Origin of the sequence: Micromonospora cremea, from assembly GCF_900143515.1 — a bacterium.
GTDB classification, from domain to species: Bacteria; Actinomycetota; Actinomycetes; order Mycobacteriales; family Micromonosporaceae; genus Micromonospora; species Micromonospora cremea.
Map to the genome: position 1 here is coordinate 1377112 of NZ_FSQT01000002.1, position 55397 is coordinate 1432508.

General features: G+C 69.3%; 64 protein-coding genes and 4 tRNA genes (2 of these 68 only partly in view). 3 read left to right on the top strand and 65 right to left on the bottom strand.

What is annotated here, in order from left to right; all coding sequences use genetic code 11:
• The 57 genes from rplQ to BUS84_RS37625 form a co-directional block, all read right to left on the bottom strand.
• Positions 1 to 385, bottom strand: the 5' portion of a protein-coding gene (gene rplQ, locus BUS84_RS19670; RefSeq protein ID WP_074314572.1) for a 50S ribosomal protein L17. 173 nt of this gene lie to the left of the window's left edge; the window shows 385 of its 558 coding nt (coding positions 1-385); its start codon is at positions 383 to 385; its stop codon lies beyond the left edge, outside the window.
• Positions 386 to 419: 34 nt separating this feature from the next.
• Positions 420 to 1442 (bottom strand): DNA-directed RNA polymerase subunit alpha, encoded by a 1023-nt coding sequence (locus BUS84_RS19675; RefSeq protein ID WP_074314574.1) that lies wholly within the window; start codon positions 1440 to 1442, stop codon positions 420 to 422.
• Positions 1443 to 1541: 99 nt separating this feature from the next.
• A complete protein-coding gene (rpsD, locus tag BUS84_RS19680; protein ID WP_074314576.1) occupies positions 1542 to 2168 on the bottom strand; it encodes a 30S ribosomal protein S4 in 627 nt (208 codons plus the stop codon).
• A gap of 13 nt (positions 2169 to 2181) precedes the next feature.
• Positions 2182 to 2589, bottom strand: a complete 408-nt coding sequence (gene rpsK, locus BUS84_RS19685) for a 30S ribosomal protein S11 (protein ID WP_007073011.1) — start codon at positions 2587 to 2589, stop codon at positions 2182 to 2184.
• 86 nt (positions 2590 to 2675) lie between these two features.
• Positions 2676 to 3056 carry a 30S ribosomal protein S13 gene (gene rpsM / locus BUS84_RS19690; protein ID WP_074314578.1) on the bottom strand — a complete coding sequence of 127 codons (381 nt, stop codon included), beginning with the start codon at positions 3054 to 3056 and terminating at the stop codon, positions 2676 to 2678.
• A gap of 264 nt (positions 3057 to 3320) precedes the next feature.
• A complete protein-coding gene (rpmJ, locus tag BUS84_RS19695; RefSeq protein ID WP_012184307.1) occupies positions 3321 to 3434 on the bottom strand; it encodes a 50S ribosomal protein L36 in 114 nt (37 codons plus the stop codon).
• A 91-nt stretch (positions 3435 to 3525) separates the two neighbouring features.
• Entirely contained in the window at positions 3526 to 3747 is a 222-nt protein-coding gene (gene infA, locus BUS84_RS19700; protein ID WP_007073013.1) for a translation initiation factor IF-1, read from the bottom strand.
• A gap of 301 nt (positions 3748 to 4048) precedes the next feature.
• Positions 4049 to 4627, bottom strand: a complete 579-nt coding sequence (locus tag BUS84_RS19705; protein WP_084757806.1) for a DUF1707 SHOCT-like domain-containing protein — start codon at positions 4625 to 4627, stop codon at positions 4049 to 4051.
• A 145-nt stretch (positions 4628 to 4772) separates the two neighbouring features.
• On the bottom strand, positions 4773 to 5624 hold the full coding sequence (gene map / locus BUS84_RS19710) for a type I methionyl aminopeptidase (RefSeq protein ID WP_074314580.1): 852 nt from the start codon (positions 5622 to 5624) through the stop codon (positions 4773 to 4775).
• Between the two features lie 87 nt (positions 5625 to 5711).
• Entirely contained in the window at positions 5712 to 6365 is a 654-nt protein-coding gene (locus BUS84_RS19715) for an adenylate kinase (protein WP_007465256.1), read from the bottom strand.
• The gene (gene secY / locus BUS84_RS19720) at positions 6366 to 7694 is read right to left on the bottom strand and encodes a preprotein translocase subunit SecY (protein ID WP_074314581.1); all 1329 of its coding nucleotides are present in this window, start codon (positions 7692 to 7694) and stop codon (positions 6366 to 6368) included.
• A gap of 233 nt (positions 7695 to 7927) precedes the next feature.
• Positions 7928 to 8371: a 50S ribosomal protein L15 gene (rplO, locus tag BUS84_RS19725; RefSeq protein ID WP_074314582.1), complete on the bottom strand. Its 444-nt coding sequence runs from the start codon at positions 8369 to 8371 to the stop codon at positions 7928 to 7930.
• On the bottom strand, positions 8371 to 8553 hold the full coding sequence (rpmD, locus tag BUS84_RS19730; RefSeq protein ID WP_074314584.1) for a 50S ribosomal protein L30: 183 nt from the start codon (positions 8551 to 8553) through the stop codon (positions 8371 to 8373). Before rpmD ends, rplO begins: the two co-directional genes overlap by 1 nt.
• Positions 8553 to 9167 (bottom strand): 30S ribosomal protein S5, encoded by a 615-nt coding sequence (gene rpsE / locus BUS84_RS19735; RefSeq protein ID WP_074314587.1) that lies wholly within the window; start codon positions 9165 to 9167, stop codon positions 8553 to 8555. The genes rpmD and rpsE overlap by 1 nt, the downstream gene beginning before the upstream one ends.
• A 33-nt stretch (positions 9168 to 9200) precedes the next feature.
• The gene (gene rplR / locus BUS84_RS19740; RefSeq protein ID WP_074314589.1) at positions 9201 to 9590 is read right to left on the bottom strand and encodes a 50S ribosomal protein L18; all 390 of its coding nucleotides are present in this window, start codon (positions 9588 to 9590) and stop codon (positions 9201 to 9203) included.
• Complete coding sequence (rplF, locus tag BUS84_RS19745) at positions 9587 to 10129, bottom strand: 50S ribosomal protein L6 (RefSeq protein ID WP_074314591.1); 543 nt, start codon at positions 10127 to 10129, stop codon at positions 9587 to 9589. The genes rplR and rplF overlap by 4 nt, the downstream gene beginning before the upstream one ends.
• Before the next feature lie 16 nt (positions 10130 to 10145).
• A complete protein-coding gene (rpsH, locus tag BUS84_RS19750) occupies positions 10146 to 10553 on the bottom strand; it encodes a 30S ribosomal protein S8 (protein ID WP_007465270.1) in 408 nt (135 codons plus the stop codon).
• A 116-nt stretch (positions 10554 to 10669) separates the two neighbouring features.
• On the bottom strand, positions 10670 to 10855 hold the full coding sequence (locus BUS84_RS19755) for a type Z 30S ribosomal protein S14 (protein WP_074314593.1): 186 nt from the start codon (positions 10853 to 10855) through the stop codon (positions 10670 to 10672).
• A gap of 1 nt (position 10856) precedes the next feature.
• A complete protein-coding gene (gene rplE / locus BUS84_RS19760; protein WP_074314595.1) occupies positions 10857 to 11423 on the bottom strand; it encodes a 50S ribosomal protein L5 in 567 nt (188 codons plus the stop codon).
• On the bottom strand, positions 11423 to 11743 hold the full coding sequence (gene rplX, locus BUS84_RS19765) for a 50S ribosomal protein L24 (RefSeq protein ID WP_007465276.1): 321 nt from the start codon (positions 11741 to 11743) through the stop codon (positions 11423 to 11425). Before rplX ends, rplE begins: the two co-directional genes overlap by 1 nt.
• Positions 11740 to 12108: a 50S ribosomal protein L14 gene (rplN, locus tag BUS84_RS19770; RefSeq protein WP_015619002.1), complete on the bottom strand. Its 369-nt coding sequence runs from the start codon at positions 12106 to 12108 to the stop codon at positions 11740 to 11742. Before rplN ends, rplX begins: the two co-directional genes overlap by 4 nt.
• Positions 12109 to 12205: 97 nt before the next feature.
• On the bottom strand, positions 12206 to 12484 hold the full coding sequence (gene rpsQ / locus BUS84_RS19775) for a 30S ribosomal protein S17 (RefSeq protein ID WP_074314597.1): 279 nt from the start codon (positions 12482 to 12484) through the stop codon (positions 12206 to 12208).
• Positions 12481 to 12717, bottom strand: a complete 237-nt coding sequence (gene rpmC, locus BUS84_RS19780) for a 50S ribosomal protein L29 (protein ID WP_007465283.1) — start codon at positions 12715 to 12717, stop codon at positions 12481 to 12483. Before rpmC ends, rpsQ begins: the two co-directional genes overlap by 4 nt.
• Complete coding sequence (gene rplP, locus BUS84_RS19785; RefSeq protein ID WP_007465292.1) at positions 12717 to 13142, bottom strand: 50S ribosomal protein L16; 426 nt, start codon at positions 13140 to 13142, stop codon at positions 12717 to 12719. Before rplP ends, rpmC begins: the two co-directional genes overlap by 1 nt.
• 3 nt (positions 13143 to 13145) lie before the next feature.
• Entirely contained in the window at positions 13146 to 14018 is an 873-nt protein-coding gene (gene rpsC, locus BUS84_RS19790; RefSeq protein ID WP_074314599.1) for a 30S ribosomal protein S3, read from the bottom strand.
• Positions 14018 to 14476, bottom strand: a complete 459-nt coding sequence (gene rplV / locus BUS84_RS19795; protein WP_074314601.1) for a 50S ribosomal protein L22 — start codon at positions 14474 to 14476, stop codon at positions 14018 to 14020. The genes rpsC and rplV overlap by 1 nt, the downstream gene beginning before the upstream one ends.
• 41 nt (positions 14477 to 14517) lie before the next feature.
• Complete coding sequence (gene rpsS / locus BUS84_RS19800; protein ID WP_007465299.1) at positions 14518 to 14799, bottom strand: 30S ribosomal protein S19; 282 nt, start codon at positions 14797 to 14799, stop codon at positions 14518 to 14520.
• A gap of 12 nt (positions 14800 to 14811) precedes the next feature.
• Positions 14812 to 15651 (bottom strand): 50S ribosomal protein L2, encoded by an 840-nt coding sequence (gene rplB, locus BUS84_RS19805; protein ID WP_074314603.1) that lies wholly within the window; start codon positions 15649 to 15651, stop codon positions 14812 to 14814.
• A 12-nt stretch (positions 15652 to 15663) separates the two neighbouring features.
• Positions 15664 to 15966 (bottom strand): 50S ribosomal protein L23, encoded by a 303-nt coding sequence (gene rplW, locus BUS84_RS19810; protein WP_007465304.1) that lies wholly within the window; start codon positions 15964 to 15966, stop codon positions 15664 to 15666.
• Positions 15963 to 16613: a 50S ribosomal protein L4 gene (gene rplD / locus BUS84_RS19815; protein WP_074314605.1), complete on the bottom strand. Its 651-nt coding sequence runs from the start codon at positions 16611 to 16613 to the stop codon at positions 15963 to 15965. Before rplD ends, rplW begins: the two co-directional genes overlap by 4 nt.
• Complete coding sequence (gene rplC, locus BUS84_RS19820) at positions 16610 to 17275, bottom strand: 50S ribosomal protein L3 (protein ID WP_074314607.1); 666 nt, start codon at positions 17273 to 17275, stop codon at positions 16610 to 16612. Before rplC ends, rplD begins: the two co-directional genes overlap by 4 nt.
• Positions 17276 to 17286: 11 nt before the next feature.
• Positions 17287 to 17595 carry a 30S ribosomal protein S10 gene (gene rpsJ, locus BUS84_RS19825; protein ID WP_007073037.1) on the bottom strand — a complete coding sequence of 103 codons (309 nt, stop codon included), beginning with the start codon at positions 17593 to 17595 and terminating at the stop codon, positions 17287 to 17289.
• A 350-nt stretch (positions 17596 to 17945) separates the two neighbouring features.
• Positions 17946 to 19139, bottom strand: a complete 1194-nt coding sequence (gene tuf / locus BUS84_RS19830; RefSeq protein ID WP_074314609.1) for an elongation factor Tu — start codon at positions 19137 to 19139, stop codon at positions 17946 to 17948.
• A 215-nt stretch (positions 19140 to 19354) separates the two neighbouring features.
• Entirely contained in the window at positions 19355 to 21451 is a 2097-nt protein-coding gene (fusA, locus tag BUS84_RS19835; protein WP_074314612.1) for an elongation factor G, read from the bottom strand.
• Between the two features lie 74 nt (positions 21452 to 21525).
• Complete coding sequence (gene rpsG / locus BUS84_RS19840) at positions 21526 to 21996, bottom strand: 30S ribosomal protein S7 (protein ID WP_007465317.1); 471 nt, start codon at positions 21994 to 21996, stop codon at positions 21526 to 21528.
• Position 21997: 1 nt separating this feature from the next.
• A complete protein-coding gene (gene rpsL, locus BUS84_RS19845; protein ID WP_014440718.1) occupies positions 21998 to 22372 on the bottom strand; it encodes a 30S ribosomal protein S12 in 375 nt (124 codons plus the stop codon).
• Positions 22373 to 22894: 522 nt separating this feature from the next.
• Complete coding sequence (locus tag BUS84_RS19850) at positions 22895 to 23275, bottom strand: hypothetical protein (protein WP_074318945.1); 381 nt, start codon at positions 23273 to 23275, stop codon at positions 22895 to 22897.
• Between the two features lie 565 nt (positions 23276 to 23840).
• Positions 23841 to 24209 carry a hypothetical protein gene (locus BUS84_RS19855; protein WP_074314614.1) on the bottom strand — a complete coding sequence of 123 codons (369 nt, stop codon included), beginning with the start codon at positions 24207 to 24209 and terminating at the stop codon, positions 23841 to 23843.
• A 95-nt stretch (positions 24210 to 24304) separates the two neighbouring features.
• Positions 24305 to 28195 (bottom strand): DNA-directed RNA polymerase subunit beta', encoded by a 3891-nt coding sequence (locus BUS84_RS19860; protein ID WP_074314616.1) that lies wholly within the window; start codon positions 28193 to 28195, stop codon positions 24305 to 24307.
• 80 nt (positions 28196 to 28275) lie between these two features.
• Positions 28276 to 31707: a DNA-directed RNA polymerase subunit beta gene (gene rpoB / locus BUS84_RS19865; RefSeq protein WP_074314618.1), complete on the bottom strand. Its 3432-nt coding sequence runs from the start codon at positions 31705 to 31707 to the stop codon at positions 28276 to 28278.
• Between the two features lie 570 nt (positions 31708 to 32277).
• Positions 32278 to 32661 carry a 50S ribosomal protein L7/L12 gene (rplL, locus tag BUS84_RS19870; RefSeq protein ID WP_074314620.1) on the bottom strand — a complete coding sequence of 128 codons (384 nt, stop codon included), beginning with the start codon at positions 32659 to 32661 and terminating at the stop codon, positions 32278 to 32280.
• A 54-nt stretch (positions 32662 to 32715) separates the two neighbouring features.
• On the bottom strand, positions 32716 to 33261 hold the full coding sequence (rplJ, locus tag BUS84_RS19875) for a 50S ribosomal protein L10 (protein WP_074314622.1): 546 nt from the start codon (positions 33259 to 33261) through the stop codon (positions 32716 to 32718).
• A gap of 352 nt (positions 33262 to 33613) precedes the next feature.
• A complete protein-coding gene (locus tag BUS84_RS19880; protein ID WP_074314624.1) occupies positions 33614 to 34303 on the bottom strand; it encodes a hypothetical protein in 690 nt (229 codons plus the stop codon).
• On the bottom strand, positions 34300 to 35145 hold the full coding sequence (locus BUS84_RS19885) for an ABC transporter ATP-binding protein (RefSeq protein ID WP_074314626.1): 846 nt from the start codon (positions 35143 to 35145) through the stop codon (positions 34300 to 34302). Before BUS84_RS19885 ends, BUS84_RS19880 begins: the two co-directional genes overlap by 4 nt.
• An 80-nt stretch (positions 35146 to 35225) precedes the next feature.
• Positions 35226 to 35942 (bottom strand): 50S ribosomal protein L1, encoded by a 717-nt coding sequence (rplA, locus tag BUS84_RS19890; RefSeq protein WP_074314628.1) that lies wholly within the window; start codon positions 35940 to 35942, stop codon positions 35226 to 35228.
• Between the two features lie 77 nt (positions 35943 to 36019).
• Positions 36020 to 36451: a 50S ribosomal protein L11 gene (gene rplK / locus BUS84_RS19895; RefSeq protein WP_053653970.1), complete on the bottom strand. Its 432-nt coding sequence runs from the start codon at positions 36449 to 36451 to the stop codon at positions 36020 to 36022.
• Positions 36452 to 36638: 187 nt separating this feature from the next.
• Positions 36639 to 37361 carry a transcription termination/antitermination protein NusG gene (gene nusG / locus BUS84_RS19900; RefSeq protein ID WP_074314630.1) on the bottom strand — a complete coding sequence of 241 codons (723 nt, stop codon included), beginning with the start codon at positions 37359 to 37361 and terminating at the stop codon, positions 36639 to 36641.
• A 41-nt stretch (positions 37362 to 37402) separates the two neighbouring features.
• Entirely contained in the window at positions 37403 to 37795 is a 393-nt protein-coding gene (gene secE, locus BUS84_RS19905; protein WP_074314632.1) for a preprotein translocase subunit SecE, read from the bottom strand.
• 211 nt (positions 37796 to 38006) lie between these two features.
• Positions 38007 to 38079 (bottom strand) — tRNA-Trp (locus tag BUS84_RS19910).
• Positions 38080 to 38207: 128 nt separating this feature from the next.
• The gene (locus tag BUS84_RS19915) at positions 38208 to 38600 is read right to left on the bottom strand and encodes a MaoC family dehydratase (RefSeq protein ID WP_074314634.1); all 393 of its coding nucleotides are present in this window, start codon (positions 38598 to 38600) and stop codon (positions 38208 to 38210) included.
• 1 nt (position 38601) lies between these two features.
• Complete coding sequence (locus tag BUS84_RS19920) at positions 38602 to 39048, bottom strand: MaoC family dehydratase N-terminal domain-containing protein (RefSeq protein WP_074314636.1); 447 nt, start codon at positions 39046 to 39048, stop codon at positions 38602 to 38604.
• A gap of 125 nt (positions 39049 to 39173) precedes the next feature.
• On the bottom strand, positions 39174 to 39341 hold the full coding sequence (gene rpmG / locus BUS84_RS19925; RefSeq protein WP_007073056.1) for a 50S ribosomal protein L33: 168 nt from the start codon (positions 39339 to 39341) through the stop codon (positions 39174 to 39176).
• Positions 39342 to 39473: 132 nt separating this feature from the next.
• Positions 39474 to 39546, bottom strand: a tRNA-Met gene (locus BUS84_RS19930).
• 24 nt (positions 39547 to 39570) lie between these two features.
• Positions 39571 to 39643 (bottom strand) — tRNA-Thr (locus BUS84_RS19935).
• Positions 39644 to 39736: 93 nt separating this feature from the next.
• Entirely contained in the window at positions 39737 to 42265 is a 2529-nt protein-coding gene (locus BUS84_RS19940; RefSeq protein ID WP_074314638.1) for a putative bifunctional diguanylate cyclase/phosphodiesterase, read from the bottom strand.
• Between the two features lie 900 nt (positions 42266 to 43165).
• The gene (locus BUS84_RS19945; protein WP_074318946.1) at positions 43166 to 44362 is read right to left on the bottom strand and encodes an epoxide hydrolase family protein; all 1197 of its coding nucleotides are present in this window, start codon (positions 44360 to 44362) and stop codon (positions 43166 to 43168) included.
• Between the two features lie 600 nt (positions 44363 to 44962).
• Entirely contained in the window at positions 44963 to 45397 is a 435-nt protein-coding gene (locus tag BUS84_RS37625; RefSeq protein WP_143728462.1) for a hypothetical protein, read from the bottom strand.
• Between the two features lie 152 nt (positions 45398 to 45549).
• On the opposite strand from BUS84_RS37625, the gene BUS84_RS38300 reads away from it, so the two are divergent.
• Positions 45550 to 45717 (top strand): hypothetical protein, encoded by a 168-nt coding sequence (locus BUS84_RS38300; RefSeq protein ID WP_159451050.1) that lies wholly within the window; start codon positions 45550 to 45552, stop codon positions 45715 to 45717.
• 229 nt (positions 45718 to 45946) lie between these two features.
• Here the strand turns inward: BUS84_RS38300 and BUS84_RS19955 are convergent, their stop codons facing one another.
• Positions 45947 to 46897, bottom strand: coding sequence for an NADP-dependent oxidoreductase (locus BUS84_RS19955; RefSeq protein ID WP_208869699.1), 951 nt, complete (start codon positions 46895 to 46897; stop codon positions 45947 to 45949).
• Between the two features lie 272 nt (positions 46898 to 47169).
• Positions 47170 to 47253: transfer RNA gene (locus tag BUS84_RS19960), tRNA-Tyr, on the bottom strand.
• 147 nt (positions 47254 to 47400) lie between these two features.
• Here BUS84_RS19960 and BUS84_RS19965 point away from each other — a divergent pair.
• Positions 47401 to 47895, top strand: coding sequence for a YajQ family cyclic di-GMP-binding protein (locus BUS84_RS19965; RefSeq protein WP_074314642.1), 495 nt, complete (start codon positions 47401 to 47403; stop codon positions 47893 to 47895).
• Between the two features lie 85 nt (positions 47896 to 47980).
• Here BUS84_RS19965 and BUS84_RS19970 read toward each other — a convergent pair whose 3' ends face one another.
• On the bottom strand, positions 47981 to 48508 hold the full coding sequence (locus BUS84_RS19970; protein WP_074314644.1) for a dihydrofolate reductase family protein: 528 nt from the start codon (positions 48506 to 48508) through the stop codon (positions 47981 to 47983).
• A gap of 92 nt (positions 48509 to 48600) precedes the next feature.
• Between BUS84_RS19970 and BUS84_RS40055 the strand changes: the two genes are divergently transcribed.
• The gene (locus tag BUS84_RS40055; RefSeq protein ID WP_244298649.1) at positions 48601 to 49368 is read left to right on the top strand and encodes a MerR family transcriptional regulator; all 768 of its coding nucleotides are present in this window, start codon (positions 48601 to 48603) and stop codon (positions 49366 to 49368) included.
• 31 nt (positions 49369 to 49399) lie between these two features.
• On the opposite strand, the gene BUS84_RS19980 is transcribed toward BUS84_RS40055, so the two are convergent.
• The 5 genes from BUS84_RS19980 to BUS84_RS20000 form a co-directional block, all read right to left on the bottom strand.
• Positions 49400 to 50659, bottom strand: coding sequence for an MFS transporter (locus BUS84_RS19980; protein WP_074314646.1), 1260 nt, complete (start codon positions 50657 to 50659; stop codon positions 49400 to 49402).
• 141 nt (positions 50660 to 50800) lie between these two features.
• Complete coding sequence (gene htpX / locus BUS84_RS19985; protein WP_074318949.1) at positions 50801 to 51676, bottom strand: zinc metalloprotease HtpX; 876 nt, start codon at positions 51674 to 51676, stop codon at positions 50801 to 50803.
• A gap of 134 nt (positions 51677 to 51810) precedes the next feature.
• On the bottom strand, positions 51811 to 53301 hold the full coding sequence (locus tag BUS84_RS19990) for an NADH-quinone oxidoreductase subunit N (protein ID WP_074314648.1): 1491 nt from the start codon (positions 53299 to 53301) through the stop codon (positions 51811 to 51813).
• Positions 53302 to 53356: 55 nt separating this feature from the next.
• Positions 53357 to 54865 (bottom strand): complex I subunit 4 family protein, encoded by a 1509-nt coding sequence (locus BUS84_RS19995; protein ID WP_074314650.1) that lies wholly within the window; start codon positions 54863 to 54865, stop codon positions 53357 to 53359.
• Positions 54862 to 55397, bottom strand: the end of a protein-coding gene (locus BUS84_RS20000) for an NADH-quinone oxidoreductase subunit 5 family protein (protein WP_074314652.1). It continues 1402 nt past the right edge of the window; only the last 536 of its 1938 coding nucleotides appear in the window; its start codon lies off the right edge, out of view — the gene reads right to left on this strand; the stop codon is at positions 54862 to 54864. Before BUS84_RS20000 ends, BUS84_RS19995 begins: the two co-directional genes overlap by 4 nt.

Sequence of the window (55397 nt, forward strand, 5' to 3'; positions counted from 1 at the left end):
TCTTGTTCGCCTTCGGCTCGGCGACCTGAAGCTCCTCCACCAGCTCGATGACCACCATCGGCGCGTTGTCACCCTTGCGCGGACCGGTCTTCACGATCCGGGTGTAACCGCCGGGGCGGTTGGCGTACCGGGGCGCGATCTGGTCGAACAGGGCGTAGACAACGTCCTTGTCCTTGACGACGCCCAGCACCCGCCGCCGCGCGGCCAGGTCACCGCGCTTGGCCTTGGTGATGAGCTGCTCGGCCAGCGGACGCAGCCGCCGGGCCTTCGTCTCGGTGGTCTTGATCTTGCCGTGCTGGAACAGCGCGGTGGCCAGGTTGGCCAGCATCAGCCGCTCGTGCGCGGGGCTGCCGCCGAGGCGGGGGCCCTTGGTGGGCGTGGGCATGCTTGGTGCTCCTCAGTTGTGGCGGCAGCGCGGACTAGAGCTGCTCGGTCTCGCGGTAGTCGTCGGTGTCGTAGTCGGCCTCGCCGAAGGTGTCCACGACGTGCGCCGGGTCGAAGTTCGGGGCCGAGTCCTTCAGCCCCAGACCCATCCCGGCGAGCTTCATCTTGACCTCGTCGATCGACTTCTGCCCGAAGTTGCGGATGTCGAGGAGGTCGGCCTCGGTACGCCCGATGAGCTCACCAACGGTGTTGATGCCCTCGCGCTTGAGGCAGTTGTAGGAGCGGACGGTGAGGTCCAGCTCCTCGATCGGCAGGGCGAGGTCCGCCGCCAGCTGGGCGTCCTGCGGGGACGGCCCGATGTCGATGCCCTCGGCGGTCTCGTCCAGCTCCCGGGCCAGACCGAACAGCTCCACCAGCGTCGAACCGGCGGAGGCCAGCGCGGTACGCGGGCCCATCGACGGCTTGGTCTCGACGTCGATGATCAGCCGGTCGAAGTCGGTGCGCTGCTCGACACGGGTCGCCTCGACGCGGTAGGTCACCTTCAGCACCGGCGAGTAGATCGAGTCGACCGGGATGCGGCCGATCTCGGCGCCGGACTGCTTGTTCTGCGCCGCCGTCACGTAGCCCCGGCCCCGCTCGACGGTCAGCTCCATGTCGAGCCGGCCCTTGCCGTTGAGGGTGGCGAGCTTGAGATCCGGGTTGTGCACCGAGACGCCGGCCGGCGGCTGGATGTCCCCCGCGGTCACGTCGCCCGGGCCCTGCTTGCGCAGGTACATGCTGACCGGCTCGTCGTGCTCGGAGCTGACGGTGAGCTCCTTGATGTTCATGACGAGCTCGACCACGTCCTCCTTGACACCGGGGATCGTGGTGAACTCGTGCAGCACGCCGTCGATCTTGATCGACGTCACCGCCGCGCCCGGGATCGACGACAGCAGCGTGCGCCGCAGCGAGTTGCCCAGGGTGTAGCCGAAGCCCGGCTCGAGCGGCTCGATGGCGAACCGGGAGCGGGTCTCGCTGATCGACTCCTCGGAGAGGGAGGGTCGCTGGCTGATGAGCATGTTTTCTCTTCTCTTCCGGGACGCCCGCTATTTGACGCCCACGACACAAACTGTTCCGGTGGCCCGCCCCGGAGGGCGGGCCACCGCAACGAGCTCCGACTACTTGGAGTAGAGCTCGACGATCAGCTGCTCCTGGACCTGCGTGTCGATGACCTGCCGGGCCGGGAGCGAGTGCACCAGGATCTTCATCTGGCTGGGGATGGCCTCGAGCCAGGCCGGGACCGAGCGCGAGCCCGCCTGAGCCTGCGCCACGATGAACGGGGTGAGCTCCTTGCTCTTGCCCCGAACCTCGATGATGTCGTGCTCCTTGACGCGGTACGACGGGATGTCGACCTTCTTGCCGTTCACCGTGAAGTGACCGTGCTTGACCAGCTGGCGGGCCATGTCCCGCGAGTGGGCGTAGCCGGCCCGGTAGACGACGTTGTCGAGCCGCGACTCGAGGATCTGCAGGAGGACCTCACCGGTCTTGGCCTGCTTGCCAACGGCTTCCTCGTAGTAACCGCGGAACTGCTTCTCCAGCACGCCGTAGACACGGCGGGCCTTCTGCTTCTCACGGAGCTGGAGCAGGTACTCCGTCTCCTTGGTGCGGCCGCGGCCGTGCTGCCCGGGCGGGAACGGCCGGGACTCGAACGGGCACTTCGGGCCATCGCACTTGCTGCCCTTGAGGAACAGCTTCATCTTCTCCCGCCGGCAACGGCGGCAGTCAGCACCGGTGTAACGAGCCATCTCTCTCTACCTCTCAGACCCGGCGACGCTTCGGCGGACGGCACCCGTTGTGCGGCTGCGGGGTGACGTCGGAGATCTGCCCGACCTCGAGGCCCACGGCCTGCAGCGAACGGATGGCGGTCTCCCGGCCGGAGCCGGGGCCCTTGACGAACACGTCGACCTTGCGCATGCCGTGCTCCATGGCCCGACGCGCGGCGGCCTCGGCGGCCAGCTGCGCGGCGAACGGAGTCGACTTACGGGAGCCCTTGAAGCCCACCTGGCCCGCGGAGGCCCAGGAGATGACCGCACCGGTCGGGTCCGTGATGGACACGATGGTGTTGTTGAACGTGCTCTTGATGTGCGCCTGCCCGTGGGCGACGTTCTTGCGTTCCTTGCGCCGGACCTTCTTTACAGCGGCTCCGGCACGAGCCTTCGGTGGCATAAGTCTGTGCGCTCCTAGTTGACTTTCCGGATCAGGTTGCGGCCTCGCCTAGCTCGGCGGCGGCCGACCCGTCATCCGGTTAAGAACTACTTCTTGCCGGCCTTCTTCTTGCCGGCGACGGTCCGCTTCGGGCCCTTGCGGGTCCGCGCGTTGGTCTTGGTCCGCTGGCCACGCACGGGCAGGCCCCGGCGGTGCCGGATGCCGGCGTAACAGCCGATCTCAACCTTGCGGCGGATGTCAGCGGCGACCTCGCGGCGCAGGTCGCCTTCAACCTTGTAGTTGCCCTCGATGTGTTCGCGGAGCTGCACGAGCTCCTCGTCCGTGAGGTCCCGAGCGCGCTTGTCCGGCGAGATGCCGGTGGCGGCGAGTGTCTCCAGGGCGCGGGTACGACCGACCCCGAAGATGTAGGTGAGCGCGATCTCCATCCGCTTCTCGCGGGGGAGATCCACGCCGACTAGACGTGCCATGTGCGGGCGTACTCCTCGTGATGTGTGGCGGAGGTGTGGACCCGTCCCATCCCGCTACCGGCCGTCCCGTCTTGCCGACGCTGTCAGCGCCGGCGACCGGGATCGGTCGCTGCCCGAGCGGGCCCCGGCCTCCGACCGGGGGTCAGCCACGCAGGAGTACGTCTCGCGTACCGCTCGTGGCTGGGACGAGCATGTGTGTTGTGTGTCGCTGGGGATCTGCCCGGGCCAACGCCACCCGACCGCGTTCCGGCCGGATGGGCTGAATCAGCCCTGGCGCTGCTTGTGGCGCGGGTCGGTGCAGATGACCATGACCCGGCCGTGCCGGCGGATCACCCGGCACTTGTTGCAGATCCTCTTGACGCTCGGCTTGACCTTCACGGTTGCCTTACTTCCCATCTGGCCCGGGGACGCGCGCAGCGCGAGACCGGACGTCGAAGACGGACACGGGACTTCCCGGCCGCCGTCAGGACTACTTGTAGCGGTAGACGATGCGCCCGCGGGTCAGGTCGTACGGCGAGAGTTCGACGACGACCCGGTCCTCCGGCAGGATGCGGATGTAGTGCTGCCGCATCTTGCCGCTGATGTGAGCCAGCACCTTGTGGCCGTTCGCGAGCTCCACCCGGAACATGGCGTTCGGCAGGGGCTCGATGACCCGACCCTCGATCTCAATGGCTCCGTCTTTTTTCGGCATGTCCTCCGCTGTCCTGACGTCGATTGCTCCGGGCGGCCCACAACGTCTTACACGGGTAACTGACCAAGATCAGAAAGCCCGCGCCAGCCGCGGCTCCAGCTCCCACCGAAGCGCAGGGTGGGCATGCCGGAGTGGACGCTGTGCGCCGATCAGAAAGTGTACGCCGGCCTGCGGGCGGTCGCCAAACCGGCCACCCACCGTACCGCCGTGTCGGGCGCGGCTCCCCCGTCCGGGCTCCCGATGATCTCGGTCCGAGCATCGCCGGTCGGTCCGGCCGGTCGGCTCCGCCCTGCCCCGCGGGTCAGCCGGCGGGTCGCGGGTCGTCCCGTTCGTCTGGTTCACCGGCGCGCAACTCCCGCCGCCGTTCCCGCTTCGCCCGCCTGCACTCGCGCTCGATCGCCTGGCGCCGGGGCTCTCCCCCGGCCAGCCCGGTGACCGTGCGGACCGCCAGCACCGCGCCCCACGGCCCGGCCACCCAGGCCGGCCAGAAGTAGAGCAGGTCGCGGCTGAGCAGCGAGGTCACCGCCCAGATGGTCACCACGATCGCGATCACCTTCAGGTACGGCAGCCACACCTCGGCCAGCCAGTGGGCGGCGACGCCACCGGCCCCGGCCGGGGCGACCGGCCCCGCACCGCCGTCCAGTGGCCCGGCAGCCGGTGCGGCGACCGGCGCCAGCGTCGAGCGCTCCGGGGGCGCCACCGGTGGCAGGTCGGTGAGCAGGGCGTCCAGCTCGGCGTAGGTGCGCGCGGCATAGGCCCGCTGCAACCGCTCGTCGTACTCGTGCAGGTCCAGTCGGCCTTCACCGAGGGCCACCCGCAACCGGTCGGCAACCGCCTCACGGTCCGCGTCTGCGGCTCGCATCCCGTCGCGCCCGTCCATGCCGGCAAGCATGCCACCGTCACGCCAACCGCGTCGGGTCCGATCGTCCCGCCTTGATCCACCCCCGGGTCGGCCCGCTGTGGCCGATCGGCCCCCGCCAGCGCGAGTCACGCCGGCCCAGGCCCGTGGGACGCGCTGGAGGCGGTCAGGACGCGGTCGAGGCGGCCGGCTGCCGCGCGGTGACCAGGTCGCCGAGTCGGGCACGGCCACCGTCGAACGCGGTGAGCACCCAGACGCCGTCCGGCAGCAGCGCCATCGAGTGCTCGACGTGCGCCGCCACCGACCCGTCCCGGGTGACCACCGTCCAGCCGTCGGCCAGCTCGACCGTGCGCGGCGACGCCATCGTGATCATCGGCTCGATGGCCAGCGCCATGCCGGGGACCAGCCGCGGGCCCTTGCCGGGCCGGCCGTGGTTGAGCACGTGCGGGTCCTGGTGCATCTCCGTGCCGATGCCGTGCCCGCCGTAGCCGTCGACGATGCCGTACCGGCCGCCCTTGCGGACCGCGGTCTCCACCGCGTGCGAGATGTCGGTGAGCCGCCCCTTGCCGCTGGCCGAGCCGCGCGCCGCGGCGGCGATGCCGGCCCACATCGCGTCCTCGGCCACTTGGGCCATCTTGAGTAGCGCCGGGTCGACGTCGCCCACCCCGACGGTGATCGCGGAGTCGCCGTGCCAACCGTTCAGCACCGCACCGCAGTCGATGGAGATCAGATCGCCCTCCCGCAGCACCTGCTTCGGCGACGGGATGGCGTGCACGATCTGCCGGTTGACCGAGGAGCAGATCGACGCGGGGAAGCCGTGGTAGCCCTTGAACGACGGGACCGCACCCGCCTCGCGGATGGTCGACTCGGCGATGGCATCCAGGTCGGCGGTGCTCACGCCGGGGGCCACCGCCTCGCGCATCCGGCGCAGCGCCTCGGCCACCACCAGGCCGGCGGCCCGCATCTTCTCGATCTGGTCAGGGGTCTTCAGCTGGATGTCCAGCTGGGGACGACGCATGGAGCCATTACCTTTCGTTGCCGATCAGCGGGGCACGTCGCACGTACCCCGCTGATCGCACTCTATCCGCCGTGGCCCGGCCGGACCTCAGCCGCCGTACGACCGCAGCGCGTCTATGGCACGGGTGGTGACGTCCTCCACCGGGCCGGTGGCGTCGATGCCGACCAGCTTGCCCTGGGCGCCGTAGTAGTCGACCAGTGGAGCGGTCTTCTCGCTGTACTCGCGCAGCCGCGTGGCGATGGTCTCCGGCTTGTCGTCGTCGCGCTGGAACAGCTCGGCGCCGCACCGGTCACAGATGCCGGGCCGGGTGGTGGCGTCGAACTCGACGTGCCAGATCTTGCCGCAACCCCGGCAGGTGCGCCGGCCGGAGAGTCGCCGGATCACCTCGTCGTCGTCGACCACCAGCTCCAGGACCAGGTCCAGGGCGGTGCCCAGGTCGGCGAGGAGCTTGTCCAGTGCGGCGGCCTGCGGAGTGGTCCGCGGGAAGCCGTCGAGCAGGAACCCCTCGCTGGCGTCGGGCTCCGCCAGCCGGTCCCGGACCATGTTGATAGTGACCTCGTCCGGAACCAGCTCGCCGGCGTCCATGTACCGCTTCGCCTCGACACCGAGCGGCGTGCCCTGGGTGACGTTCGACCGGAAGATGTCCCCGGTCGAGATCTTGGGCACCGACAGGTGCGCGGCGACGAACTCGGCCTGCGTGCCCTTGCCCGCGCCCGGCGGGCCAACCAGAACGAGTCTCATCTACCGCAGGAACCCTTCGTAGTTCCGCTGCATGAGTTGGCTCTCGATCTGCTTCACGGTCTCCAGACCGACGCCGACCATGATGAGCACAGCGGTGCCGCCGAACGGGAAGTTCTGGTACTGCTGGTTGTCCAACCAGATGAAGAAGAAGTTCGGCAGGATCGAGATCACGCCGAGGTAGAGCGCGCCCGGCAGGGTGATCCGGCTGAGGATGAAGTCCAGGTAGTCCGCCGTCGGCTTGCCCGGGCGGATGCCCGGCACGAACCCGCCGTACTTCTTCATGTTGTCCGCGACCTCGGTCGGGTTGAACGTGATCGAGACGTAGAAGTACGTGAAGAAGATGATCAGCAGGAAGTAGACCGCGATGTAGATCGGGCTGCTCGGGTTGACCAGGTTGTTCTGGATCCAGGCCTGGGTCTTGCCCGGGTCGGTCTGGTCGAAGAACTGCAGGGCCAACTGCGGCAGGTAGAGCAGCGACGAGCCGAAGATGACCGGGATCACACCGGCCTGGTTGACCTTGAGCGGGATGTAGGTCGAGGTGCCGCCGTACATCCGCCGGCCGATCATCCGCTTGGCGTACTGCACCGGAATGCGGCGCTGAGCCTGCTCGATGAAGGTGACCGCGGTGATGACCACCAGGACCAGCGCGATGACCAGGGCGAACATGTCCCAGCCCTTGCTGGTCTTGATCTGCCAGCCCTCGCTGGGCAGTCGCGCGGCGATCGAGGTGAAGATCAGGACGGACATGCCGTTGCCGACGCCCCGGTCGGTGATCAGCTCACCCAGCCACATGACCATGCCGGTGCCGGCGGTCATGGTCATCACCAGGATGGTCAGGGTCAACCAGTCCGGGATGCCGGTGCCCGTGGGGATGATCGGGAACTGGTCGCAGCGGTTCTGGAAGAGCTGACCCGAACGGGCCAGCGCCACGAACGCCGAGGCCTGCAGCACACCGAGACCCAGGGTCAGGTAGCGGGTGTATTGGGTGATCTTCGCCTGGCCGGCCTGGCCCTCCTTGCGGAGCTGCTCCAGGCGCGGGATCACGACGGTCAGCAGCTGCAGAATGATCGACGCGGTGATGTAGGGCATGATGCCCAGCGCGAAGACCGAGAGCTGTAGCAGCGCTCCGCCGGAGAAGAGGTTGAGCAGGTTCAGCACACCCGTCGACTCACCCTGGAGGGTGTCGAGGCACTTCTGCACGTTGCCGTACGAGACGCCCGGACTGGGCAGCGTGGCACCCAGCCGGTAGACCGCGATGATGCCTACTGTGAACAGCAGCTTCTTGCGCAGGTCAGGCGTACGGAACGCACTGAGAAAGGCGGACAGCAACTTCTTCCTCCTGCGCGAGGCGGGCCGCCGGTGATCCCTGGCGGGTCGGGGTGAATCCCGGGCGAGCGCCCGGAATCCATGGCTGGGATGGGACTCTAACAGCCCCATCCCGGTCCGGGCAGGTGCGCCCGACTACATAAACCGATTCCGATATTACCGGGCGCATACGTCCCAGGTAGACCATGGCGCCCGCCAGTTGGTCACAACTGGACGGGCGCCATGGGTCGTACGCCTTACAGCTCGGTGACGGAGCCACCGGCGGCGGCGATCTTCTCCTTGGCCGACGCACTGAACGCGTGCGCCGACACCTGGAGCGCCACCCCGCCGAGATCCCCGGTGCCGAGGACCTTGACCGGGTGACCCTTGCGGACCGCGCCGGACTCGACCAGCTCGAGCGGGCCGACCTGGCCGCCGTTCGGGAACAGCTCGGCGAGTCGGTCCAGGTTGACAACCTGGAAGACCACCTTGAACTTGTTCTTGAAGCCCTTCAACTTCGGCAGGCGCATGTGGATGGGCATCTGCCCACCCTCGAACGCCGCCGAGATGTTCTTGCGGGCCTTGGAACCCTTGGTACCGCGACCAGCGGTCTTGCCCTTGGAACCCTCACCGCGACCCACACGGGTCTTCGCGGTCTTGGAACCGGGCGCCGGGCGCAGGTGGTGCACCTTGATCGTCATTACTCGACCTCCTCGACCTTCACGAGGTGGTTCACAGTGAAGATCATGCCGCGGATCTCGGGCCGGTCCTCCTTGACCACCACGTCGTTGATCCGCTTGAGACCGAGCGAACGCAGCGAATCACGCTGGTTCTGCTTGGTCCCGATGCCGGATCGGACCTGGGTGACCTTCAGACGTGCCATCAGTGCGCCACCCCCGCACGCGACGCCAGCATGGCGGCCGGCGCGACGTCCTCCACCGGCAGGCCACGACGCGCCGCGACCTGCTCGGGGGACTCAAGCCCCTTCAGGGCCGCCACGGTGGCGTGCACGATGTTGATCGGGTTCGACGAGCCGAGGCTCTTGGAGAGCACGTCGTGGATACCGGCGCACTCCAGCACGGCGCGCACCGGACCACCGGCGATGACACCCGTACCGGCGGAGGCCGGCTTGAGCAGCACCACACCAGCGGCGTCCTCACCCGTCACCGGGTGCGGAATCGACTGGCCGATCCGCGGGACCTTGAAGAAGTGCTTCTTGGCCTCCTCGACACCCTTGGCGATCGCCGCGGGCACCTCCTTGGCCTTTCCGTAGCCCACGCCGACCGTGCCGTCGCCGTCACCAACGATCACCAGGGCGGTGAAGCTGAAGCGACGACCACCCTTCACGACCTTGGCGACGCGGTTGATCGCGACGACCCGCTCGAGGTGCGGGGTCTTCTCGACGGGCGCGTTTCCGCGGCCGCCCTCACGGCGGTTGTCGCGGCGACCACCCTCGTTGCCACCGGACCCGCCGCCACGGCGCTGTTGACCTGGCATCAGCAGCCTTCCTTATCTCTCGTGACGGGGTTGTTAGAACTCGAGCCCGGCTTCGCGGGCGGCGTCGGCAAGCGCGGCGACTCGCCCCGCGTACCGGTTGCCGCCGCGGTCGAAGACGACCTTGGAGACGCCGGCGGCCTTGGCCCGCTCGGCGAGCAGCGCGCCCACCTTGCCGGCGAGGGCGCTCTTGTCGCCCTCCGCACCGCGCAGCGAGGCGTCCAGGGTCGACGCCGACGCCAGGGTGTGACCCTTGGTGTCGTCGACGATCTGGGCGACCATGTGCCGCAGCGAACGGGTGACGACCAGGCGCGGACGCTCGGCCGTACCGCTGACGTTCTTGCGGACCCGGAAGTGCCGACGCGCCCGCCCGACGGCGCGCTTGGCGGCGACGCCGCGGCGGCGCTTGAGCAGCGTGGCGGTCACTTCTTACCTGCCTTTCCAGCCTTGCGGCGGATGACCTCGCCCTGGTACTTGACGCCCTTGCCCTTGTAGGGCTCCGGCGGGCGGATCTTCCGGATGTTGGCGGCGACCTCACCGACCTGCTGCTTGTCGATGCCGGCCACGTGGAACAGGGTCGGCCGCTCCACCGTGAAGGTGATGCCCGCCGGTGCGGGAACCAGCACCGGGTGCGAGAACCCGAGCGCGAACTCGAGGTCCGTGCCCTTGGCGGTGACCCGGTAACCGGTGCCGGCGATCTCCAGGCTCTTGCGGTAGCCCTCGGTCACGCCAACGATCATGTTGGCTACCAGCGTACGGCTCAGGCCGTGCAGTTCCTTGGCCTTGCGCTCGTCGTTCGGGCGGTTGACGCTCAGCTGCCCGTCCTCGGCCCGCTCGATCGTGATCGGCTCGGCGAGGGTGTGCTGGAGCTGGCCCTTCGGGCCCTTGACCTTGACGGTCTGCCCGTCGATCGTGATGTCGACGCCGGCTGGTACCGGGATCGACTTACGTCCAATTCGCGACATTTCTACCTGTCTCCCGTTACCAGACGAAGGCGAGGACTTCCCCGCCAACACTCCGCTTGCGGGCCTGCCGGTCGGTGAGCAGCCCCTGGGACGTCGAAATGATCGCCACGCCCAGCCCGCCGAGCACCCGCGGGAGCCCGTCCGACTTGGCGTACACCCGGAGCCCGGGCTTGGACACGCGCTTGATTCCGGCCAGGCTCCGCTCCCGGTTCTGGCCGTACTTCAGCTCGACGACCAGTCGCTTGCCGACGGCACCCTCCTCGGGCTCCTCGACCGACCAGGTGGCGATATAACCCTCGGCCTTCAGGACCTCGGCGATGTTCGCCTTGATCTTGGAGTAGGGCATCTTCACCTGATCGTGGTACGCCTGGTTGGCGTTACGCAGACGCGTGAGCATGTCTGCGATCGGGTCGGTCATCGTCATGGATTTCGTCAGCCTTTCTCGCCGGGGTTCCCGGGGCATCGGCCCCGGGCCTACGGCGAAGAGCAATACCTAATCGGTGCAGGAGTTCCCGGCCGACGGCCGGGACGCGGTCGCCCTTACCAGGAAGCCTTGGACACACCCGGCAGCTCACCGCGGTGGGCCATCTCCCGGAGGCACACCCGGCAGAGACCGAACTTGCGGTAGACCGCCTTCGGGCGCCCGCACCGCTGGCAGCGGGTGTACGCGCGAACCGAGAACTTCGGCTTCGCGGCCGCCTTGATGATCAGCGCCTTCTTGGCCATCTCAGTTCTCCTTGAACGGGAAGCCCAGGAGCTTGAGCAGCGCCCGGCCCTCGTCGTCGGTCGTGGCGGTGGTGACCACCGTGATGTCCATGCCCCGCTGGCGATCGATCCGGTCCTGGTCGATCTCGTGGAACACCGACTGCTCGGTCAGACCGAACGTGTAGTTGCCGTGCCCGTCGAGCTTGCGCCCGTCGAGACCGCGGAAGTCACGGATACGCGGCAGCGCGATGGACAGCAGCCGGTCCAGGAACTCCCACATCCGGTCGCCGCGAAGGGTGACCTTCGCGCCGATCGGCATGCCCTCGCGGAGCTTGAACTGCGCGATGGACTTGGTCGCCCGCCGCACCTGCGGCTTCTGGCCGGTGATCGTGGCGAGGTCGCGGACCGCGCCGTCGATCAGCTTGGCGTCGCGAGCAGCCTCGCCGACACCCATGTTGACGACGATCTTGACCAGCCGCGGCACCTGCATGGGGTTGCCGTAGCTGTGCTGCTCACGCAGCTGGGCCACGATCTCGTTGCGGTACCGCTCCTTGAGGCGCGGCATGGTCTTTTCGGTAGCCGTGGTCATCACAGGTCCTTACCGGTGCTACGCGCGATGCGGACCTTCTGGCCGTTGTCGTCGATCCGGTAACCGACGCGGGTCGGCTTGCCGTCGGAGTCCAGGACCTGCACGTTCGAGACGTGGATCGGGGCCTCCTGGGTGACGATGCCGCCGGTCTTGGCGCCACGCTGGGTGGTGCTGATGCGGGTGTGCTTCTTGACCCGGTTCACGCCCTCGACCAGGACCTTGTCCTGCCGCGGGTAGGCCGCGATGACCTTGCCCTTGGCACCCTTGTCCTTGCCGGCGATGACGACGACCGTGTCGCCCTTCTTGACCTTCACGGTCACAACACCTCCGGCGCGAGGGAAATAATCTTCATGAACCGCTTGTCCCGCAGCTCCCGGCCCACCGGGCCGAAGATGCGGGTACCGCGCGGGTCTCCGCCGTCCTTGATGATGACGGCAGCGTTCTCGTCGAAGCGGATGTATGAGCCGTCCGGCCGCCGCTTCTCCTTGGCGGTGCGGACGATGACCGCCTTGACGACGTCGCCCTTCTTCACACCGGCACCCGGGATCGCGTCCTTGACGGTGGCCACGATGACGTCGCCGATGCTCGCGTAGCGCCGACCGGAGCCACCGAGAACCCGGATGCACAGGATCTCCCGAGCACCCGTGTTGTCGGCGACGCGCAGTCGCGACTCCTGCTGAATCACGTCTATCTCCTATGTCTGCCGGTTCTCCGGCCGCCGTGGCGGCCGGAGCCTGGCGGAACCTACGCCCGACGCAACGCCGGGCGAGCTCGAGCCTTCGCTACTTGGCCTTTTCCAGGATCTCCACGATCCGCCAACGCTTGGTGGCGCTCAGCGGCCGGGTCTCCATGATCAGGACCCGGTCGCCGGTGCCAGCGGCGTTCTGCTCGTCGTGAACCTTCAGCTTGCTGGTACGGCGCATGATCTTGCCGTACAACGCGTGCCGAACCCGGTCCTCGACCTCGACCACGACGGTCTTGTCCATCTTGTCGCTGACCACCAGGCCCTCACGAACCTTACGGCGGGCCCGCGCGTCGGCGGTGGTGGTGTTCTCGGTCATGATGCAGTCACCTCAGTCGGCGCGGCCGAGAGCCCCAGCTCGCGCTCGCGCATGATCGTGTAGATCCGGGCGATCTCCCGACGGATGACCTGCAGCCGCCGGTTGTTGTCCAGCTGCCCAGTTGCGGCCTGCACGCGGAGGTTGAACAGCTCCGCCTTGGCCTCCCGCAGCTTCGTGACCAGCTCCTCCTCGGAGAGCTCACGCAGCTCGGTCGCCTTAACGCCCGCTGCCATCAGGATTCACCCACTTCGCGCGTAACAATGCGGCACTTCATCGGGAGCTTGTGGATCGCGCGACGCATCGCCTCTCGCGCAATCTGCTCATTGGGGAAGGACATCTCGAAGAGAACCCGCCCCGGCTTGACGTTGGCGACCCACCACTCGGGCGAACCCTTACCGGAACCCATCCGGGTTTCGGCCGGCTTCTTGGTGAGGGCCTGGTCCGGGAAGATCGTGATCCAGACCTTGCCACCACGCTTGATGTGACGGGTCATCGCGATACGCGCCGACTCGATCTGGCGGTTGGTCACGTACGCCGGCTCGAGAGCCTGGATCCCGAACTCGCCGAACACCACCCGGTTACCACCCTTGGACGCGCCACTGCGGTCCGGGTGGTGCGGCTTGCGGAAGCCCTTCGGGGGCTTGCGCGGCATCAGCATCTGTCAGCCCTCCTGCTGCGTTTCTGCCGGAGCGGAAGCCGTGGCAGCGACAGCAGCGCTGTCGACCGGCTCGCCGCTCGGCGTCTCGGCCTGCTGCGCGATGGTGGTCGCGGCAGCCCGGCCGGCCTCGGTGCCACCGGCGGTCGTGCCGGACGAACCGGACCGACCACGGCGCGGCCGCTCCGGACGGTCGCCACGCTCACCACGACGCGGGCGCGACGGACCGGCCTCGGCCGGAGCCTCCCGACCCGGAACCGCGTCGCCCTTGTAGATCCAGACCTTCACGCCGATCCGGCCGAAGGTGGTACGGGCCTCGAAGAAGCCGTACTCGATGTTGGCCCGCAGCGTGTGCAGCGGAACCCGGCCCTCGCGGTAGAACTCGGTCCGGCTCATCTCGGCGCCGCCGAGACGACCCGAGACCTGCACACGGATGCCCTTGACGACCGGGTTCTTCATCGCGGACTGCATGGCCTTGCGCATCGCCCGACGGAAGCTGACCCGGCTGGACAGCTGCTCGGCCACGCCCTGCGCGACGAGCTGCGCGTCCGACTCGGGGTTCTTCACCTCGATGATGTTCAGCTGCACCTGCTTGCCGGTGAGCTTCTCGAGCTCGCCGCGGATCCGGTCGGCCTCCGCACCCTTACGGCCGATGACGATGCCCGGCCGGGCGGTGTGGATGTCGACGCGGACCCGGTCGCGGGTGCGCTCGATGTCGACCTTGGAGATGCCGGCGCGCTCGAGGCCCTTGGACATCATGCGGCGGATCTTGACATCCTCGCCGATGTAGTCCTTGTAGAGCTTGTCCGCGAACCAGCGGGACTTCCAGTCGGTCGAGATGCCGAGCCGGAACCCAGTGGGGTGAACCTTCTGACCCATTACTCGGCGTCCTCCGTCTTGCTCTGCGCTTCGGCCGGTGCGGCCTGCGTCGCCGGGGCGGCCTTCTTCGCCGCGGCCTTCCTCGGCGCTGCCGGCGCGACCGCCTCGACCGCCACCGTGATGTGGCAGGTGCGCTTGCGGATCCGGAACGCCCGGCCCTGCGCCCGCGGCTGGAACCGCTTCATCGTCGGGCCCTCGTCCACGAACGCCTCGCTCACGAGCAGCGCGTCGGGGTCCAGCCGCTCGTTGTTCTCCGCGTTGGCGATCGCGCTAGCGAGCACCTTGTACACCTGCTCGCTCGCAGCCTGCGGCGCGAACTGCAGCACCGTGAGAGCCTCCTTCGCGGGCAGGCCGCGGACGAGGTTGACCACCCGGCGCGCCTTCATCGGCGAGATGCGCACGTGCCGCGCAACCGCCCGCGCGCCCGGAAGCACCGGAGCGTCGCCCTTTCCTGGCATCGCTGTAACCCCTTGTTCCCTCTATCCGTATGCCCGCGGCGTCAGCGCCGACGGCTCTTCCGGTCGTCCTTCTCGTGACCCTTGAACGTGCGGGTCAGCGCGAACTCGCCGAGCTTGTGCCCGACCATCGCCTCGGTCACGAACACCGGGACGTGCTTGCGTCCGTCGTGCACCGCGATCGTGTGCCCGAGCATCTCCGGGATGATCGTCGAGCGCCGCGACCAGGTCTTGATCACGTTCTTCGAGCCCTTGTCGTTCTGCACTTCCACCTTCTTGAGCAGGTGGTCGTCTACGAACGGGCCCTTCTTCAGGCTGCGAGGCATGTCTTATCTCCCTCAGCCGCGCTTACGCGTGGCGTAGCGACGGCGGACGATCAGCCGGTCACTCGGCTGGCCCTTACGGCGGGTACGGCCCTCGGGCTTACCCTGCGGGTTGACCGGGTGGCGACCACCGGAGGTCTTACCCTCACCACCACCGTGCGGGTGGTCGACCGGGTTCATGGCGACACCACGGACGGTCGGGCGCTTGCCCTTCCACCGCATACGGCCGGCCTTACCCCAGTTGATGTTCGACTGATCGGCGTTGCCGATCTCGCCGACGCTGGCGCGGCAGCGCACGTCCACCCGCCGGATCTCGCCGGACGGCATACGCAGGGTCGCGTACACGCCCTCACGGCCGAGCAGCTGGATGCCGACGCCGGCGGAACGGGCCAACTTGGCCCCGCCACCCGGACGCAGCTCCACGTTGTGGATCGTGGTACCGACCGGGATGTTGCGCAGCGGCAGGTTGTTACCCGGCTTGATGTCGGCGCCCGGGCCGGACTCGACGCGGTCGCCCTGCTTCATGTCCTTCGGCGCGAGGATGTACCGCTTCTCGCCGTCGGCGTAGTGCAGCAGCGCGATGCGCGCCGTGCGGTTCGGGTCGTACTCGATGTGAGCGACCTTCGCCGGCACGCCGTCCTTGTCGACCCGCTTGAAGTCGATCAGACGGTACTGGCGCTTGTGACCGCCACCGTGGTGCCGCGTGGTGATCCGGCCGTGGGCGTTACGCCCGCCCTTCTTCGGCAGCGGAGCCAGCAGCGACTTCTCCGGCGTGGACCGGGTGATCTCGGCGAAGTCGGCGACACTGGAGCCACGTCGGCCCGGCGTCGTCGGCTTGTACTTACGGATAGCCATTGTCTACACCCCTCAGCTGACCGGGCCGCCGAAGGCCTCGATACGGTCACCGTCAGCCAGCTTCACGATCGCCCGCTTGGTCGCCTTGCGCTGACCGAAGCCGGTCTTGGTGCGCTTGCGCTTACCCTGGCGGTTGAGCGTGTTGACCGTCAGGACGCGGACGTTGAAGATCTGCTGGATAGCGATCTTGATCTCGGTCTTGTTCGCGTCCGGGTGCACCAGGAAGGTGTACCAGTTCCGGTTCAGCTCGCTGTAGCTCTTCTCCGAGACGACCGGCGCCACGATGATGTCGCGCGGGTCGGCGATCGTGCTCACTTGCCACCCTCCTCGGTGGTCTCGGCGGGCACGCCCAGGAACTCGTCCAGGGCGTCCTTGGTGAAGACCACGTCGTCGGCCACCAGCACGTCATACGTGTTGAGCTGGCCGGACTCGATCAGGTGCACCCGCGGCTCGTTGCGCAGCGACACCCAGTTCAGCTCGTCGGTGCTGCTCAGCACGACCAGGACCCGACGGGCCTCGGTGAGCTGGGTCAGCGTGGCCAGGGCCGCCTTGGTCGACGGCTTCTCGCCCGAGACGAACGCCTCGACGACGTGCACCTGCCCGGCGCGGGCCCGGTCGGAGAGGGCACCCCGCAGCGCGGCGGCCTTCATCTTCTTCGGGGTCCGCTGGCTGTAGTCGCGCGGCACGGGACCGTGCACCACGCCACCGCCGGCGAACTGCGGCGCGCGGATCGAGCCCTGCCGGGCGCGACCGGTGCCCTTCTGCTTGTACGGCTTCTTGCCGCCGCCGGCGACCTCGCCGCGGGTCTTGGTCTTGTGCGTGCCCTGTCGGGCCGCCGCGAGCTGGGCCACCACGACCTGGTGCATCAGCGCGACGTTGGCCTGCACGTCGAAGATGTCAGCCGGCAGCTCGACGGAGCCGCTGGTGCTGCCTTCGACGGTGCGCACGTCAACGGTGGTCACTTGGCCGCACCGCCCTTCTTCACCTTGCTCTTGGCCGCGGTACGGACCAGAACCAGCGCGCCCTTGGGACCAGGGATGGCACCCCGGACGAGCAGCAGGTTGTTCTCGGTGTCGACCGCCTGGACGGTGAGGTTCTGCACGGTGTACCGCACGCCACCCATCCGGCCGGCCATCCGGGTGCCCTTGAAGACACGACCCGGAGTGGCGCAGGCGCCGATGGAGCCGGGCGAGCGGTGCTTGCGCTCGACACCGTGGCTGGCGCGCAGACCGTGGAAGCCGTGCCGCTTCATCGGGCCGGCGTAGCCCTTGCCCTTGGTCTTGCCAGTGACGTCGATCGAGACGCCGGGCGGGAACTCCTCGACCGTGACCTCCTGGCCGAGCGAGTACTCCCCCGCGTCCGTGGTGCGCAGCTCGACGATGTGCCGGCGCGGCGCCACGTCCGCCTTCGCGTAGTGCCCGCTGATCGGCTTCTTGACCTTGCGCGGGTCGATGATGCCGTACGCCAGCTGGACCGCGGAGTAACCGTCCTTCTCGGCGCTACGAACCTGGCTGATGACGCACGGGCCGGCCTCGACCACGGTCACGGGAACAACACGGTTGTTGTCCCAGACCTGGGTCATGCCGAGCTTGGCGCCCAGGATCCCCTTGACTTGCCTGTCCATTTGTCCGGTCCCTACAGCTTGATCTCGATGTCGACGCCAGCCGGCAGGTCGAGGCGCATGAGCGAGTCGACCGTCTTCGGGGTCGGGTCGATGATGTCGATCAGCCGCTTGTGCGTGCGCATCTCGAAGTGCTCGCGCGAGTCCTTGTACTTGTGCGGCGAGCGGATAACGCAGAAACGGTTGATCTCCGTGGGCAGCGGCACCGGGCCCGCGACCTGCGCCCCGGTGCGCGTCACCGTCTCGACGATCTTCCGAGCCGAGGAGTCGACGACCTCGTGGTCATAGGCCTTGAGCCGGATGCGGATCTTCTGTCCCGCCATGGTGGCTTCTGTTCCTTCTCTCGATGCCGCTGTGTTGCGGGCGCCTGTACCGGCTGGCACAGGCCCACTTCGCCGACCCCCGCGGTCGGGCGTGTCGCGCCCTCGGGTCGGGCTCCGCCCTGGAACTTCAGAGCGGTGCTGACCGCGCGGTGGGTCAAGGCGCCGATCGCAATTACCGCGACCTGAACGCCGTGCGAGGGTGGTTGGCGGCGAGCCGCCAACCACCCCACGCTCGACTGTCCCGTCACCCGGAGGTTCAGCGAAAGCCGAACACAGGCGACGAACTGTCGTTACGCAACCTGACTAGTATGCCGCACGACCGGCGGCGGGTCTAATCGGGGTTACCTAGCTCACTTCATGATCTTGGTGACGAACCCGGCGCCGACGGTGCGGCCACCCTCGCGGATCGCGAACTTGAGGTTCTCCTCCATGGCGATGGGCTGGATCAGCTTCACCGTCATGGTGGTGTTGTCACCCGGCATGACCATCTCGGTGCCCTCGGGGAGAGTGACGACACCGGTGACGTCCGTGGTCCGGAAGTAGAACTGCGGACGGTAGTTCTGGAAGAACGGGGTGTGCCGGCCGCCCTCCTCCTTGGAGAGGATGTAGACCGTCGCCTCGAACTCCGTGTGCGGGGTGTTCGAGCCCGGCTTCACCACGACCATGCCGCGCTCGACCTCGTCGCGCTTGGTGCCACGCAGCAGCAGGCCGACGTTCTCGCCTGCGCGGGCGTCGTCCAGGGTCTTCCGGAACATCTCGATCGCGGTGACCTTGGTCTTGAAGCTCTTCTCCCGGATGCCAACGAGCTCAACATCCTCGTTCGGCAGGAGAACGCCGCGCTCCACGCGACCGGTGACGACGGTGCCACGACCGGTGATCGTGAACACGTCCTCGACCGGCATCAGGAACGGCTTGTCAACATCGCGCTCCGGCTGCGGGATCGAGGTGTCGACCGCGGTCATCAGGTCGAGGAGCTTGCCGGTCCACTCGGGGTCACCCTCGAGGGCCTTCAGCGCCGAAACCCGGACGACCGGCAGGTCGTCACCCGGGTACTCCTGCGAGGAGAGCAGCTCGCGGACCTCGAGCTCGACGAGCTCCAGGAGCTCCTCGTCGTCGACCATGTCGCTCTTGTTGAGCGCCACGACGATGTACGGCACACCGACCTGACGGGCCAGCAGCACGTGCTCGCGGGTCTGCGGCATCGGGCCGTCGGTCGCCGCGACCACCAGGATCGCGCCGTCCATCTGCGCGGCACCGGTGATCATGTTCTTGATGTAGTCCGCGTGGCCGGGGCAGTCGACGTGCGCGTAGTGCCGCGCCTCGGTCTGGTACTCGACGTGCGCGATCGAGATCGTGATGCCGCGGGCCTTCTCCTCCGGCGCCTTGTCGATCTCGTCGAACGGCGTGTAAGGGTTCAGGTCCGGGTGCTGGTCATGCAGGACCTTGGTGATGGCCGCCGTCAGCGTCGTCTTACCGTGGTCGATGTGACCAATGGTGCCGATGTTGACGTGCGGCTTAGTCCGCTCGAACTTCGCCTTCGCCACTGGTGTCCTCCTGTGGACTTCTTGGTTCGTACGCCCGGCGCGCCGGTCGGCGCTTAGGACTCTGTCGACAGCCTTTCCGGCCCGAACGGCCGGAGAGCTTTTGTGGGTTCTGCGGCGATGAAGCCTACAGGCCCGGTCTCACGCAACTCGACCGTGGTGGCCGCGGGCGGGTGAACCCTCCCGCGACCGACCACGAATCACCCTGCTCGGGGACGTTACTCGCCCGTTGCCTTGGCGATGATTTCCTTCGCGACGTTCTGCGGAACCTCGGCGTAGGAGTCGAACTGCATGCTGTAGCTAGCCCGGCCCTGGGTCTTCGACCGCAGGTCGCCGACGTAGCCGAACATCTCCGACAACGGCACCAGAGCCCTCACGATGCGGGCGCCACTGCGCTCCTCCATCGCTTGGATCAGGCCGCGGCGGGAGTTGAGGTCGCCGATGACGTCACCCATGTTCTCCTCAGGAGTGGTGACCTCAACGGCCATCATCGGCTCGAGCAACGCCGGGTCGGCCTTGCGGGCCGCGTCCTTCATCACCATCGAGCCGGCGATCTTGAATGCCATTTCCGACGAGTCGACCTCGTGGTACTGGCCGTCCAGCAGGGTCAGCTTCACACCGACCAGCGGGAAGCCGGCGAGGATGCCGTACTGCATGGCGTCCTGCGCGCCCGCGTCCACCGACGGGATGAACTCCCGGGGGATGCGGCCACCGCTGACGGCGTTCGCGAACTCGTAGGTCGGCGAGTCGTTGTCCAGCGGCAGCGGCTCGATGCTCACGATGACCCGCGCGTACTGGCCGGAACCACCGGTCTGCTTCTTGTGGGTGTACTCGACCTTGTCCACCTTGCGGCGGATGGTCTCGCGGTACGCCACCTGCGGCTTGCCGACATTGGCCTCGACGTTGAACTCACGCCGCATCCGGTCGACCAGGATGTCCAGGTGCAGCTCGCCCATGCCGGAGATGACCGTCTGACCGGTTTCCTCGTCCAGCCGGACGCGGAAGGTCGGGTCCTCCTCGGCCAGCCGCTGGATGGCCGTGCCCAGCTTCTCCTGGTCGGACTTGGTCTTCGGCTCGATGGCCACCGAGATGACCGGCTCCGGGAAGGTCATCGACTCCAGGATCACCGGGTTCGCCGGGTCGGAGAGCGTGTCGCCGGTGGTGGTCTGCTTGAGGCCCTGCACCGCGATGATGTCGCCGGCCTGCGCCGACGCACGCTCTTCCCGCTTGTTGGCGTGCATCTGGTAGATCTTGCCGATCCGCTCCTTGCGGTCCTTGGTGGAGTTGACCACCTGGGAGCCGGATTCGAGCAGGCCGGAGTAAACCCGGACGTAGGTGAGCTTGCCCAGGTGCTTGTCCGTCTGGATCTTGAACGCCAGCCCGGAGAACGGCTCCGACTTGGACGGCTTCCGAATCAGCGGGGTCTCGCCGTCGGTGGCCGTACCCTCGATCGCCGGAACGTCCAGCGGCGACGGCAGGAAGTCGATCACGGCGTCGAGCATCGGCTGGACGCCCTTGTTCTTGAACGCCGAGCCGCAGAGCACCGGGTTGGCCTTGCCGGCGATGGTGGCGCGCCGGATGGCGGCCTTGATCTCCTCGACGGAGACCTCTTCGCCTTCCAGGTACTTCTCCATCACCGCGTCGTCGACGTCGGCCAGGGTCTCCATCAGCTTCTCGCGCCACTCGGCCGCGGAGTCGGCCAGCTCGGCCGGAATCTCCTCGACCGCGTAGTCGTCACCCTTCTGGGTCTCCCCACGCCAGGTGAGCGCGCGCATGCCGATCAGGTCGACGACGCCGATGTGGTCGCCCTCGAGCCCGATCGGGATCTGGAGCACCAGCGGGGTGGCGTTGAGCCGGTCGATCATCATCTGCACGCAGCGGAAGAAGTCGGCGCCGGTCCGGTCGAGCTTGTTGACGAAGCACATCCGCGGGACGTTGTACTTGTCGGCCTGCCGCCACACGTTCTCCGTCTGCGGCTCCACGCCGGCGACACCGTCGTAGACCGCGACCGCACCATCCAGCACGCGCAGCGACCGCTCGACCTCGACCGTGAAGTCGACGTGGCCGGGCGTGTCGATGATCTGGATCGTGTGGCCCTTCCACTCACACTTGGTAGCAGCGGAGGTGATGGTGATACCACGCTCCTGCTCCTGCTCCATCCAGTCCATGACGGCAGCGCCCTCGTGGACCTCACCGATCTTGTACGTGATGCCGGTGTAGAACAGGATCCGCTCGGTGGTCGTGGTCTTACCGGCATCGATGTGCGCCATGATGCCGATGTTGCGTACGTTGGCGAGCGCGTCTGCGGCGGCCACTTCAATCCCTACTTATCGTCGTCTCGACTCAACTGGTGGCGGTTCCGGCGCCCGAGGGCGCCGGAACCAGGGTGTTACCAGCGGTAGTGCGCGAAGGCCTTGTTGGACTCGGCCATCTTGTGCGTGTCCTCGCGCCGCTTGACGGCGGCACCGAGGCCGTTGCTCGCGTCCAGCAGCTCGTTCATCAGCCGCTCGACCATGGTCTTCTCGCGCCGGGCGCGGGAGTACGTGACCAGCCAGCGCAGACCCAGGGTGGTCGCCCGGGTGGGGCGAACCTCGACCGGGACCTGGTAGGTGGCGCCACCGACACGACGGCTACGCACCTCGAGGGTCGGCTTGACGTTGTCCATCGCCCGCTTGAGGGTGACGACCGGGTCGGTGCCGGACTTCTCGCGGCAGCCCTCGAGGGCCGCGTACACGATGGACTCGGCGAGCTGGCGCTTGCCGCGCAGCAGGATCTTGTTCACCAGCTGGGTGACCAGCGGCGAGTTGTACACCGGGTCAGCGACCAGCGGCCGCCGCGGAGCGGGTCCCTTACGCGGCATGTCAGCTCTTCTCCTTCTTCGCGCCGTAACGGCTGCGCGCCTGCTTGCGGTTGCGGACACCCTGGGTGTCCAGCGAGCCGCGAACGATCTTGTAACGCACGCCGGGGAGGTCCTTCACCCGGCCGCCGCGAACGAGCACGATCGAGTGCTCCTGCAGGTTGTGACCGACGCCCGGGATGTAGGCGGTCACCTCGATCTGGCTGCTGAGCTTCACACGAGCGACCTTGCGCAGCGCCGAGTTCGGCTTCTTGGGGGTGGTGGTGTACACGCGGGTGCACACGCCGCGCCGCTGAGGGGAACCCTTCAGCGCCGGGGTCTTGGTCTTGCTCGTCTTCGCCTGGCGGCCCTTTCGGACCAGCTGCTGGATCGTGGGCACCGGGTTTCTCCGCTCCCTTCGGCCGCAGTCTTGCGGCCGCGCCGTCTGCTCGTTAGCCGGCCTGATGACCGGCTCTCCTACATTCCGACCAGGGCCACCTTGCGGAGGTCCCGGCACCCGCGGTCGGGCGTGTCGCCCAACTCACGGTCCCGGTGAGGGACGCTCGCGCGGACCTACCGGGTTCTGTCACCGGCACGCGGGTCGCCCCACACCGGATCGTTGGCTTGTCGTGTCGCCGTCCGTACTCCGGATCCAGCGCACGCACGAGTTGCCCGGGCACGCCCGGGCACAAGGGGAAAGAATACCTACCACAGCCGCCCAGGTCAAAACGGAATGGCCCGACGAACGTCTCACACCCGCCGGCCGGATCTCGTCCTGCCCCGTCGCCCGCGATGGGCACCTACGGATACAAGTGTACCGGCTTCTCCGGAGGACCACCCGTCGCCCCCGGGGCGGGCACCGACGACCCGGTGCGCGACCTGCGGCGACCAGGCCGCGTGCCGGCTCGGGAGGTGACCGGCCTCACGCCAGGGAGATCACCAGCGCCAGGCCCAGACCCAGCAGGCTCAGCAGTGCCCCCGCCGCGCCGCAGCTGATCCCCGCCACCGCCAGGCCCCGGCCGGTGAAGCGGACCGCGGGCGGTCGCGCGGGACGGCGGATCTGCCGCTGACCGAGCAGGCCGGCGCCGATCGCCGCCACCCCGGCCAGCACGCCGAGCACGGTGAACGCCCCGGACGCCCAGACCCCGCCGGCGTTCGCGCCGAGCGCCCCGAAACAGATCACCAGCAGCGAGACCAGGATCGACGCGATCCCGGCCACCAGAGCCCCGACGGCCAGCCCCGAGGTGACCGGGGGCACGTCCAGGTAGACGACACCGAACGGCGTCCCCGACACCGACTCCACCCGCTTCGGCGGCCGGCGCTGGTCGTCGGTGGGCGGTGGCGGCACCGGCTGGCCCGGCACCATTCCCCAGCCGGGCCCGTGACCCGGCATCGGCTGCCCCCAACCCGCCGGCGCACCATGCCCTCCCGCAGGGCCGGACGACGGCTGCCCCCAGCCGTGCGGCGATGGCGCCGGGTACGGCTGAACGGAACCGGGCGGGGTCGCACCCCAGCCCGGCTGCGGTGCGCCCCAACCGGAGGACGACGCGGGAGGGGGCGGCGTACCCCAGCCGGGCGTGGTCGCGAGCGGGGTGCCCCAGTCGGGTGGCGACGCCGTACCCGGGTCGGGGGAGGCTGCGGGCGTACCAGGCTGCCCGCTCGGGTCGGGTCGCGCCCAGCCGCTCGGCTCGGGCCCGCCCGGGCCGGCGGCCGACGCGCCAGGGTGCCCGGCCGGGTCGTCCGCCGGGGGCCGCGCCGGTTCCGTCACGAGGTCCTCCTGTCGACAGGGCAGCCACCGCCAGGCGGCGGACACCGCCAGGCTACCGCCGGAAGCGCGGTCACCCCCGCCGGGCGCGGCCGCGGGCGGCTCAGTCCATGTTCGCGGGGTAGTCGTGGCCGAACGGCGCGCCGGCCAACCGGACCACCCCGATCACCACCGCGGCCACCACGCTGACCGCGACCAGCACCAGACCGGCCCAGGCCAGCCGCTCCCCCCGCCGCAGCCAGGCGCCACCGGTCAGGAAACCCCCCGAGGCGTACGCCTCCCGGCGCGCCTGCCGCGCCAGGTGGAGTGCCACCGTGGCGGGCACCACCCCGCCGATGAACAGGCCGGTCAGCATGCCGAGCAGCCCGAGCGCGAAGACCGCCCGCGCCTTGGTGGCGCGGACCGGGTCGGGATCGAGCGGGTGGCGCAGGCCCTGCTGCGCGACGGACACCTGCCCGGGTGCGGTCGTCATGCCTCCATCATGCCGAACCCGGTCCGCGGGTGCGCCGCTCCGGACGCGACGAGGCCCCCGGCAGAATGCCGGGGGCCTCGTCGTGTGGTTGGTGCTTAGCGGTACGACCCGAAGTCGAAGTCGTCCAGCGGCACAGCCTGCCCGCTGGCCGGCCCGAACCCGTAGTCGGTCTCCGGGTACCCGGTCATCGAGTAGACCTTGGCCTTGGCCTCCTCGGTCGGCTCCACCCGGACGTTGCGGTACTTGCTGATGCCGGTACCAGCCGGGATGAGCTTGCCGATGATCACGTTCTCCTTGAGGCCGACAAGCGAGTCGCTGCGCGAGTTGATCGCAGCGTCGGTCAGCACCCGGGTGGTCTCCTGGAAGGAGGCCGCCGAGAGCCAGGAGTCGGTGGCCAGCGAGGCCTTGGTGATACCCATCAGCACCGGACGACCGGCGGCGGGCTCGCCGCCCTCCGAGACGAGCCGGCGGTTCTCCGACTCGAACAGCGCCCGGTCGACCAGCACGCCCGGCAGGAACTCGGTCGAGCCGGAGTCGATGACCGTCACCCGCTTGAGCATCTGGCGGATGATGATCTCGATGTGCTTGTCGTGGATGAGCACGCCCTGCGAGCGGTAGACCTCCTGGACCTCCTGGGTCAGGTGGACCTGGACCGCGCGCGGACCGAGGATGCGCAGCAGCTCGTGCGGGTCGATGGTGCCCTCGGTGAGCTTCTCGCCGACCTCGACGTGACCGCCGTCGTGGGTCCGCAGCCGAACCCGCTTGGAGATCTTGTCGTAGACGATCTCGTCGCTGCCGTCGTCCGGCACCACGATGATCTTCCGCGAACGCTCGCCGTCCTCGATCCGGATCCGGCCCGGGGTGTCGGCGATGGGCGCCTTACCCTTCGGGACCCGGGCCTCGAAGATTTCCTGGACACGCGGCAGACCCTGGGTGATGTCCTCACCCGCGACACCACCGGTGTGGAAGGTACGCATCGTCAGCTGCGTACCCGGCTCACCGATCGACTGGGCGGCGATGATGCCGACCGCCTCGCCGACGTCCACGGTCTTGCCGGTCGGCAGCGAGCGCCCGTAGCAGGCACCGCAGACACCCAGCTTCGACTCGCAGGTGAGCACGCTGCGCACCCGGACCGTCTCCACGCCGGCGGCGACGATCTTGTCGACCCCGATGGAGTTGATGTCCTGACCCCGCTCGGCGACGACGGTGCCATCCGGCCCCTTGATGTCGTCGGCCAGGGTACGGGCGTGCACGCTGGTCTCGGCGTGCTCGTGCACGACCAGCCTGCCGTCCTCCAGGCGCTCGCCGATCTGCATCGGGATCGCCCGGTCGGTGCCGCAGTCCTCCTCGCGGATGATCACGTCCTGCGAGACGTCCACCAGACGACGGGTCAGGTAACCCGAGTCGGCGGTCCGCAGCGCGGTGTCGGCGAGACCCTTACGGGCACCGTGCGTGGAGATGAAGTACTCCAGCACGGACAGACCCTCCCGGTAGCTGGCCTTGATCGGCCGCGGGATGATCTCGCCCTTCGGGTTGGCCACCAGACCACGGATCGCCGCGATCTGCCGGAGCTGGAGCAGATTACCGCGGGCACCCGAGTTGATCATCTTCCACAGTGGGTTCTCCTGCGGCAGCGCGGTGTCCATCTCCTTGGCGACCTCGTTGGTCGCCTTGGTCCAGATCTCGATGAGCTCGCCGCGACGCTCCTCGGCGGTCATCAGACCACGCTGGTACTGCTTGTCGATCCGGTCGGCTTCCTTCTCGTACTTCGCCAGGATCTCCGCCTTGCGCGGCGGAGCGATGACGTCCTCCATGCCGATCGTGACGCCGGACCAGGTGGCCCAGTGGAAACCGGCCTCCTTGAGCCCGTCCAGGGTGGCGGCCAACGCCACCTTGGGGAAGCGCTCGGCGAGGTCGTTGACGATCGCGGAGAGCTGACCCTTACGGATCTCGTAGTTCACGAAGCGGTAGCCCTGCGGCAGCGTCTCGTTGAACAGCACCCGGCCCAGGGTGGTCTCCACGGTCAGCGGGTCACCCTCGACCCAGCCCTCCGGGGCGGTCCACGACTCGGCACCGGCGCCGTTGTCGACACCGACCACGCCACGCAGACGGATCCGCACCGGCGCCTGCAGGTGCAGCTCGCCGTTGTCGAAAGCCATCCGCGCCTCGGCGTCCGAGCTGAACGCCCGACCCTCGCCCTTCTCATCGGGGGTGAGGTGGGTGAGGTGGTAGAGACCGATGACCATGTCCTGGGTGGGCATGGTGACCGGCTTGCCGTCGGCCGGCTTGAGGATGTTGTTCGACGACAGCATCAGGATCCGCGCCTCGGCCTGGGCCTCGGCGGACAGCGGCACGTGCACCGCCATCTGGTCACCGTCGAAGTCGGCGTTGAACGCGGTGCAGACCAGCGGGTGGATCTGGATGGCCTTGCCCTCGACCAGCTGCGGCTCGAAGGCCTGGATGCCCAGGCGGTGCAGGGTCGGTGCCCGGTTGAGCAGCACCGGGTGCTCGCCGATGACCTCTTCCAGCACGTCCCACACGACCGGGCGCTGCCGCTCGACCATCCGCTTGGCGGACTTGATGTTCTGCGCGTGGTTGAGATCGACCAGCCGCTTCATCACGAACGGCTTGAACAGCTCCAGCGCCATCTGCTTGGGCAGGCCGCACTGGTGCAGCTTGAGCTTCGGGCCGACCACGATGACCGAACGGCCGGAGTAGTCGACGCGCTTGCCCAGCAGGTTCTGCCGGAACCGGCCCTGCTTGCCCTTGAGCATGTCGGACAACGACTTGAGCGGGCGGTTACCCGGACCGGTGACCGGCCGGCCGCGGCGGCCGTTGTCGAACAGCGCGTCGACGGCCTCCTGGAGCATCCGCTTCTCGTTGTTGACGATGATCTCGGGCGCGCCGAGGTCGATCAGCCGCTTGAGGCGGTTGTTCCGGTTGATCACGCGGCGGTACAGGTCGTTCAGGTCCGAGGTGGCGAAGCGGCCACCGTCGAGCTGCACCATCGGGCGCAGGTCCGGCGGGATGACCGGGACGCAGTCCAGCACCATGCCGAGCGGCGAGTTGCGGGTGTTCAGGAACGCCGCCACGACCTTGAGTCGCTTGAGCGCCCGGATCTTCCGCTGGCCCTTGCCGGACCGGATGGTCTCCCGCAGGCTCTCGGCCTCGGCGTCGAGGTCCATGTTCTGGACCAGCGCCTTGATCGCCTCGGCGCCCATGGAACCGGTGAAGTACTCACCGAACCGGTCGCGCAGCTCGCGGTAGAGCAGCTCGTCGGTGACCAGCTGCTTCGGCTCCAGCTTGCGGAAGGTGTCCAGCACCTCGTCCAGGCGGTCGATCTCGCGCTGGGCCCGGTCGCGGATCTGGCGCATCTCGCGCTCTCCGCCCTCCTTGACCTTGCGCCGGACGTCCGCCTTGGCACCCTCGGCCTCCAGCTCGGCCAGGTCGGCCTCGAGCTTGGCGGCCCGCTTCTCGATCTCCGAGTCGCGGCTGTTCTCGGACTGCCGCTTCTCGGCCAGGATCTCGTTCTCGATCGTCGAGAGGTCACGGTGACGCGACTCCGCGTCCACGCTCGTCACGACGTACGAGGCGAAGTAGATGATCTTCTCGAGGTCCTTGGGGGCGAGGTCCAGCAGGTAGCCCAGCCGGCTCGGCACGCCCTTGAAGTACCAGATGTGGGTCACCGGAGCAGCGAGCTCGATGTGCCCCATCCGCTCACGACGGACCTTGGAGCGGGTCACCTCGACGCCGCAGCGCTCACAGATGATGCCCTTGAACCGGACGCGCTTGTACTTACCGCAGTAGCACTCCCAGTCCCGCTGCGGACCGAAGATCTTCTCGCAGAAGAGCCCGTCCTTCTCCGGCTTCAGGGTGCGGTAGTTGATCGTCTCAGGCTTCTTGACCTCGCCGTGCGACCACTGACGGATGTCGTCGGCGGTGGCGAGACCAATGCGCAGCTCGTCGAAGAAGTTGACGTCGAGCACTATGTCCCCTATGTCGTCGTCTGTACTGCTACTACTCGGGCGAGGTCGGGGGCCGGCTCGCCGGCCCCCGACCGCCCACCTCAGACCTCTTCGACCGAGCTCGGCTCGCGCCGGGACAGGTCGATGCCCAGCTCCTCGGCGGCCCGGAACACCTCGTCGTCGGTCTCGCGCATCTCCAGGGCCACGCCGTCGCTGGACAGCACCTCAACGTTGAGGCACAGCGACTGCAGCTCCTTGAGCAGCACCTTGAACGACTCCGGAATGCCCGGCTCCGGGATGTTCTCGCCCTTGACGATGGCCTCGTAGACCTTCACCCGGCCGAGGACGTCGTCGGACTTGATCGTGAGCAGCTCCTGCAGGGCGTACGCGGCGCCGTACGCCTGCATCGCCCAGCACTCCATCTCACCGAAGCGCTGACCACCGAACTGCGCCTTACCACCCAGCGGCTGCTGCGTGATCATCGAGTACGGGCCGGTCGACCGTGCGTGGATCTTGTCGTCGACCAGGTGGTTGAGCTTCAGGATGTAGATGTAGCCGACCGCGATCGGGTCCGGCAGCGGCTCGCCGGAGCGACCGTCGAACAGCTGCGCCTTGCCGCTGGCGCCGATCAGCTGGTTACCGTCCCGGTTTGGCAGGGTCGACGAGAGCAGACCGGCGATCTCCTCCTCGCGGGCACCGTCGAAGACCGGGGTGGCCACGTTGGTGTCCCCCTCGGACTCGTCGGCGCCGATCGAGCGCAGCTGCTTCTTCCAGGACGCGTCGTCGCCCTCGACCTTCCAGCCGGTCTTGGCGACCCAGCCGAGGTGGGTTTCGAGCACCTGGCCGATGTTCATCCGGCTCGGCACACCCAGCGGGTTGAGCACGATGTCGACGGGGGTGCCGTCCTCAAGGAACGGCATGTCCTCGATCGGCAGGATCTTGGAGATGACGCCCTTGTTACCGTGCCGGCCGGCGAGCTTGTCGCCGTCCTGGATCTTCCGCTTCTGGGCAACGTAGACCCGGACCAGCTCGTTGACGCCCGGAGGCAGCTCGTCGCCGTCCTCGCGGGAGAAGGTACGCACACCGATGACCGTGCCGGTCTCGCCGTGCGGCACCTTCAGCGAGGTGTCCCGAACCTCGCGCGCCTTCTCACCGAAGATCGCGCGGAGCAGCCGCTCCTCCGGGGTCAGCTCGGTCTCGCCCTTCGGCGTGACCTTGCCGACCAGGATGTCGCCGGGGACGACCTCGGCACCAATCCGGATGATGCCGCGCTCGTCGAGGTCGGCGAGCATTTCCTCGCTGACGTTCGGGATGTCGCGGGTGATCTCCTCCGGGCCGAGCTTGGTGTCCCGGGCGTCGACCTCGTGCTCCTCGATGTGGATCGAGGTGAGCACGTCCTGCTGCACGAGGCGCTGCGACAGGATGATCGCGTCCTCGTAGTTGTGGCCCTCCCAGCACATGAACGCCACGAGCAGGTTGCGCCCGAGCGCCATCTCGCCCTCGTCGGTGCAAGGACCGTCGGCGATGACCTGACCGGCCTCGACGCGGTCGCCCTCGAAGACGACCGGCTTCTGGTTGACGCAGGAGCCGGCGTTGGAGCGGCGGAACTTGTGCAGCAGGTACGTCCGGCGGTGGCCGTCGTCCTGGTGGATGGTGACGTAGTCGGCGCAGAGATCCTCGATCACACCGCCGACCTCGGCGACAACCACGTCGCCAGCGTCGACCGCGGCCCGGTACTCCATGCCCGTACCCACCAGCGGCGCCTCGGCCTTGACCAGCGGCACCGCCTGGCGCTGCATGTTCGCGCCCATCAGTGCCCGGTTGGCGTCGTCGTGCTCGAGGAACGGGATCATGGCGGTCGCGACCGAGACCATCTGCCGCGGCGACACGTCCATGTAGTCGACGGCACCGGGGACGACGTCCTCGGTCTCGCCACCCTTACGACGACACAGGACCCGGTCCTCGGCGAACGTGCCGTCAGCCTTCAGCGGCGCGTTGGCCTGGGCCTTGACGAACCGGTCCTCCTCGTCCGCGGTCAGGTAGTCGATCTGGTCGGTGACCCGACCCTCGACGACCTTCCGGTACGGCGTCTCGATGAAGCCGAACGGGTTGACCCGGGCGAAGGTGGACAGCGCGCCGATCAGGCCGATGTTCGGGCCTTCCGGCGTCTCGATCGGGCACATCCGGCCGTAGTGGGACGGGTGCACGTCGCGGACCTCGAAGCCTGCCCGCTCCCGGGACAGACCACCCGGGCCGAGCGCGCTCAGCCGGCGCCGGTGGGTCAGGCCCGCCAGCGGGTTGGTCTGGTCCATGAACTGGGACAGCTGCGACGTCCCGAAGAACTCCTTGATCGCCGCCACCACCGGGCGGATGTTGATCAGGGTCTGCGGGGTGATCGCCTCGACGTCCTGCGTGGTCATCCGCTCGCGGACGACCCGCTCCATCCGGGAGAGGCCGACCCGAACCTGGTTCTGGATCAGCTCACCCACGGTGCGCAGGCGCCGGTTGCCGAAGTGGTCGATGTCGTCGGCCTCGTAGCCCTCCTCACCGGCGTGCAGCCGGCAGAGGTACTCCACGGTGGCGACGATGTCGTCCTCGGTCAGCGTGCCGGTGGTGATCGGCACGTCGACTTCGAGCTTCTTGTTGAACTTGTAGCGCCCGACCTTGGCGACGTCGTACCTCTTCGGGTTGAAGAAGAGGTTGTCGAGCAGGGTCTGGGCGTTCTCGCGCGTCGGCGGCTCGCCAGGGCGCAGCTTGCGGTAGATGTCGAGCAGGGCCTCGTCCTGGCCGGCGATGTGGTCCTTCTCGAGCGTGGTCATCATCAGCTCGGACCAGCCGAACCGCTCACGGATCCGCTCGGCCGACCATCCGATGGCCTTGAGCAGGACCGTGACGGCCTGCCGGCGCTTGCGGTCGATGCGTACGCCGACCGTGTCGCGCTTGTCGATGTCGAACTCCAGCCAGGCACCCCGACTCGGGATGACCTTGACGCTGGAGAGGTCGCGGTCGGAGGTCTTGTCCGGCTGCTTGTCGAAGTACACGCCCGGGGACCGGACGAGCTGGCTGACCACGACGCGCTCGGTGCCGTTGATGACGAAGGTGCCCTTGGGCGTCATCATCGGGAAGTCACCCATGAACACCGTCTGGCTCTTGATCTCGCCAGTGGTGTTGTTGGTGAACTCCGCGGTCACGAAGAGCGGAGCGCAGTAGGTCAGGTCCTTCTCCTTGCACTCCTCGATCGAGGCCTTGACCTCGTCGAAGCGCGGTGCCGAGAAGGAGAGCGACATGGTGCCGGAGAAGTCCTCAATGGGACTGATCTCTTCAAGGATCTCCGCGAGACCCGAGCGTGCGTGCGGGTCGTCCGCCGACCGGCCCTGCCAACCCTCGTTGCCGACGAGCCAGTCGAAGGACTCGTTCTGGATGGCGAGGAGGTTGGGGACCTCGAGGTGTTCGGTGATCCTGCCGAATGAAACTCGGCGGGGAGCGAATGCGCTCGACGTACGACTGGTCTTCGCAGGGCGGGAAGCTGCCAAGATGCGTCCTTCCGAGGACCGGTGCTGCAGAACGGCTGGTACGCGTGCACTCCAATGACCCCACCAGAAATATCCGTAAACGGACATTTCCGAGCAGGGGTCAAGTCGGAAGGCAGCGCAAACTAGCAGTGTAGCCGAGAGGCTAACCGCTGTCCAGCCCACCCCGCAGGTCGTTGCGGAACGTGCCTCGGCCCCCGTGAACCGGGGTATGCCGGGCCGCTCGGAACGCAACGTTCCCGCCGGGCCGCTCGGGTTGCTGCGGCTGATGGTGCCGCCGCTGTCATTACCCACGTCGTGGCCGTCGCAAGCGCGGTGTCTTGCTGGTGTCAGCGTGCCTGGCAGCGTGGGGCCGCGTCAAGGGCCGGTATCCGGGTCGGCCCGTCTTTCCCACCGAAGAGCGACCCGCCGCGCTCGTTCGGGTCCTCTGGTGCGGCCGTCAGCGCCCAGCTCAGGACGGCTGTCGGCGAGTTCACCAACACGGCGGGCGGCGATCCGTGTCGGATCACCGCCCGCCGCGACGCGATCGTGTCCCAGCTCACCGAGCCGGGCACGCGCTGGTGGAACGTCAGGTCACTTGAGGGTGACCTTGGCGCCCTCGCCCTCGAGCTTGGCCTTGGCCTTCTCGGCGGTCTCCTTGTTGACCTTCTCCAGGATGGCCTTCGGCGCGGACTCAACCGCGTCCTTGGCCTCCTTGAGGCCCAGGCCGGTCAGCTCACGCACGACCTTGATGACCTGGATCTTCTTGCCACCGTCAGCCTCGAGGACGACGTCGAACTCGTCCTTCTCCGGCTCGGCCTCGGCGGCGGCCGGAGCCCCACCGGCGGCGGCCATCGCGACCGGAGCCGCGGCGGTGACCTCGAAGGTGTCCTCGAACTGCTTCACGAACTCGGAGAGCTCGATCAGCGTCATCTCCTTGAACGCGTCGAGCAGCTCGTCGGTGCTGAGCTTCGCCATGTCTGGCGTCCTTTCCTGAATCTGATAAGTAAGAACTGGTGCGCCGGGAGACCGTCAGGCCGCCTCGGCGCTCTCCTTCTCGCGCTTGTCCTGCAGGGCAGCCGCCAGACGGGCGGTCTTCGACAGCGGGGCCTGGAACAGGGCCGCGGCCTTGCTCAGGTTGCCCTTCATCGCGCCGGCCAGCTTGGCCAGCAGCACCTCGCGGGACTCCAGGTCGGCGAGCTTCGTGACCTCGGCCGCGGAAATGGCCTTGCCCTCGAAGACACCGCCCTTGATGACGAGCTTCGGGTTGGCCTTCGCGAAGTCGCGAAGCCCCTTCGCCGCCTCGACGACGTCGCCCGAAACGAAAGTCAGCGCGGTAGGACCGGTGAACAGCTCGTCGAGGCCGTTGATGCCCGCGTCCGTCGCAGCACGCTTCGCCAGCGTGTTCTTCGCGACCGTGTAGCTGGTCTCGGCGCCGAGCGAGCGCCGCAGCTGGGTGAGCTGGGAAACCGTCAGACCGCGGTACTCGGTCAGCACGGTGGCGCCCGCGTTGCGGAAGCTCTCGGTCAGCTCAGCGACGGCCGTGGCCTTGTCGGCCCGGATCGGCTTGTCCGCCATGTCCCTCCTCTCTCGTTACTCGAGGCTGGTCCCCGTCGCGGCCGGAGCCGGAAACGGGGGCGGAGGCAGCACGACAACGAAAAAGCCCCGGCGCAGGGCGCACGGGGCGAGGGCCGGCGGATCGTCACGGTCGGCGGACCATGCTCACTGCCGAGTTACGCTTGCCGCCCTGCGCGGGTCGCCCGTTGTCGCGGGACCTTCGACCGTGCCGAAGCACGGTGACCAGCGGTCTCTGGGTGGTTCCTCATCCATGACAGGCACGGATGACGCTTGAAGAGTACGCGCCCGTGGTGACCAGCACCAAATCCCCCCCCTGTGCGCCGGGTCGCCACCCACGGGCGGCCCGAACCGGTCAACCTCTGGCCCGCCGCCGCCACAGGTAGCCGCAGACCGCCGCGGCGCTCCACGCCAGCGCCCAGACGGTGAGCCCGAGCAGGGTGAGGGCGGCGGCGTCGCCCGCGGTGGTCCGGGCGGCGGCCATGATCGGCGGCGCCAGCCAGGGGGCCGCCGACCCGGTCAGGCCGAGCACCATCGCGCCGACGCCGCCGAGGGCGAGCACCGCGACGCCGTACCCGGCGCCCCCCACGGACGCCCGGCTGGCCAGCGCCCCGAGGGCCACCGCAGCGGGTACAACCAGCAGATGCGCCCACAGCCCCAGCGCGACACCGACCGGCACCGACCGGTCCGCCGCGTCGACCGGGCCGGTGACCCCGCCGACCAACCACGGGAAGGCCAGCGCGACAGCGACCGCGACCAGCGCCGCCACGCCGGCGGCCAGCAGCCCGGCCAGCCGTTCCCGGGCCACCCCCACCGTCACCTGGGCGAGCCGGCGCTGCACGTCCGGTTCGACGTCCAGCAGGATCTTGGTCTGCCAGGCGAGCACCGGGAAGAGCACCACCGCGGAGACGCCGTACGCCTCCGCCGGCTGGGCCCGGCCGCCGCCATAGAGGATGCCGAGCGCGACGAGGCCGGCGAGCAGCGGCGCGACCGCCCGACCGGTCCGCAGGAAACCGGCCAGTCGCAGCCGGACCAGGGCGATCATCGGGCCTCCCCCGCGGCGCGATCGACCGCCACGCCGGGGCCGTCCACCGCCACCGGCTCATCCGGTGCCCGGTCGTCACCGCCCGGTCGGGCCGGTGGCGGAGCGGGACGGGCATCGGTGCGTACCCGCAGCACCTGGTGGCCCTCGGCGCGCAACCGGGCGACGGTGCCGGCGGCCCGCGCGGCCGGCACCACGACCTCGATCACCGCGATCGTCCCGTCCGGCGGCGAAGTCTCCTCGGTCACCGTGCCGTCGGCCACCGTCCAGCGGCGCGCGCCCGGCAGCCGGACCGTCTCGCCACGGTGGTCGCTGACCAGGACCGCCCCACCGGCGGCCAGGACCTCGTCGATCAGCTCGGGAACCAGCTCACGGGTGGTGGCGTCCAGCCCCTCCCACGGCTCGTCGAGCACCAGCAGGCCCGGCGGGCGCAGCATCGCCTGGGCGAGGCCGACCTTCTGCGCGGTGCCCTTCGACAGCTCCGGCAGCCGGACCGCTCGGAACGCGGCCAGCCCCAGCCGGTCGGTCCACGCCGTCACGGCCTCGTCGGCCGCCGCGCGGTCCAGCCCGGCCGTCCGGGCCATCCCGGTCAGGTAGCGCGCCACGGTGAAGGGCTGGTCGGCCGGGAAGCGCTCCGGCACCCAGCCCACCCGCCCGGGCCGGTCGGTGACCCGGCCCCGTGCCGGTCGGAGCACCCCGGCGGCCACCTGGAGCAGGGTCGACTTGCCCACCCCGTTGCGGCCCAGCACGACCGCCACCTCACCCGGACCGATCCGCACATCCACGTCCCGCAGCACCCACGGACCACGCCGGTGGTACCGCAACCAGACGTTCTCCAGCCGCATGCGGTCGAGCCTGTCACACCTCAGACGCGCCGGGGCGCCGCCACAGTCGTGGCGGCGCCCCGGTGGAGCGGAGTGTCAGCTCAGGCCTCGGCCGACTCCTCAGTGAGGTTCTTCACCAGGTTGGGGTCGACCGGGACGCCCGGGCCCATCGTGGTGGTCAGAATGACCTTGCGGAGGTACTTGCCCTTCGCCGCGGACGGCTTGGCGCGCAGCACCTCGTCGAGCACCGCGGCGTAGTTGTCCACCAGCTGGCTCTCCGAGAAGGAGGCCTTGCCGATGATCAGGTGCAGGTTGGAGTGCTTGTCTACCCGGAAGGTGATCTTGCCGCCCTTGATGTCCTGCACCGCCTTGGTGACGTCCATGGTCACCGTGCCGGTCTTCGGGTTCGGCATGAGACCGCGCGGGCCCAGGATCCGCGCGATCCGGCCGATCTTGGCCATCTGGTCCGGCGTGGCGATCGCCGCGTCGAAGTCGAGCCAACCGCCCTGGATCCGGGCGACCAGCTCGTCGGTGCCCACCTCGTCCGCACCCGCCGCGGCGGCCTCATCGGCCTTCGCGCCGGCGGCGAAGACGATCACGCGGGCGGTCTTACCGGTGCCGTGCGGCAGGTTGACCGTGCCGCGGACCATCTGGTCCGCCTTGCGGGGGTCGACGCCGAGGCGCATGGCGACCTCGACCGTGGCGTCGAACTTGACGTTGGTGGTCTCCTTGGCCAGCTTCACGGCCTCGGCGGGGGTGTAGAGCTTGGACCGGTCGATGACGTCGGCGGCCTTGCGGTAGCTCTTGCTGCGCTGCATTGCTGATTACTCCTGTGGTCTCTGGCGGGCCGCTCGGCGCGGGCCCTCCCACGGTGGGTCGTCGGCCGGGGCCGAGGTCAGTCGTTGACGGTGATGCCCATCGACCGGGCGGTGCCGGCGATGATCTTCTCGGCCTGGTCCAGGTCGTTGGCGTTGAGGTCGGCCATCTTCTTCTCGGCGATCTCACGCAGCTGGGCGCGGCTGACCGAGCCGACCTTCTCGCTCTGCGGAACGCCCGAGCCCTTCTGCACACCGGCGGCCTTGATCAGCAGCCGGGCAGCGGGCGGGGTCTTCAGCACGAAGGTGAAGGACCGGTCCTCGTACACGCTGATCTCGGCGGGGACGATGTCGCCCCGCTGGGACTCGGTCTGCGCGTTGTAGGACTTGCAGAACTCCATGATGTTCACGCCGTGCTGGCCGAGCGCGGGGCCGACCGGCGGCGCCGGCGTGGCCTGGCCCGCCGGCAGCTGAAGCGTGAACGTCTTGACGAGCTTCTTCTTCGGAGGCATGTCACTTCCTGGGGCTTGGAGCTGGGAAAATGCGGCTGACACCGCCCTCGGGGCGCGCACGGTCAGCGCGGTGCGACAGCGGCGACGTTCAAGAGTAGCGCAGGCCGCAGCCCGCTCGTCCGCCGAGGTCGAGCGGGAGGGCTTACGCCGACGTCGGCGGCGGGCCGGGCCCGCCGCCGACGTCCGGTCAGATCTTGGCGACCTGGTTGAAGTTGAGCTCCACCGGGGTCTCCCGGCCGAAGATCGACACCAGCACCTTGAGCTTCTGCTGGTCGGCGTTGATCTCGCTGATCGTGGCCGGCAGCGACGCGAACGCGCCGTCGGTGACGGTGACCGAGTCTCCCACCTCGAAGTCGAGAACCTTGATCTCGGGCTTCGCCTTCTTCTGCTCGGTCTCGATGGCCGGCGCCAGCCACTTCAGCACCTCGTCGAGGGAGAGCGGCGCGGGCCGGTCGGCCCGGTCGGTCGCGCCGACGAAGCCGGTCACGCCCGGGGTGTTACGGACGCAGGAGTAGGACTCGGCGGTCAGCTCCATCCGAACCAGGATGTAGCCCGGGAAGACCTTGGCCTGGATCTGCGAACGCTTACCGTTCTTGACCTCGACCTCTTCCCGGGTCGGCACCTCGACCTGGAAGATGAAGTCCTCCATGTCGAGGCTCGTGATCCGGGTCTCGAGGTTGGTCTTGACCTTGTTCTCGTAGCCAGCGTAGGAGTGCACCACGTACCAGTCACCCGGCGCGTAGCGCAGCTTCTGCCGCAGCTCGGCGACCGCGTCGTACTCCTCGTCGGGTGCGGGCTCAGTGGTCGGGAACTCCGGCTCGCTGGCGGCCTCAACCGACTCGTCACCAGCCGCCGTCGCGACCGTGGACTGCTCGTCCACCGGTCCGGCGGTCTCGTCGTACTCAGGCACGCTCGCTCACTTCCGTCACTATCGGCTCTGGAGGCAGCCGGTCAGCTCGAGTTGCCGAAGACAAACAGCACGACCTTGGCGAAGCCGTAGTCCAGCACACCCACGATCGTCAGCATCACCGCGACGAACGCGACCACCACGGCGGTGTATGTCAGCAACTCCTTGCGCGTCGGCCAGATGACCTTACGCAGTTCGGCCACTACCTCGCGGAAAAACCGGGCGATGCGGCCGAACACGCCCACCCGATTGGTTTCCGACCGGGTGGTCGGCCGGCTGTCCGCCGACTCCGCCCGGGCGCGGGACCGCGTCGCGGTGCCTCCCCGGGAGACCGGCTCGTCCGCGCTGGTGGCGTCGTCGTCGGCTACGTCGTCGACGATCTCGTCGTCGAGACGATCGTCGCCGGCGTCCTCGCCGCGCCGCTTGTTGTCGGCCACTTCGCCCTCCGTCGCGGAATCTCGGGTCGCACGCCGGACGGCGTGCTCAGCGCTGGTCACGCCGGCCGGACCAACCGTCCCGCGACGGGCCGCGGCCGGTGGATCAACCGGGGGGCCCGATGCCTCGGAACCACCCCGCCAATGCCACCACCACGGGCCGGACGCCGCCATGTCGGCGGCGCGACCCACGGGAACGGTCAGGCCTGAGGCGCAGGGGTGACAGGACTTGAACCTGCAGCCTGCGGTTTTGGAGACCGCTGCTCTGCCAATTGAGCTACACCCCTGTGCGGCAACTCTCGCCCCACGCGGCCACAGACGACCGAGCAGGGGTCACTTGCCCCACGGCGGACCAGTGTACGGGTAGCCGCCCGACTTTCCCAACCGGTCTCCCCACCACGCGTGGCGGATCGATTCAGCGTGCCGTCCGGATGGTGGCCCGGGCCTGCGAGAGCACCTTCTCCCCCAGGCAGGTGGCGGTCACGTCGAGCCGGGTCAGGCCGTCCTCGGTCACCTCACGGACCACCGCGGTGACCTCGATCTCGGTCCCCTGGTCGTCGTCCGGAACCACGACCGGCCGGGTGAACCGGACGCCGTAGTCGACCACCGCGTCGGGCGCGCCGGCCCACTCGGTGACGGCCCGGCCGACCAGCGCCATGGTGAACATGCCGTGCGCGATTACCCCGGGAAGACCCACCTTGGTGGCGAACCGGTCGCTCCAGTGGATCGGGTTGAAGTCGCCCGAGGCGCCGGCGTAGCGGACCAGGTCCGCACGGGTCACCTGGAACGTCTTGGCTGGCAGCTCCATCTCACGCCTCCCCGCGTACGACGATCTTGGACCAGACGGCGACCACAGGCTCGCCGGCGACGGTGCTCACGTCGGTGCGGGTGGTCAGAAAGCCGTGCCCGCCCCGGGTGGTGACGTCCTCGATGGTGCTCGCGCAGACCAGCTCGTCGCCGGCGACCACCGGCCGGGTGTACGCGAACCGCTGGTCGCCGTGCACCACGCGGCTGTAGTCGACGCCGAGCGCCGGGTCCTCGACGATCTGACGGCTCGCGGCCATCGTGACGACCACCGGAAAGGTCGGCGGGGCGACCACGTCCGGGTGGCCCAGCGCGCGGGCCGCCTCCGGGTCGTGGTGAGCCGGGTCGGTCGCGCCGATGGCGGTGGCGAACTCACGGATCTTTTCTCGGCCCACCTGGTAGGGGGCGGTCGGCGGATAGGTCCGGCCGACGAAGGAAGGGTCCAGAGACATGCCGCGAACCTACACGGAAAACACAATCGCCGATCTGCTCGGTCGGCGGCGGCAGAGCCGCGCCGGCCCGGTCAGATCGGCGATCGGGAAAGCTTCAACAATGGCCGGCGTGGGCCGGCCGCAGGTCAGCGGGTCTCGCGGTGGACCGTGTGCCGACCGTCGCGCGGGCAGAACTTCTTCAGCTCGATGCGGTCGGGGTCGTTACGACGGTTCTTGCGCGTGATGTAGTTGCGCTCCTTGCACTCCACACACGCCAAAGTGATCTTCGGCCGGACATCGGTAGCCTTCGCCACGGCGGAGTGCCTTCCTCGCTAACGGAAACAACTACGACGCGTCAGCCTAGTCGCTGACTGCGCGGACATGCAAAGTGGGCGCCAGTGGCGCCCATCCCCACGACCACCGGGACCGAGCCCGGAAGACGAGAGTAGCGGTGGCCGGACTTGAACCGGCGACACAGCGATTATGAGCCGCTTGCTCTGCCATCTGAGCTACACCGCCGCGGTGGGTCCAGCTGAACCCTCGAGCCCCCTTACGGAATCGAACCGTAGACCTTCTCCTTACCATGGAGACGCTCTGCCGACTGAGCTAAGGGGGCCTGCGCGATCTCCCCGGGAGGCGCGCAGAAGTAAGAGTACACGGCCCGGCTCGACAGGTGAAATCGGATCCCCGGTGATCGTCCGCGCCCAGCTCAGGGCACGACTCGAAGGCGTGGGAGCTCTCCGCCGGAGATCGTTTCCGGGTCTGCCTGGGCGCCGAACCAGGCGGCCAGGCGCTCGTACGGCAGCGGTCGGCTGAACAGGAAGCCCTGACCGATCTCGCAGCCGATGTCCTGGAGCAGCTCCAGGGTCAACTCGCTCTCCACGCCCTCGGCGACCACGGCCAGGCCGAACTGCTGGGACAGGGTCACCACCGCGTTGACGATCGCCAGGTCACCCGGGTCGGTCGCCATGCCCTGCACGAAGGAGCGGTCCACCTTCACCTCGTGCACCGGCAGCCGGCGGAGGTGGGCCAGGGACGAGTCGCCGGTGCCGAAGTCGTCCACCGACAGCCGGACGCCGAGGTCGCGCAGCCGGCGCAGGGTCGGGACGGGCCGGTCGGTGCCGTCCAGCACACCCGCCTCGGTGATCTCCAGGGTGAGGCGCTGCGCTGGCACCCCGTACTCGGTCAGCAGCTCGCGCACCCGGTCCGGGAAATGCTGGTCGGTGAGCGTACGGGCGTTGAGGTTGACCGCGATGGACAGCGGCTGGTCCGCCTGGGCCCAGTCCCGGCTGCGCCGCAGCCCCTCGCGGAGCACCACCTCGGTGAGCCGGCTCAACTGACCGGTGTGTTCGGCCACCGCCACGAAGTCCTCGGGGGCGACGGTGCCGTGCGTCGGGTGCTCCCACCGGGCCAGGCACTCGACACCGACCAGGTGGCGGTCCCGCAATGTCACCTTCGGCTGGAAGTAGACCTCGAGCTCGTCCTGGTCCAAGGCCCGACGCAGGTCGCCGGCGAGGCCCAGCCGGCGCAGCGACCGGGACTCCAGGGCCGGGTTGAACAGCTGCACACTGCCCGGCACCGACTTGGCGGCCGTGGCGGCGAGGTCGACCCGGAGCAGCAGGGTCGCCGCGTCGCTGCCGTGATCCGGGTGTACGGCCACCCCGACGGCGGTGTCCACATCGAGGGTGAGCGCGTCGAAGACCATCTCGTCGCGGATCTGGTCGCGCAGCTGGCGGGCCAGCTCCAGCGCCGCGTCGGCGCTCTCCAACCGCAGCGTCACCAGGAACTCGTCCCCACTGGCCCGGCCGACCAGAGCCGACGACGGCGCGCTGGCCCGCAACCGCTTGGCGACCTCGGCGAGGACCTTGTCCCCGGCCGCGTGACCGAGAGACTCGTTGACCTGGCGCAGCCCGTCGACGTCGAAGAGCAGCAGTGCCACCACTTCGCCGGGAGCGCCGATCTTGACCGACTCCTCCAGCGCCCCGGTGATCCGCCGTCGGTTGGGCAGCCGGGTCAGCGCGTCGTGGTACGCGTCGTGCCGCAGCCGGTCGACCAGTCGTGAGTTCTCCAGCGCCACCGCCGCGTGCGCGGCCACCGTCTCTAGGACCGAGATGTCGCGCTGGGTGAAGTACACGGGGTCAGCGAGCCGGTTGGTGACCTCCAACGTCCCGATCACGACACCGCCGGACCGGAGCGGAACGACGACCGTGTCCTTGACCCCCCGCTCGGCGAGGCTGGCCCGGAACTCGGGATCACTGGTGAGACCACGGCCGACCGTGACGGGGCGAGCCGTCTCCAGCACCTTCTCCCGCAGCGCGGGCGGGGTCAGGGACAGGTCGAGCAGGCCGGAGTCCTCGACCCGTGCGGTGAGCAGGATCTCGGGATGTCGTCCCTGTGCCGGCAACCAGAGGGTGGCGTACTCGGCCTGCATCAGCGCGCGGACCCGCCCGAGCAGAGCGTCGACCAGGGTCCCGTCCTGGCCGCTGGCCGCCACCGCCCGGCTCAACTCGTACATGTCGGTCAGCGTGCGGTGCTGGCGGAAGAACTGGGTGTACGAGCGGTAGACCAGCGCGAGCCCGGCCGCCAGCGCGGCCAGCGGTAGCAGCGACCACCAGGACACCTGGATCAGGATCAGGACGATCAACCCCGCGGAGACGTTGATGCCCGCGGTCAGGAGCAGGGACGGCACCGCACGGAGCGTCTCCCGCCCCTCCTGCCAGCCCTGCAGGAGGGTGTGTACGGACGCGACCGCGGTGAGGCTGACCAGGATCACCACACTGATCGCGAAACACAGACTCACCCACGTTGCCGGGCCGACACCCGACCTCGGCGGCAGCGCCTGGAGAAGCAGGGTGGCGAGCGACGTCCCGGCGGCGGCCCGCGCGACGTTGAACCAGACCTTTGGCGCCGTTATCCGATGTCGCAGTTGCGTGACCAGGGACGCGAGCGTGTAGATGACCACGACCGTCAGCGGCGGCAGGAAGTGCAACGCGAGCACGAGCGGCAGCTCGGTCAGGGTCATGGCCACCGACTGCCGACGAACGACCAGCACCAGCAGCGGAAGACCCGCGGCGATCATCGCCGCGAGAAGCAGCGCTGCCCAGTGCCAGTCGCCGAACGGCCGGTCGGCGACCAGACCCGTGAGAGTTGCGCAGGCGACCGCGAGAAGTACCAGTGGAGCCGTGATGATCCAGGCATCTTCCGACGACCGACGCCTCAACTGGTCGCGCGCGATCATCCCGCTCCCTGTCGGTCCGGCGTATGTCGTAAGAGGATCGACAGCCCGTCGAGCGGAGCTGTCAGACCCAGATGATGTCCGCCATGTGGAGGTCCGCCGGGACGCCACCGTGGTTGGCAACGACAACGCCAGCGACGGCAGCGAGGATGAGGAGCGAGCCAAACAGCCGGCCCAACCTACGACCAGACATGATTGCTCCTGTCGGAAAGTGTCGTGGGGATAGTGGAGGTTCCACGATCGTGCCACAGTGCGGGCAGCGAGAGAAGTGGGGAGGCCCCGACTGGCCCCACCGTCCGTGACTTCCCGCCGTTCGGCCCACCCCCGTCATCGCACTAGGCCAGATGACGAGCCTGCGAGCGTCTCACCGCTTCGTACAGCGTTGATTACGACCTTCAACGCAATTCGGTCCAGCCGTAAGGCAGTCACCTAATTCGGTGCGGCAGTCACTATGCGTAACGCTTTGAGGTGGCGTCAACGCTTTCGCCTCCCGCTCGGCCATCGACCACCATACCGGTTCATCGCGATCGCGCCAGTACCTCAACGGGTGCGCTTAAGGAATGCAGCAGTCGGCGAGGCAGCCGCACTCGAACGGCGTCATCGCAGCTCAATGGAGTCGGCGTATCGGTGGTGATGACTGAGGCCTCCAACTGCCGTAGCTTTCGCGACGGATCAACACGACGTCGACAATCGTGCCCTACTCTCGCGCACTGAGCCGCCGCCCCTCCCGCCGAGCCGGTGCCCTTACCGGGGCAGGGCACCCGGTCCAAAGGGGACCAACCTGGCCGACCTACGAACACCGACGGCATGTGGATGAGCGCCTCGCCAAGAAGCACCCTGCCCGCCACTGAAGCTCGGGCCGCGGCTCACTGACGAGGGGGTCAAGCGAGAACCGGAGCTGGCTCAGGATTTCCGCAGCGGCCGGAACGCGGCCCGCACCTCGGTGGAGATGAGCTCCGGCTCCTCCCAGGCGGCGAAGTGACCGCCGCGGTCGACCTCGTTGAAGTACGCGAGGCCCGGGTAGACCGTCTCGGCCCAGCTGCGCGGGGCGGCCCAGATCTCGTCGGGGAACGTCGTGAAGCCGACCGGAACCGAGACCGGCGGAGGGGCCTGGCCGGCCGCGGTGGCTGCGGCGATGGTCCGTCCAAACTCCCAGTACCACCGGGCGGACGAGGCGCCGGTGCCCGTCAGCCAGTACAGCGTGATGTTGTCGACGATGCTGTCCCGGGTGAGACTGCCCACGGGCTTGCCGTCGACGAACGCGCTGGAGATCTTGTAGTAGCTGTCCGTGTCATGGTCGAGCATCCAGGCCGCCAGCCCGACGGGTGAATCCAGCAGGGAGTAGCCGATCGTCTGCGGCCGGGTGGACTGCTCCAGGAAGTAGCCGAACCCGTCCGTCATGAACGTGTTGAGCGCGTCGAGCGCCGTGCGTTCCTGCTCGGACTTCGCCGGCAGTTGGTCCTTGATGCCGAGCGCCCCGGCGAGCAGGTTGACGTGGATGCCGACCAGCCCCTCGGGTGCTTGGCGGCCCATCGCGTCCGTGACGCTGGCACCCACGTCGCCTCCCTGCGCGACGTAGCGCGTGTAGCCGAGGCGGTCCATCAGCTGCGCCCACGCGCCGGCCATGCGGTTGGAGTCCCAGCCACGCTCGGACGGCTCTCCGGAGAAGCCGTAGCCAGGCAAAGACGGCAGCACCAGGTGGAACGCGTCCTCGGCGGTGCCGCCGTGCGCGGTCGGGTCGGTGAGCGGGCCGACGACCCCGAGCAGCTCGACGACCGAGCCTGGCCAGCCGTGCGTCATGATCAGCGGCAGGGCGTTCTCGTGCTGCGACCGCACGTGGATGAAGTGGATCTCGACGCCGTCGATGACGGTCGTGTACTGCGGCAGGGCGTTCAGCTTCGCCTCGCACGCGCGCCAGTCGTAATCGCTGGACCAGTAGCGGGCCAGCTCCTGGACCGTCGCCAGTTGCACACCCTGGGAGCGATCGGTGACCAGCTCTCGGGTGGGCCAGCGCGTGGCCGCGATCCGGCGACGCATGTCGGCGATCACATCTTCCGGTGTGTCGAGCCGGAAGGGACGGATTTCGGTGTCGTCAGACATGTTCTCCACCTACCGGTCGGTTCGACCGGCGCCGGGGCGTCGGCAGGGCTGGCACGTGCCCAGTTTCGCAGCGGGCCGGCGACCGACGGACCGAAACGCGAATTCGCGCAGGGGTCCGGCCCGGACCGGCTTACCGATCTCTGTAGTGAAGAGTGCGTCGCTCACGGTGGCGGTCGTGACCAGCCGCACTCAGGCGGAACTGGCAGCCCCATCCGGCGCATCGCAAATCAGGAACCGGAGGCCCCGCCCCAGCTGTCTGGCACCCTCTGCCAGCGGCGGGGCTTCTCCGGCCGCACCTGCCACAAGCGTGCGCAACGGGGGCACTTTCGCTCTCTCGTATAGACCCGACTGCCGGGCTCCTGCCTTGGGGCGGGCGGGGGAAGATGCCGGCGACACCAACAGAACAGATAGATGGGGCTGCCCATGAGGCCTGAGTATCCACGTTAGGACCGACCATCTGGAACGCCAATCATGATCGGATGGCTTTGGTGGCTGATCACCCGGTCCGGAAGCCGACCTGCCCGGCGGGGTCCTATCACGCGCTCTCAGTAGGTTGTCCCCGTGGAAGCAGTCTTCGTGCTCCGTCAGATAGTCGCCGGGCTAGCTCACATTGCGAAGGTTGCCGTTGAGGCTGAGCCGGCCGACCAGGACCAGGTGGTCGTTTCTCCCCATGCGTTCGACTGGTTGCGGGATCTGTACGGACCGCATGCCGTGGTCGACAGACCGATCAACCAGCAGTTCATCACCGAGGCGTTGGAGGGCGCGCGATATGCGCTCGCCCACGTACAGGGCCGCGACCGCGCGAGCAGAGTGACACTGCCGATGATCGGGGATTCCCCGGCCGACACGTGCGACGGTGACGTCAAGCTGGCTGCTGCCTACGCGGTAGCCGGCGCACTGGGCGGCCAGATGGAACCGGCCCCGTACCTTGGTGCCGACGGCGCCGTTTTCCCGGCTCAGCCCGCCGTTTTCCCGGCTCAGCCCGCCGCTGAAGTTTGGGCGCCGGCCGGCGCGTTGAGCAGTGTCAGGCGACACGAGCTTGCCCCGCCCGCTCTTGACAGCCGGGCACCGTTCCCGCTGTGGGTTCGTGATGAGGACGGCGGCCCATACGAGCCGAGCGATCCTGCCACGCTCGGGCCCCCGGCCTCGTGGGGCGACTGGCGGCCTGGCGGCGGTGGTCGGAATCCATGGTCAACATCGCCGATCCGAGGGACAGCAGAGCCGTCGGGGCAGAGGAGGACGCAGCCTTCGCCGCCGAGGGACGTCTGCTGGCGGCGCGTGTTGCGGGAGGACTACCGCAGGCGGTGGTCTGGTTCTACGACGGCAGCAGCGCCGACACGGCCGTACCAGACTGAGCCGGGCCCAGGGCGCGGCTGCCGACAGCACCGGTGACGGCAACAGGCCGGGACGAGGACGGCCGGCAGCCGCCGGGCGCGGACAGTCCCCCGGCTCAGGGATGCGGACGGACACGCCCAGACGGAGCGCCCAGAACTTGTAAGCGAGTAGTCCGGGCCTGCGGGCCGACCGGACCCGTCATCGAACAGCGCACGCCACACGTGCCCACAGCGGCACCGACGGCAGTGACTAGTCAGCGACGTGGATGACGACCTTGCCGCGGCGTTTGGCCGTCTCGAGCGCCTCGTAACCGGAGCGCGTCTCAGTGAGAGGCAGCACGCGGTCCAGCACCGGCCTCAACCGGCCGTCATCGACGAACTCGGCGATGGAACGCAACGCGTTCTGGTCGGGCTCGACGACAAAGAAAACCCCACGAACGCCATGCCGGGCTGCTTCCTGCTGGTCGGGAGGCGTGGCGAGGGTGACCAGGACACCGCCCCGTTTCAGGAGCAACCAGGACCGCGACTGCGTCGCTCCTCCGACAAGATCAACTACTACGTCCACGTCGCTGACGTGATCCTCGAAGCGGTCGTGCGCATAGTCGATGACCTGCTCGGCACCCAGACCCTTGACGAACTCCAGGTCGGCCGCCGCCGCCGTTGCGCTCACGCGAGCACCGAGACCCGCCGCGAGCTGCACCACGTAGCTTCCCACGCCGCCGGCACCGCCGTGCACCAGCACGTGCTGACCGGCCTGCAGATCAGCGTGGTCCACCAGCGCCTGCCAGGCACTCAACGCAGCCAGTGGGAGCGCCGCGGCGTGGTCATGGTCAACGGTGGTGGGTTTGGCCGCCACGACGGCCGCGGGCAGGGCGACGTACTCGGCTGCCGCGCCATCGCGGGTGAAAGGGATCAAGCCGTAGACGGCCTCCCCCTCGGCGGGGCTCTCCACCCCCGCGCCGGACGCCGCGACGACTCCGGAGAACTCGTGCGACGGGATGATCGGGGTGCGCTCCGGTCCCGTCCCGTCCTGGCTGTGCGTCCACGTTGCCGGCCAGGTGAGCTCATGGGGTGTCATGGAAGCGGCCTTCACGGCCACCAACACCTCACCAGGCCCCGGCTCGGGCCGCGGCGCCTCCTCGTACACGAGTTTCTCCGGCCCGCCTCTGGTGTGGGCTCTCACGGCGTGCATCGTGCTCATCCGACGACTGCTCCTTCCCGACCACATGTCGATCAGCCCGCCGGCCGCCCCTGGGATGATCGCAGTCTGGCTCCCGCATTATCTGGCGGTTCGGCAGCCGCCTGCCGGACTTCCGTAACCCTTGCCCCTTCGGTGCAGAAGCCCGCGGGGTACACGCGCCGCAAGATCGACCTGCCCACAACCAGTCGTCACTGGACCCAACCGGACTCGGCCAGACAAACGACAACGGCCCCCGATCAGCATCTCTGCTGGTCAGGGGCCGCATCTGCACCTGGTGGCGGGTAGAGGATTCGAACCTCTGTAGCTTTCGCGACGGATTTACAGTCCGCTCCCATTGGCCGCTCGGGCAACCCGCCAGGGCACCCCACCGCGTCGCAACGCGGCGGCGGAAGCAAGGATAGCGGCTCCCCCCGGCACCGGCGCAACCGGGTACGGTCAGGGGGTCGTGCCGCCGGTCGGCGGCCGACGGCAGGCCCAGACCGCCGGACAGCAGGAGCAGAAGCATGCCAGCGAACCCGTCTTTCGACATCGTGAGCAAGGTCGACCGCCAGGAGGTCGACAACGCCCTCCGCCAGGCGGAGAAGGAGCTCTCGACGCGGTTCGACTTCCGCGGCACCGGCGCGGAGATCTCCTGGTCGGGCGAGGAGGCGATCGGTCTTCAGGCGGAGACCGAGGAGCGGGTACGCGCCGCGCTGGACGTGTTCAAGGAGAAGCTGGTCAAGCGGAACATCTCGCTGAAGTCGCTGGACGCCGGCGACCCGCGCCCGTCCGGCAAGGTCTTCAAGATCGACTGCAAGGTGATCCAGGGCATCGAGACGGACAAGGCCAAGGCGATCAGCAAGAAGATCCGCGACGAGGGCCCCAAGGGCGTCCAGGCCCAGATCCAGGGCGACCAGCTCCGGGTCACCGGCAAGAAGAGGGACGACCTCCAGGCGGTCATTTCGCTGCTCAAGGGCGAGGATTTCGGCGTCGCGCTCCAGTTCACCAACTACCGGTAGGGACGCTGGCGCTTGCCGCGCCTGCGGGAGGCCTGACCCGAGGCGCGACGAGCGCAGCCATTTCTTTCCGGCGACGCCACACGGCTCAGTAGATGACGCGGTACCAGTGCGCGGCCTCGCCGGGAATCGGCGCCAACCGCACCCTGGTCCCTCCGGAGTGGTCGAACATGCGGACCCCGTCACCGAGCAGCACCGGGGCGAAGAACATCAGGATCTCGTCGAGCAGCCCGGCCTGGATGCACTGTTTGGCGACGTTCGCGCCGAGGACGTTCACGTACCTGTCCCCGGCGGCCTCCTTGGCCTGTGCGACGGCGCTGTGCAGGTCGCCGACGAACGTGACGCCGCTGGCTGGCTCGACCGGCGGCCGGTGGGTGAGCACGACCACCGGTCCGTGGTACTGACCGCCGAAGGCCCCCTCGCTGTTTGTGCCGCGGTTCGGGTCGTCGCCGCCGAAGGTGCAGTTGCCAGCCAGGATCGCGCCGACGTTGGCCAACAGGTGATCCGCCGTCGGGTTCTCGCCGACGAGGTGCTCGGTCAGCCAGGACATGTCACCGCCCGGGCCGGCGATGTAGCCGTCGAGCGACGCCGTCGCGGAGTACAGCAGCTTTGCCATGGGTCTCCTTCCACCGGTCGGTCAGTTAGACCGCCTGGAGCCGGAAGAGTGGGCTTGCATCCGGTACCCGGGTACGGGCTTACCGTCGAGTGGTGAGCGACCGACACCCCGGGACGGACGATACGTGGGTTCCCGACGCCTGCCGCCTGCCCACCGCCGAGCAGCCCGTCCGCCTCGCCGAGTTCGACCGGTTCTTCGCCGACCTCGTCCGACGGCTCGACCGGCCGTCCGCGCAGCTCCTGCGGCTGCACCTGGTCGGCACGGCGGAGGCCGAGCGCGCCGCCCGGGACCTGACCGCCCGCGAATCGGCGTGCTGCTCGTTCTTCACCTTCGACGTCACCCGGACCGGCCCGGACGCGGTGACGCTCGACGTCCAGGTGCCAGCCTCACACGTCGGCGTCCTTGACGCCATCGCGGAGCGGGTGCGGCCCGCCGGCACACCCGGGTCGGCCGGCTCGTGGTTGCGCAGCGGTCAACTGGCCGGCGCGGCCGGGGTGAACCCGCAGACGCTGCGCTACTACGAGCGTCGCGGCCTGCTGGCGGCGCCACGGCGCTCACCCGGCGGGCACCGGCTGTACCCGGCGGAGTCGGTCACCCGCCTGCGGATCATCAAGACCGCACAGCGTCTCGGCTTCACCCTCGGCGAGGTCGCCGACCTGCTCCACGCCGGGCAGCGCCATCGCCGTCCGAGCACCGGCCTACCGGCTCAGGCCACCGCGAAGCTGGCCGAGGTGGAACGGCGGTTGGCCGACCTCACGGCCGTCCGGGACTCGCTGCGGGCGGCGATCTCGGCGGGCTGCGACGACCTGGTCGCCTGCGCCGGCAGTTCCTGCTGCCCGCTGCCGTTCGATCAGACCTGACCGGACGGAGGCACGGACGACCCGAGGTGGGTCAGGCGGCGACGGGCTCGTCGGTGCGTACCGACGAGGTTTCCGCGCGGGCGATCGGCCCGGCGGGCAGCGCGGCGACCGCGGCCCCGACGGCGACCGCCGCACCGGCGAACAGGAACGCCCACGGCACGCCGCCGGCGTGGTCCACGATCAGGCCGGCCACCGCGCCGCCGGCGGCGCTCGCCGCCACCGACATGGTGACCACCCAGGTGTACGCCTCGTTCAGCATGCCGGCCGGCGCGATCCGGCCGACCAGGGTGTTCTCCAGGGTCAGCGCGGGCGCGATGGTGGCCCCGCCGACGACCAGCGCGATGCCCAGCGCCAGCGGCGTGGGCATGACCGCGAACACCACGAAGGTGCCGGCGAGCGCGGCGAGCAGCATGGCGAACTGCCGGGTCATGTTCGGTGACGGCCGGCGAACACCGAACCAGAACCCGCCGGCCGCGCTGCCGATCCCCCAGACGGCCAGCAGGATCCCGGCCAGGCTCTCCGGGTCGTCGGCGGTGTAGTTGCCGGCGTACGCCGGGACGATCACGCCGGCGGCGCCGAACGCGATGCCGAGGCTGGCCACGCAGACCAGCAGGGCCGGGAAGCCGCCGACCCGCAGCGGGCCGAGCCCCCGGGCGTGGTGCTCGCGCGGGTGCGGACGCCAGCCGCGCATCACCCGGCCGAGGGCCACGGCGGTGGTGCCGACCAGGGTGACCACGGCCGCCCCGATCAGCGCGGCCGCTGCGTCGGCGAACAGCACGAAGCCGGCGACAAGCAGCGGTCCGAGCACGAAGACGATCTCGAACAGCGAGGTCTCCGCGGCCAGCGCTGTGTTACGCAGGTGGTACCGGTTGGAGCCGGGGCCGGTCAGGTCGTTCCACGCGCCACGGATCGCGGCGGTGAGCGGCGGGTAGGTCGCTCCGGCGACGCCGGCGGCCAGGTAGATGGCGGAGAGGGCGTCGTCGCCCGACCGGCTGGCGATCAGCAGCCCGATGAGCGCCAGCGGGTGGGCCACGGCGGTGACCAGCAGAACCGGGCTCGGGCCGACCCGGTCGGCGATCCGCCCGGCCACCGGGCTGAGTGCCGCACCGGCGACGGCGTAGATCCCGCCGGCCACCGCGGCGAGCGCGTACCGCCCGGTCACCTGCTCGACCACCAGCAGCAGCGCCAGCGGGGTCATGCCGATCCCGAGCCGCCCGATGATGCCGGTGACCAGCAGCATCGGTGCTCCGGGGATCCGCCAGACACCCAGGTACTGGCGCAGTGCGGCCACCGTGAACCTCCCGAGGAATGTAATGAGTGTGAGCCGTTCTGACCCTAACGCCGCCGGTCGGCTGGAGGTATCGGATATCGCGGCCGACACAGGGCTCCGCCCGCACCCGGTACGGGTGCGGGCGGAGGTGGAATCAGCGGGTCAGCGCTGGAACTGCACGGGGCCCGCGTTGGCGGCCAGCTGCTCAAGCCGGGCGACCCGGTCCTCCATCTTGGGGTGAGTGGAGAAGAGCGCGGCCACGCCGCCGCCCCGGAACGGGTTGGCGATCATGAGGTGCGCGGTGCTGGTGAGCTGGCCCTGTGCCGGCAACGGCCGGCGTCGGGCCACCGCGTCGATCTTACGAAGTGCGCTCGCGAGGGCCAGCGGATCACGACTCAACTCGGCGCCCGAGGCGTCCGCCTGGAACTCGCGGCTCCGGCTGATCGCCAACTGGATGACCGTGGCCGCGATCGGCCCCAGGATCAGGGTCAGCAGCAGTACGGCCGGGTTCGGCCTGTCCTCGTCGTCGCCACCGCCCAGCGGGATGAAGAAGGCGATGTTCGCCAGGAAGGTGATGATGCCGGCCAGCCCGGCCGCCACGCTGGAGATCAGGATGTCCCGGTTGTAGACGTGTGACAGCTCGTGCCCGATCACACCGCGCAGCTCGCGGTAGTCGAGGATCTCGGTGATGCCCTGGGTCACGCAGACCGCTGCGTGCTGCGGGTTACGACCCGTTGCGAACGCGTTGGGCTGCGCCGTCGGGCTCACGTAGAGCCGCGGCATCGGCTGCCGCGCCTCGGCAGCCAGTTCCCGCACCATCCGGTACAGCTCGGGGAACTCCGCCTCGCTGACCGGTTGCGCCCGCATCGAGCGCAGCGCGAGCTTGTCGGAGTAGAAGTAGGAAATGCCGTTCATGACCAGCGACACGAGGACGGCGATGACCAGTCCGCCACTGCCGCCGAACCCGTAGCCCACCGCGAGGATCAGGGCGGTGAGCAGGCCGAGCAGCGCGGCGGTCTTCAGACGGTTGTGGTGCACGATCACTCCTTCGGTGCACGGATCGCCGGGATCCGCTGACCGGTGTAACAACCCGGTACCCGCCAACCATCCGTCTCAACGCTGAGAGTTGGCTGAGATCCGCCCGGCCGAGCCGCCGGAGCGGGCCGGGCGGGTCAGCGGCCGGCCAGGTCGAGCACCAGTTGCGGAGCGACACCGAGCACCACGGCGGCCACCGTGGCCACCGCCAGCACCACTGCCACCACACCCACCAGCGGTACGGCCGCCGCGCCACCCGACAGCGCCGGGGCCGGCGTCGTCGCCGGCGCCCAGAGCGCTGCGGTCACCCGCAGGTAGTAGGCCAGCCCGATCACCGCGTTCACCGCCACCACCAGCGCCAGCCAGGCGGCGCCGCCGTCCAGCAGCGCCCGGACCACGGTCACCTTCGCGAACAGCCCGGCCAGCCCGGGCGGCAGACCGGCCAGGCCGACCAGCGCGAGACCGAGCGCCGCACCCCGCCACGGGTGCCGGCGGGCCGCACCGCGCAGGTCGTCCAGCGTGCCGCCGTCCGCACCCGCCGGGCGCAGCGCGGTCACCCCGGCGAACGCGGCCAGCTCCAGGACCACGAAGAAGACGGTGTACGCCACCGCGGCCGCGTACGCGGCGTCCCGCGCCTCGCCCGTACGACCGGCGGCCAGCGCCAACGCGCCCAGCGGGGCGAGGATGTACCCGGCCTGCGCGACCGAGGACCAGGCGAGCAGTCGGACGGTACGCCGCTGGCGCAGGGCGACCAGGTTGCCGACGGTCATCGTGAGCACCGCGAGCAGGGCGAGCACCGGGCCGGTCTGGTCGGCCGGCAGCGCCCGCTGCACCACGGCGAGCAGCGCGACCACCCCGCCGAGCTTCGACGCCGTGGACAGGTACGCGGCCACCGGCAGCGGTGCGCCGTCATAGGTCGCCGGCGCCCAGGCGTGGAACGGCACCGCCGCCACCTTGAAAGCCAGCCCGAGCAGCAGCAACGCCACCGCGGCGGTGGTCAGCGGCAGGTCCCGCAGCTCCGGGCGTTCGGCGAGGAGCGTGCCGAGCCGGTCCAGATGCAGCCCGCCGGTCACCGCGTACAGCAGCGCCGCGCCGAGCAGGGACACCGTGGTGGCCACCACGCTGACCACGAAGAAGGTGACCGCCGCCTCGGCGCTGGCCAGGCTCCCCCGGCGCAGGCCGACCAGCACGTACAGCGGCAGGGTCAGCGTCTCCAGGGCGACGATCAGGGTGATCAGGTCACCGGCCGCGCCGAGCACCACGCCGCCGGTCATCGAGCAGGCGAGCAGGAAGCAGTACTCCCCCACCGGTGACCGCCCGGCCCGCAGAGCGGGCACGGACAACCCGAGCACGCCCAGGGTGAGCAGCGCCACCACCGCGCCGACCAGGGCGGCCCGACCGCCGAAGATCCAGGAGCAGTCGGGGCCGACGCAGAACGTCCGCCGCTCCCCACCCGCGCCGACCAGGGCCGCGCCGACAGCGGTGCCGAGCGCGCCGAGCGCGGCCACCACGACCGTGGCCCGCGGCCGGGCCAGCAGCAGGTCGGTGACCAGCACGAGCACGGCGGTACCGGCGGCCAGGCAGGCCGGCAGCAGCGCCACGCTGTCCACGCTCTGCACCGCGTTCATCGGACCGCCTCTGTTCGCGACTGCGGGGCTCGCAGAACCGGCTCACTCCTCGCGCTCACCGGAAGACCACCCCCACCAGGGCGTCGACCGGGGCCTCGGCGACCCCGAGGACCAGCGCCGGGGCCAGCCCGATGGCCAACGCGAGCAGCACCAGCGGCGCCCACGCGGTCAGCTCCGCCCCGGCCAGACCGGGACCGACCCGGCCGACGGCGGTGCTCGGCCGGCCATGGGTGACGCGGCGCAGCAGCCGCAGGAAGTACGCGGCGGTCAGTGCGCCACCGAGCGCGGCCAGCACCCCGAGGGTGGTCCAGAGCGGGCCGCCCACCTGGATCGCCGCGATCACCGCGAACGCCTCCCCCCAGAACCCGGCCAGCCCGGGCAGGCCGAGCGACGCGACAGCCGCGAACGCGAGCAGACCGGCCAGCCGGGGCGCGGTCTCCCGCAGCCCGGACAGCTCGGACAGGCTGCCCGTGCCGGTACGGTCCTTCAGCGCGCCGGCCAGGAAGAACAACAGGCCGGTGATCACGCCGTGCGCGACGTTGCCGATCAGCGCCGCCTGGATGCCGGTGGTGGTCAGCGTGGCGACGCCCAGCAGCACGAAGCCCATGTGCCCGACGCTGGAGTACGCGATCAGCCGCTTGACCTCGTCCTGAGCCAGGCAGACCAGCGAACCGACCAGGATCGCGGCGACGGCCAGCACGCCGAGCACCGGCGCCGCCCAGCGGGCACCCTCCGGCGCCACCCCCACCGCCACCCGGATCAGGCCGTAGGTGCCCATCTTGAGCAGCACCCCGGCCAGCACCACACTGCCCACCGTGGGCGCCTGGGTGTGCGCGTCGGGCAGCCAGGAGTGCAGCGGCCAGAGTGGACTCTTCACCGCGAACGCGAGCGCGAACAGGGTGAACGCGGCGAGTTGGGTGCCCCGGGACAACCCGCCGCCACCGGTCAGCGCCACCACGTCGGCGGTGCCCGCGGCGGCGACCACGACGTACACACCGACCAGCAGCAGCACCGAGCCGAGCAGGGTGTAGAGCACGAACTTGCGGGCCGCCCGACGCCGGTCCGCGCCACCCCAGCCGGCGATGATCGCGTACATCGGCAGCAGGACGACCTCGAAGAAGAGGAAGAACAGCACCAGGTCCAGGGCGAGGAAGGTGCCCAGGATGCCCACCTCGACCACCAGCAGCAGCGCGACCAGCGCCCGGCCACTGCCACCGGCCGGCACCCGCCACAACGTGTACGCGCAGCAGAGCAACGTGAGCAGCGCGGTCAGCACCACCAGCGGCCAGGAGATGCCGTCGACGCCGAGGTGGAAGCGCAGATCCAGGCCGGGCACCCAGGGCAGGTCCAGCTGGTGCCAGGGCCGCACCGCCGGCGCCCCGGCCGACCAGGCGACCCAGTTCCGGCCCCCGAGCACCAGCAGCACCGCGGCCAGCAGGGTCAGCGCCGCCACGACCGTGCCGACCAGCCGGGCCGCCCGGTCCCGGGGTGTCGCCGCCACCGCGACCGCCCCGAGCGCCGGCAACGCCAGGACGGCGATCAGCAGCACCTGCCCGACACTCATCGGGATCCTCCGATCAGCGCGGCGGCCAGCCCGATCAACAGCGCGCCGGCCAGCACCCCGGCGGCGGCCCGCGGCAGTGCCGCCCGGTGCAGCGCGGCGAGCCCGGCGCCCAGGCCGGACGCGGCCCGACCGCTGCCCTCGACCGCACCGTCCACGACCACCTCGTCGCCCGTGCGCGCGGACCGGGCCAGCGCCCGGACCGGGCGTACCACCAAGGCTTGCTGGACGTCGTCGAGCCGGAACGCCCGGGCGAAGACCGACCGCAGCGGACCCAGCGCGGCCGCCGGATCGGCGGCCGGATCCCGACGCCAGCCCAGCAGCACCAGCCCCGCGCCGACCAGCAGCAGCGCGAGCGGCAGCAGCAGCCCCGGCCCGAGGTGGACCAGGGCATCCTCCGCGCCCGCCACCGGCACGGTGGCGAACCGCAGCCGGTCGGCGAACGCCCCGACGAACCCCGCCAGGCCGAGCAGCGCGGCCGGCACGGCCAGGAGCAGCACCGGCCAGCGCAGCACCGCCGGCGGGTCGTGCGGCC

Excerpts from the sequence above, each read along its gene's own strand:
- rpsS (WP_007465299.1), bottom strand. The coding sequence starts at position 14,799 with ATGCCTCGCAGCCTGAAGAAGGGCCCGTTCGTAGACGACCACCTGCTC.
- BUS84_RS19970 (WP_074314644.1), bottom strand. The coding sequence starts at position 48,508 with ATGGCAAAGCTGCTGTACTCCGCGACGGCGTCGCTCGACGGCTACATC.
- BUS84_RS19885 (WP_074314626.1), bottom strand. The coding sequence starts at position 35,145 with ATGCGGCTGGAGAACGTCTGGTTGCGGTACCACCGGCGTGGTCCGTGG.
- rpsH (WP_007465270.1), bottom strand. The coding sequence starts at position 10,553 with ATGACGATGACCGACCCGATCGCAGACATGCTCACGCGTCTGCGTAAC.
- rpsG (WP_007465317.1), bottom strand. The coding sequence starts at position 21,996 with ATGCCGCGTAAGGGACCCGCTCCGCGGCGGCCGCTGGTCGCTGACCCG.
- rpsQ (WP_074314597.1), bottom strand. The coding sequence starts at position 12,484 with ATGACCGAGAACACCACCACCGCCGACGCGCGGGCCCGCCGTAAGGTT.
- BUS84_RS19955 (WP_208869699.1), bottom strand. The coding sequence starts at position 46,897 with ATGAGCACGATGCACGCCGTGAGAGCCCACACCAGAGGCGGGCCGGAG.
- rplA (WP_074314628.1), bottom strand. The coding sequence starts at position 35,942 with ATGCAGCGCAGCAAGAGCTACCGCAAGGCCGCCGACGTCATCGACCGG.
- rplP (WP_007465292.1), bottom strand. The coding sequence starts at position 13,142 with ATGCTGATGCCGCGCAAGCCCCCGAAGGGCTTCCGCAAGCCGCACCAC.
- rplV (WP_074314601.1), bottom strand. The coding sequence starts at position 14,476 with ATGCCAGGAAAGGGCGACGCTCCGGTGCTTCCGGGCGCGCGGGCGGTT.
- BUS84_RS19990 (WP_074314648.1), bottom strand. The coding sequence starts at position 53,301 with ATGAACGCGGTGCAGAGCGTGGACAGCGTGGCGCTGCTGCCGGCCTGC.
- rplF (WP_074314591.1), bottom strand. The coding sequence starts at position 10,129 with ATGTCGCGAATTGGACGTAAGTCGATCCCGGTACCAGCCGGCGTCGAC.
- rplE (WP_074314595.1), bottom strand. The coding sequence starts at position 11,423 with ATGACCACGGCTACCGAAAAGACCATGCCGCGCCTCAAGGAGCGGTAC.
- rpmC (WP_007465283.1), bottom strand. The coding sequence starts at position 12,717 with ATGGCAGCGGGCGTTAAGGCGACCGAGCTGCGTGAGCTCTCCGAGGAG.
- BUS84_RS19880 (WP_074314624.1), bottom strand. The coding sequence starts at position 34,303 with ATGATCGCCCTGGTCCGGCTGCGACTGGCCGGTTTCCTGCGGACCGGT.
- BUS84_RS19945 (WP_074318946.1), bottom strand. The coding sequence starts at position 44,362 with ATGTCTGACGACACCGAAATCCGTCCCTTCCGGCTCGACACACCGGAA.
- BUS84_RS19965 (WP_074314642.1), top strand. The coding sequence starts at position 47,401 with ATGCCAGCGAACCCGTCTTTCGACATCGTGAGCAAGGTCGACCGCCAG.
- rpmD (WP_074314584.1), bottom strand. The coding sequence starts at position 8,553 with ATGGCACGTCTGAAGGTCACCCAGGTCCGATCCGGCATCGGGACCAAG.
- rpsJ (WP_007073037.1), bottom strand. The coding sequence starts at position 17,595 with ATGGCGGGACAGAAGATCCGCATCCGGCTCAAGGCCTATGACCACGAG.
- BUS84_RS19940 (WP_074314638.1), bottom strand. The coding sequence starts at position 42,265 with ATGATCGCGCGCGACCAGTTGAGGCGTCGGTCGTCGGAAGATGCCTGG.
- rplJ (WP_074314622.1), bottom strand. The coding sequence starts at position 33,261 with ATGGCGGACAAGCCGATCCGGGCCGACAAGGCCACGGCCGTCGCTGAG.
- rplB (WP_074314603.1), bottom strand. The coding sequence starts at position 15,651 with ATGGCTATCCGTAAGTACAAGCCGACGACGCCGGGCCGACGTGGCTCC.
- rplL (WP_074314620.1), bottom strand. The coding sequence starts at position 32,661 with ATGGCGAAGCTCAGCACCGACGAGCTGCTCGACGCGTTCAAGGAGATG.
- rpsM (WP_074314578.1), bottom strand. The coding sequence starts at position 3,056 with ATGGCACGTCTAGTCGGCGTGGATCTCCCCCGCGAGAAGCGGATGGAG.
- BUS84_RS38300 (WP_159451050.1), top strand. The coding sequence starts at position 45,550 with ATGGTCAACATCGCCGATCCGAGGGACAGCAGAGCCGTCGGGGCAGAG.
- BUS84_RS19995 (WP_074314650.1), bottom strand. The coding sequence starts at position 54,865 with ATGAGTGTCGGGCAGGTGCTGCTGATCGCCGTCCTGGCGTTGCCGGCG.
- BUS84_RS19855 (WP_074314614.1), bottom strand. The coding sequence starts at position 24,209 with ATGACGACCGCACCCGGGCAGGTGTCCGTCGCGCAGCAGGGCCTGCGC.
- rpsD (WP_074314576.1), bottom strand. The coding sequence starts at position 2,168 with ATGGCTCGTTACACCGGTGCTGACTGCCGCCGTTGCCGGCGGGAGAAG.
- BUS84_RS19915 (WP_074314634.1), bottom strand. The coding sequence starts at position 38,600 with ATGGAGCTGCCAGCCAAGACGTTCCAGGTGACCCGTGCGGACCTGGTC.
- rplC (WP_074314607.1), bottom strand. The coding sequence starts at position 17,275 with ATGGACAGGCAAGTCAAGGGGATCCTGGGCGCCAAGCTCGGCATGACC.
- infA (WP_007073013.1), bottom strand. The coding sequence starts at position 3,747 with ATGCCGAAAAAAGACGGAGCCATTGAGATCGAGGGTCGGGTCATCGAG.
- BUS84_RS19920 (WP_074314636.1), bottom strand. The coding sequence starts at position 39,048 with ATGTCTCTGGACCCTTCCTTCGTCGGCCGGACCTATCCGCCGACCGCC.
- rpsE (WP_074314587.1), bottom strand. The coding sequence starts at position 9,167 with ATGCCAGGTCAACAGCGCCGTGGCGGCGGGTCCGGTGGCAACGAGGGT.
- rpsC (WP_074314599.1), bottom strand. The coding sequence starts at position 14,018 with ATGGGTCAGAAGGTTCACCCCACTGGGTTCCGGCTCGGCATCTCGACC.
- BUS84_RS19705 (WP_084757806.1), bottom strand. The coding sequence starts at position 4,627 with ATGGACGGGCGCGACGGGATGCGAGCCGCAGACGCGGACCGTGAGGCG.
- BUS84_RS19715 (WP_007465256.1), bottom strand. The coding sequence starts at position 6,365 with ATGAGACTCGTTCTGGTTGGCCCGCCGGGCGCGGGCAAGGGCACGCAG.
- BUS84_RS19675 (WP_074314574.1), bottom strand. The coding sequence starts at position 1,442 with ATGCTCATCAGCCAGCGACCCTCCCTCTCCGAGGAGTCGATCAGCGAG.
- BUS84_RS19755 (WP_074314593.1), bottom strand. The coding sequence starts at position 10,855 with ATGGCCAAGAAGGCGCTGATCATCAAGGCGGCCGCGAAGCCGAAGTTC.
- rplO (WP_074314582.1), bottom strand. The coding sequence starts at position 8,371 with ATGACGATCAAGGTGCACCACCTGCGCCCGGCGCCCGGTTCCAAGACC.
- rplK (WP_053653970.1), bottom strand. The coding sequence starts at position 36,451 with ATGCCTCCGAAGAAGAAGCTCGTCAAGACGTTCACGCTTCAGCTGCCG.
- rpsK (WP_007073011.1), bottom strand. The coding sequence starts at position 2,589 with ATGCCACCGAAGGCTCGTGCCGGAGCCGCTGTAAAGAAGGTCCGGCGC.
- map (WP_074314580.1), bottom strand. The coding sequence starts at position 5,624 with ATGCGTCGTCCCCAGCTGGACATCCAGCTGAAGACCCCTGACCAGATC.